The following is a 57,671-nucleotide window of genomic DNA, read 5'->3' on the forward strand; positions in this document are numbered from 1 at the left end:
AAACTCGCCGAAACAACCTACCGGGACCTCAATATTGGGTTTGCGAACGAGCTCGCGCTCTTCTGCCAGGACCACGGCATCGACGTCTACAAGGTCATCGCCGCATCGAACTCTCAGCCGTACTCACATATTCACCAGCCGGGAATTGCGGTAGGTGGCCACTGCATTCCTGTGTACCCGCGGCTCTACCTTTCCACTGACCCACATGCGGAGACTGTTCGTACGGCTCGTAAACTCAACGCCTCGGTTCCGGGCAAGCTCGTGGGCCGAGCGGAAGAAATCCTCGGCTCACTTGAAGGGCTCACAGCTGTTGTGCTCGGCGCGGCGTACCGAGCCGGTGTCAAGGAGACAGCGTTCTCAGGCGTATTCCCCACCGTTGCTGAGCTCGAGGCGCGGGGCGCCCGCGTGCGTGTTCACGACCCGTTCTATAGCGATGAAGAACTCGCTAAGTACGGTTGGGACGCGTGGCACGAGGGCGACAACGCCGATCTCGCGATCGTGCAAACGAATCACCCTGAATATCGCGGGTACACTGCCGAAACGATTCCAGGTGTACGCCTGCTCATTGATGGGCGGAACATTACCGCTGCTGAAAACTGGGTAGGCACCCCGCGCTTGGTGCTAGGCAACGGTGAGAACTCAACTCTAGGAAAGGCCTCATGACCGACATCCTCAGCTCTCCGACCGGACTCGTTCTCGACAGTCGCTCGCTAATAATCCAAATCATCCTCATTCTCGGGATTCTCGGAATCACCGCATGGCTTTTCATTAAACGTGGCGCCAAGCAGCTTGCGATCCGCCGGCTCCTCATTCTTGCATTCGCGGTATTCGCGGTTCTCGCTGTCATCTTTCCCGGCGCAGTGACCGCCCTTGCCCAGTTCGTGGGCGTCGGCCGCGGCACCGACCTCTTGCTCTACGCCACCGTTGTCGTGCTTCTCGGCTTCTTGGCTCTCCAGGAGGCGCGCACGAAGAACGCGGAAAAGCGAACGACGAAGCTGGCACGCAAAGTTGCCGTCTACGAAGCGGAACAACCTGAGGCATTCCGTAATCACGCCTTGAACGTCACGAAAGATTCATGAGCGCCTGGTGTGTGTTCGCGGGAGCAGCTGCTTGTGCACTTGCCCTAGCATTCCTCCCCGGTTTTGTATTCGCGCGCCTTCTACGGGTTCCGCGGCTTCTTGCCTTCGCGACCGGCCCGGCTCTCACCGCCGGGGTGTTTGCCTTGGGCGCGCTCGTCTGCTCACGCTTCGACGAGCAGTGGAACCTCATCAGCGCCGCATGCGTGAGCGGTGTAGCAGCCCTCGCGTTTAGTCTCCTTCGCCTCCTGCTCACACGAGAGTCATTTTTTCCCGCGCCTCGCGCGCTTGCACCCGCAACCGCCCGTTGGGTCTTTCCGACGGCTATCCTCGTGTGTGCTTTCGCGGCTGTCGGCCCTATCCTCTATACGATGCCTGGGCCTGATGCCATCCTTCAGCGCTGGGACACGCTTTACCACTTGGGCGCGATTGAGTTCATACGATCTACTGGAGACGGCTCGGTTTTCAAAGTTGGATCGCTCGGCTACACCGATGGACGCGCCGGCTTTTACCCGGCTGGCTTCCACGATATTGCAGCGCTTCTTCCGGGGGTTCCAACCCCCATCACCCTCAACGCTGCGGTCATTACGCTCGCCACCGTTCCATGGACAGTTGGGATTGCCGTTCTCGCCAGAATCTTGTGGCCTCGCGCCTCCTGGGCTCCAACGTCTGCCGCGTGCCTGGCCTTGCTGGCGCCGTCGGTTCCTCTCAACGAGTGGGTGCACTTGTCCCCCGTCGCAAACCTCGCGGGCTTCTCCTTCCTGCCGGGGGCGCTTGCAATAGCAATCGCAAGCTGGCAGACCTTGCTCAAACAGGTAAGGCACCGTAGCCTCGATATCCGCTGTGGGCTCGCAGCAGCCGTCACCACGACAACAGCGCTTATCGGTATCGCTTTCGTTCACCCCAACGCCTTTTTCGCCGCTTGCGTTCTCCTGGCTGCCGCAACTGCAGGCGATGCCATCCGCGCCTTCCGTCACGCCAACACCCGAACCTGGCATAGGACAATCGTTGCCGTCATCCCAGCCGTATGTGCAGCACCCATCGTGGCGATCATTCTTCTGCCTAATGCCTCACCGGTGACAAAGAATTTCACCGGCGGTCTCGCCGTTCCAGTGTGGCAGGGAGCCGGTGAACTCTTGACGGGGCTCCTTACTGTGTGGCCCATGGCCATTGGGGTAGGTATCTGGGTTCTCGCCTGGATCGGAGTCTTCGCATTTTTGCGACGTGGCGCGTGGTCGCCCCTCGTGTGTGCACTGGTCGTGGGCGTACTCTACTTCGATTCAGCGATCGACTCCCCGCTGAATCTCTCAACTCTCTGGTATCGAGGTCAGGATCGTTTGTCGATGGTCGTCACTCTCGTGACGGTCCTGTGCGCAGTCGCGGGTATCGAACGGGTCCGCCTATTCGCCCGGGCCCCTCAAACAACCCGCACTACCCGGATGATCACCGCGAGCGTATCTGGGGTGATCGCCCTTGCTCTCATAGCATCAAGCGTAGGCGCGCGTGCATCGTACGCGGCCCTCAATTTTGATCTCGACACACCGAACCGGAGCCGCTTCTTCGATACGGAAGAACTCGAGATGCTCAAGAGTCTCGACGGACGACTCGATCCACGCAGGAAGGTTCTCGCCAGCCCTTTCTCCGGCGGCTCCCACCTTTGGGCACTAAACGGACAGAGCGTGCATTTTCGGGTACTTGGGCAAACATACACGGAGAGCGATGCCGTGCTCATCCGTACACCAGAACTCATCGGGGACCCTCGAGATCCCGGTGCGTGCTTCCGCCTTTCTCAGGCGGGGATCGGTTACGTCTACGTTGATGCACTCTCCTATTACTACGCAAGCGGCATGGCGCCACTTACCGTCCGGCGCCTTCCGAACCTTGGGGATCCTCTGGCGTCAACAAGCCACTCGGCGCTGTACGAACTCCACTGCGAATGAGAGCCGGCGATTACAATAGTTGTGCCCTAATCGGCGAGCATGCGTGAGATACGTGCTGCGCCACGGTCCGCCGAAGATTGGAGCGAAGCATTGCCGACGGTCCACTGTCGCACATGTGCTCGATCGACCCTGTCTTGGCTGTCAATGGCCTCGATCATCGCGTTCGCGAGCGCCTCCGTGTCATAGCCCGGCGCGTAGCCGAGACCGTTGTCTCGGATGCGGATTGTTGCTGCCGAATTCTCGGCTCCGGCGTGGATGATTGGCCGCCCACACGCGCCGGCCGCATAGATTTTCGTGGGCAGCGCAAAGTCGTACCCCAATCCGGGCGTGATCGAACTCAGGCCCGCAACGGCTCCACGCATGTACTTCGCGACCACGTCTGCGGGGACCTTCGGGAAAAACTCGATTCCATCAACACTTCGCTCACGAACCATACGTTTGAGGGCCTCGAGGTTGGTGCCTTCAGAAAAGAATATGAGCCGAGCATCCATTCGCTTTTCATGGGCCTTTTCGAAAGCCTCCACGAGAATCTGAGCACCTTGCCATTCGGAGACGGTTCCCGCATACACGAAGTACGGCCCCTCTTCGCCGGCATCCGGCCCTTCCGGGGTGAAGATCTCCGTGTCGATGCCGTTTCCGATCATCTCGAGCGAGGGGCGCTTTCCGATGCGCTCCTCGATTCGTGCCCGGACGCCGTCGGAAATGGTAAGCACAACCGACGCGCGCTTCCACACGGTTTCTTCCATCCATCGGACTGCACGTTTGACAATGCGCGGGACCCCTTCGACAGACTCAGTCGCATCAGCCCACACGTCAGCCGCGTAAAAGGCATATGGCACGCCTTTGAGGCGCGCAACAAGCGCGACGACGAGGCCTGTCGTCGGAGGTGGTTCGGCGATAATACCGTCGAGGTGTCGCGTCAAAAGGAGTCGAAGGAATAGCGGGACATCGAAGCTCAGGTAAGAGACGTAGCCGCGTACAGCGCCCTGTTTATCGCGTTTGACGGGCCAGCGCACGACCCGGGTGATGCCTCGTTCTTGGCGACTCGGTTGATGGGGGACGCGAGTTGTGTACACCCGCGTGCGGATACCGGCCTTCTCAAGTGCCTTCGCTAATTGGTGGGTACGAAACGCCGCGGGAATAGGTTCTGGCACGAATGCCCGGGTTGCAAGAACGACATGCCCAGCGCTCTCGCGGTTACGCCTCCTCACGCAGCACCTCGATGACGGTACGGGCCGCATGCCCATCGCCGTAGTAAGGGGGGCGCTCGGCACGGGGCCGGGGCCGCTGGAGGGCGGCGCTAAGGTCCGACGGTTCCTTGGCCAAGACGTTCCACTGGTTTTCGAGCGTTTCTACCCACTCGGTTTCGGTGCGTAGCGTCGTTGTGGGAGTGCCGAGGAGGTATGCCTCTTTTTGGAGGCCACCAGAATCGGTCACGACGGCGCTCGCACGAGAAACCGCATTGACGAGGTCCGGGTACGGAAGCGGCTCCCCTACAAAGAGGTTGCCACCCGCGAGTGCAAGATCCTGTTCTTTTGCTCTTGCAGTAAGCCGAGGGTGGGCAAATAGCGCGATTGGAAGCGGAGCATTTTGGAGTGCAGTGATGAGACCCTTGAGTCGATCTGGATCATCTGTGTTGTCGGCACGGTGCATGGTGGCAACGGCGAACGGCGAGTTGGCGTCAATCCCCTCGGGAAGGTGAAGCGGACTGCCGTCAACTGCCTTCGCAACGCGCAGGCACACATCAGTCATGACATCGCCAACGACGCGCGTACGTGACCCGAGCCCTTCACTCTCAAGGTGCTGGCGTGCGACCTCGGTCGGCGCGAGCAGAAGGTCCGCGGCATGGTCGGTGAGCACGCGATTGTGTTCCTCTGGCATACGACGGTTGAATGAGCGTAGCCCTGCCTCGAGATGAGCGACCTTGAGGTGCATTTTTACGGCGCTCAGCGTGCCGGCAAGCGTCGAGTTTGTATCCCCGTATACGAGAGTCCAGTCGGGCTGGTGTTCCTCGAGCACGTCATCCATGGCGCTGAGCATGGCACCGGTCTGTCTTCCATGGCTGCCCGAACCTACCGCGAGGTTCAGGTCAGGCGCGGGAATTTTAAGATCGGCGAAGAACATGTCGCTCATCGCGGCGTCGTAGTGCTGGCCCGTATGAATGATGATGTGTTCGATACCCTCGTGCTTTGCTGCTTCATCGGCGATCGCGGCAAGTTTGACGAATTGCGGGCGTGCGCCGACAACGGACAGGATTTTCATTCGCGCTCCGGAATTGCATGTCGGGTGGTTCACCACGAGTTTAGCGGCCGTCCAGTGCTGTGACATGGCAAGATTGGCCGTGTTGTCTCAACCTTCACTGAGAGGGATGTGCTCGTGAATCAAAAACAACGTCTGCTCATCTTGTCCTTTTCGCCTATCGCAAGGGACGCCCGCGTGCTCAAGCAGGTGAAGGAGTTCGCTCCGCGATACGAGGTGACCACATGCGGTTATGAGGCAGCCCCCGAAGGCGTGAGTGAGCACATCCAGATTCCTTCTACTCTGGTGTCATGGAGGCTAAATCGCCCCCTCACCATGCTTCGCCAGTTTGATCGAGTGTACTGGTCACAAGAGGTTGTGGCGTGGTGCCTAAGCCGGCTCACCGGCCGCACGTTCGACTGCGTCTTAGCGAACGATGTTGAAGCCGTCCCACTCGCTCTCCGCCTGACCTCCCCCGAGAAGATCCACGCAGACCTGCACGAATATTCACCTCGCCAGAAAGAAGATCTCCGCCGATGGCGGCTGTTCGTTGCACCCTATTTTCGTTTTCTCACGCGGCAATACGTCACGCAGGTGCCGTCTGTGACCACCGTTGGGTCGGGGCTCGCCGAGGAGTACGCGCGCGAATTCGGCATCGACGCAGATGTCGTCACTAACGCGAGCCCTTTCCATGACCTCGCGCCTACACCAGTACCCGAGGACGCCCCCCTACGCCTCGTCCATTCGGGCGCCGCGATGCCGGATCGACGTCTCGATATCATGATCGACGCGGTGGCGCGCGTACCAGAATTGAGATTCGATCTCTATCTCGCACCGAACACGCCCTCGCTCGTGAAGGATTTGCGCACGCAAGCACACGAGTTGGCACCCGAGAGAATCCGCGTCCTCGATCCCGTACCGTATACGGATCTCATTCCTACACTCAATAAGTACGACGTGGGCTTCTACTCGATCCCACCCGTGAGCTTCAACCAAAAATTCTCCCTACCGAACAAGTTCTTCGACTTCGTGCAAGCTCGGCTTGCCCTCGCCATCGGCCCCTCCGTTGAGATGACTCGTATCGTGCACGAACACGCGCTCGGACGTATTGCATCCGGATTCGATGCTGATGGACTCGCCGCTATGCTCGCGGGGCTCACTCCCGAGAATGTCCGCATGTATAAGGCAAATTCCCACACGGTAGCCAAGGAGCTTAGCGCCGAATCGCAAGTAGCTACATGGGCGGCTAGCGTCGATCGAATCGCGGGACTCTCGTGACTGCGCAGGTCACGGTCGTCATTGCTTGCCACAGCGCGGAGCGTCCACTCGACCGCGCTGTGCGAAGTGTGCTCGAGGGAAACGAACGTCACGCCCACCCACTCGTCGTTGCACACAATATTCCGCTCGAGGAGCTCTCGCTCTCAATAGCCGAAGACCTACGCCCTCGGGTGCAGATTCTCCCTCACATCGATGGCATCTCCTCGCCCACTGGGCCATTCAATGCCGGTCTCGATGCGGTCGACACGCCGTGGTGCGCCGTGATGGGATCCGATGACTGGCTCGAACCGGGGGCCGTCGAGTCCTGGCTTCGCCTTGCGAAGCGATATAAGGCGGAGGCAGTCCTCACGAACCTCGCCCTAGGGTCTCCGACGCGGACCGTACCGACCCCTCCCGCGCGTGTGCTTCACCGAGGGTTACGGCACGAGCGGACAGATCGCCTCGTCTACCGGTCGGCTCCGCTAGGCCTCTTGAGTACGGCGATGCTGGAGCGCTTAGGGCTGAGATTTATTCCCGGCCTCTCGGTTGGTGAGGACGTCGCATTTGCGACGAGGCTCGCATGCGAAGCACGCGTCGCCGTAGACCGCACGGGGCCGGCCTACGTGATAGGCGAAGATGCCGGGGATCGCGTGACCTATGTTGTTCGACCGATTCGTGAACAGCTCGCGTTTGTTCCGCCGCTCATCGCTTCGCCGTGGTTCAACCGTCTCGCACCTTCGACTCGCGCAGCGATCATCGTGAAATTTATCCGCATCCATGTATTTGGGACAGTGCACTACCGTCCCGGCGTAGAAAGCTGGAGTGGTAGTGATCGAGAAGATCTAGCTTCGCTGTGTCAAAGGCTTCTCAATGCTAGCCCATCCGCGGTTCGATCATTCTCGAGAGCCGAAGCTTCTCTTCTCGCTGCTTGTCTCGATCCAACCGTTGACGCTGCAAGCCTCGCGGAACTCTCCCGTAAGAGACGACACCACGGCACACCCGCAACTCTTGTCACGAGTCGCGTTGGCGACCTTTTCCTTCCCGATGCACCGCCCCGTTTCATTGCTGCGTCAGCCGCAACCAAGCTCACCGGCACAGTTGCCGCCGCACTACGCAGCTACAAACGGCCTTCCTGAACGCACACGCAAGTCCAAAGTCCGCTGGTGGCAAGGTGGGTCGCTAAGCTTACGGTGTGAAAAAGTTGTTCTCCATGGTTCGCGCGTTGCTTAACGCACTTCCGGCGGGGACGAAAAAGTTTATCTGGACCTTTTCGGCCATCCTTGCAGCGCTATCGTTGCTCGATATTCTCGCCCTCGGCTTACTCGCATTGCTCCTCGCCCCGATGCTGGCGGGTGAAACCGCACGCATCCCGGTGATCGGAGTGACGCTCCGATCACCGGGCGACTTTGGAATAGCGCTCGCCGTCGTGTGTACGCTGATCATCACGAAGGACCTTCTCGCCATTGCCGTGCAGCGTTTCTCGACGCGGCGTTTCGCGCAGTTTGAGCAGGATCTCGGAGCGCGGCTCCTCGACTCATTCTTTTTCGCCCCGTGGACGGAACGCCTCTCGCGAAACTCGACGGATCTCGTGCGCTCAACCGACGTCGGAGTGGCCTCAACCGTCTCAGGTGTTCTGATTCCTTTTACGCAGCTCATTGGCGAGATCTCCACGCTAGTTGCCGTGCTGCTCGTGCTTATCGTGGCGCAACCGATCATGGCGCTCACAAGCGCCGTGTACTTCGCACTTGTCGGTCTCGTTCTTTACGTGTGGATTCTTCGCAAGGCCGTCGCCGCAGGCAGGGATAACCGGAATTTTTCGACCAAAGCCGTGCGGATGGTGAGCGAGATGGTGGCTTCGCTCAAAGAAATCACTCTTCGCAACAAAACCGAAGAGGTCGAGGAAGCTGTCTTAGCCCTCCGAAGAAAGGCCTCGAGCGCACGCGCCGACCAGGTATTCCTAGGTTCCTTGCCGCGATACGTACTCGAGATCGGTCTCATTGGGGGCCTCGCCATCGCTGCGCTCATTGGCTACTCACAGGGCGGCATGACGGGCGCGATGAGCTCACTTGCCCTGTTCGGTGTCGCGGGATTCAGGCTCGTCCCCTCCCTAACTCGTTTCCAAACCATCATGGCGCAAACCGGCGCGAACATGCCGTACGCGGATCGAGTCCTCAACGAGGTTGAGGCTGGAAAGCGCTACCGCAAAGGGCATACCGAACGTCTCGGAGGGAAAGCATTGGCCCGGGACGCTGCGGTGCTTCGACTCGAGAATGTTTCCTTCACGTACCCCGGCACTTCAAGCGAAGCGGTGCGCGGCGTCTCGCTCACTGTCCCCTTTGGCCAGTCGCTTGCTCTCGTGGGTAAGTCCGGTTCCGGAAAGTCAACACTTGTGGACATCATGCTAGGGCTCATGCAGCCGTCATCGGGAGCCCTGTTCATCGACGATATTCCGATGTCTGAGGCTCTTCTATCGTGGCGTTCGCGTGTGGGCTACGTTCCCCAGCAAGTGGCACTCTTTGACTCAACGATCGCCAACAACGTTGCACTCAGCTGGAACAACGACGAGATTGATGAAGACCGTGTGCGTCGTGCACTCGAGCGTGCCCAGCTCCTGAGCGTCGTCGAAGCGCGCGACGGAGGAATTTGGGCGAGCGTCGGCGAAGGAGGCATGAGCCTTTCCGGTGGTCAACGCCAGCGACTCGGTATCGCACGGGCCCTGTATGCCGAGCCTCTCGTCCTTGTCATGGATGAAGCCACCTCAGCCCTCGACACTGCTACCGAAGCTGCCGTCACACGAGCCGTCAATGCATTGAGCGGCGAAGTTACAGTGGTGGTGGTCGCTCATCGTCTCGCCACGATTCGCGAGAGTGACCAAGTTTGTTTCATGCGTGATGGTGCTGTCGCCGCTCATGGAACTTTTGATGAAGTTGTCGTCGCAGAACCTGAATTCGCGGAACAGGCTGCTCTCGCGGGGCTCGTTGATCTATCAGCGCTCACCAGTGGCGCCGCTTTGCACATTCAAAGCTCTTCTGCGACCATCGCCCCTTCGCCCTCGCCTAAGGACAAATCGTGACCTCGCTACCTCACGCTCGTCTCAAAGACCTCAGAGTCGCTTCCTTGGTTTACAACGATGCACATAACGATGCGCGAGTACTCAAGGCCGCGCGGAGCCTCGCCGACAATGGAGCAGAAGTAGAGATCATTGCCGTCGCGCGCGAGGCTCAAGGGCACCCCGCCGGAAAAGAGTCACGCGGGAACCATGTCGTGATCAATCGAGTACCGGCGTTCACACTCGATCAGATCGCGGGCCCGCTGGCTCCACGATTGCGAAAACGACTCGGTTTCGGAGCGCCCGGCACATCGATGCGCTCTCCAGGAAACGAGGGGCAACCTAATAGAACGCCCGCACGAGCGGAATCCACACGCACCCAAAAGAAGAGTCCCGCATCGCAGGCTTCTCAAGCACTCCTCCGCTTTGCCCGCAAAGCCGCTGTGTCCGCGTGGGGGCCGGTGTCTCTCACGTATTACTGGGCAGGAGCTACCCGGACGCTCCTGAGCGAAGACAACGACGTAGTTCTCGCGAACGACGCCAATACACTCGTTCCAGCGCTCATCCTTCACGCTCTCAAGGGCACGAACTTTGTGTATGACTCCCATGAGCTTTGGCGCCGCAGGAACGTTCCCAAGCGTCGCATCGCGCCATATGTTGAGGCCGCAATTGAGCGGGTCGGGATTACACGTGCCAGTCGTGTCACGACAGTCTCCCCCTCAATCGCCGCATGGCTCAAACGCGCCTACAACCTCGATGAGCTTCCCGCTCTCGTGCGCAATATCCCCTCTAAGGCGCCTGTCCCCGATCGTTCCGAAGGGCGCCTGCACGATCTCGCCGGCCTCCCACCGGATGTTCCGATCATTTCGTACGGCGGGGGTATCACTACCTCACGTGGGATCGAGGAGACGATCGACGCGCTTGCACTCATGGATCCGAGCGTTCACCTAGTGATGCTCGGATACGGATCTGAGGACTACATTGAGTCGCTTCACCAGCGCGCGAAGAGGCGAGGTATCGAGCATCGTATCCATGTTGTGGGCCCCGTCGCTCCCGACGAAGTGACCTCAGCCCTTGCCGATGGAGACGTCGCCGTAGTGCATATCCGCCCCACGTGCTTGAGCTACCGCTTCGCGTTGCCGAATAAACTGTTTGAGTCGATCCGCGCAGGTCTACCGGTTGTCGCTGCTGACTTGCCCGATCTCGCCGCAATCATCCGCGAGTTGGGTGTCGGACGCACAGTCGCGCTAGAAGACCCCAGCAGTCTCGCGGATGCTCTCACCACCGTTCTGCGAGACGGCGACGCGTTCCGGGCTGCAGCGCGCGAAACAGCGCCAATCCTCACATGGGAACGCGAAGTCGAGGCTCTCATTGAGGGGATTCAGGAGGCAGCTCAATGATCGTCACTGCGGTAACCACCTGGTTCCCCACCCGGCAAAGCCCTAGCCGAGGCGCATTCGTGGTGCGCGATCTCCACGCGATCCAGAAGCATGCCGATGTTCGCCTCATCCATCTGGTTCCCCCCCATGATGACGACGGGACCCGCCGACTCGTGCATGAAGGCATCGAAGTTCTCCGGATTCCCTTCTCCCCCTCGCATCCGCACGGTTGGTTGCGCGCGATCCGCGTACTCAACCGCGCTCTTTCCGGGAGCGATGTCGTCCATTCCATGGCTTTTTCTTCACTCCTTGCGCTTGCACCCGCTCGCCTCGAAATGCCATGGCTCCACACGGAACATTGGTCAGCCCTCACGACTCCGGATACCCTCCCCGGACCGATCCGTTCTGGTTTACCGATTCTGACGCAACTCCTCCGACTTCCCGATCGCGTAAGCGCAGTGTGCAACTTCCTCGCGCGCCCTATTCGCGACGTACGCCGTGACCGCCCTGTCGATGTCGTTCCATGCATTGTTGAGCCCGGGAACCTTGTACCGCGACGCTCACGACGAGACGGTGCCTTGCGACTCATCTCCACGGGTGGCCTCATCGAACGGAAAGACCCCCTCATCGCGGTCGACACTGTCGCACATCTCGTAGATGCTGGCTATGACGTGACGCTCGAATGGCTCGGCGACGGGCCGTTAAAGGAGGCCACACGCGCGCACGCTGTCGACCTCGGGGTGAGCGAACGGGTGATCCTTGCGGGGTCCCAACCGTCACACAAAGTACGCGAACGACTTGGAGCCGCCGATCTCTTCTTTGGCCCCACTCGCGCGGATAACTTCTTCGTTTCAGCGGCCGAGGCACTCATTGCTGGTCGCCCCGTTGTTGTTGGAGCCACCGGCGGGCAGGGCGAGTACATAGATCCGGGTGTCGGCGCGCTCGTTCCTCGTCAAGATCCCGCCGCTTACGCAAGTGCGATACTCGATGTTGATGCCCGAACACGCGCATTGTCGAGTGACGAGATCGCGAGCGTGATCGGCGATCGTTTCAGTAGTGAGCGCGTGGGACGCGAATACGCGAACCTTTATGAACAGCTTCTCGCCAATCAGTGAGGTTTCACGGCTGATAGCAAGGAAGCTCGAGCGAGTAGAGACGGTAGCCGTTCTCCTCAGCTACGAGGTGTAGGTAGCGTTCTGGAATTGACGAGATTCCTTCATATGCTCTCGAAGCCCGAGCGTTCACGCGCGATCCGGGAAATTCAGATTCATCGAGGTACACGTGGGTGACGCCCTCGCGGAGCATCGACGTACACACGGCCTCGCTCGGCGATAGCTGAGAGGCATAGCGGCCAATGCGGCGTTGATCGAGAGTCTGCGGAGGCGCAAGTGAAGGGTACACAACCTTGCGCCCTCCAAGCGAGTAGAAAAGCGTCGTCCCGTCGAGAGGCGAGCCGAGTACGACCACTTCCTCGGGAAGTTTGGCCGCTTCGCGTTCGATGAAAGCGCGCTCTTGCGCGGTGACATAGGGATAAAGCTGCTCTCCCCAGGCCGTGTATGCGAGGCTCGCTGTTCGCGGGAGCCTGTGCGGAAGGAGTGCGCCGGTGAGGCCTAAGCCTCCGACCGTGAGAGCAACAATGAGTACGATAGACAGGCTTGCGACCTGAGCTCCTCCCCTCTTGAAGGGCTCCGCGGCCAGGGCACGGAGGAAAAACGCTGCACCGACACCGGCCAGCGCAACGATTCCGATTTCCCACAGACCGTGGACCCTCTCTCGAGCGCCATACCAGGGCGCGGCGAGCATCGCGAAATGCCCCTCGGTCTCTTGGCACGCGAATGTCAGCACCGCTGAAGCACAGAGGAGTATCGCGGCCCCGGTTGCCGTCTCCCTCGCCTTGCGCCAAGGCCCACCAGTGATCAACCCGGTGAAGGCAAGCGCATAGAGCCCGACCAATCCAAAAATTGCGAAGGGCATAGCCCGGACCCTCGGGCGATCGACGACGAGGGTAAGTATCGTCGTCGCAGTTGTGTGGGGGGCCTGCTTAGTGAGATTCATGTCGCCGAAGACCAAGGAGACCGTAAAGACATACCCCACGCCTATACCTATCAGGAGCACAAGCACGAGCCAGGCTCGGCGCTTATGCATACCAGTGAGTATTGACCTAAGAGCCCATGCGACGAGCGCCGCCCATAGGGCCACGAGATAACTGATGAAAGCCGAGGGGTGAGCCGCGAAGACCCCGGCTGGGACGAGAAAGCGAAGCGCACCTGCGCGTGAGTCAGCAAGGGCCGCTACGGCCGTGGGAAGGATACTGACACCCAGGAGAAAAGGCCAAAGAGCGATGACAAGGCCGATCATCGCTGGCGAGGAAAACCCGAGCGTCGCTAGCCCAATCGAGGCGGCTAGAATCCATTGCGACCAGCGCTCCTTCGCAGATGCAGGCTCACCCCCGACTCGTTCGATTACGACGAGGGCGACGCCGAAAGACGTCACAGGAATGAGCGTAAGAACCGCGAGCAACACTGAATTTGCTGACATCACCGGGTCGAACGGCATGAGTGCCGCAAGCGCATCAAATGTCGTTGGATAAAACTCACTCGCCCCTCCATACATATCCCGCATCGCAGTCCACGCAAAGGCGTCACCGTTGTCACGGATCATTGCGATCGCCGAGTAATGATAAAAGGCGTCATAGGCACCGTTGAGATTGCGGATACCTCCCATTGCCCCGAGAGCGCCGTAGCCGATCGCTAGCGCGCTCACGATGAGGACTCCAAGTCCTACTGCGATGGGAGCTTCGCGATGAGTCGCGCGGGTGTCGGATCTATGCTCGCCGGAGTGCTTCTTCAACGCCCAAGCGCGCACGCCCCACGTGCCAAGCGCGCTCACGCACGCACACGCGCCAAAAAACCATAAAGCCCAGCGTATTCCTGTGAGAGCTCCCACCGCACTCGCGATGAACATGAGGAGCGCTGTGAGCGCTGGAGCATACACCATGGAGCGGGCTCCGAGCACCCCGAGTGCGCGCACGATAGACCAGCCCGGGACTAGGAGAACTGCGAGTGCAAACGCGAGCGCGAGCACCTCTTGCATGGCGAAGTCCTCTCAGATGGCGGGGAACAAAATGGGGAAGACGGGGATCAGGAACTGTAAGCGCTACCTGTGAGCATATCCGCGTATGCTCTTGCGATCTTTCCCCCGCCCCGTGACTCGCGAATCCATTGCCTCACCGACGACGCACGCGATTGGTACAACTCAGAGTCCGCAAGGAGCCCACAGATCTTCTGCGCTGCCTCCTGCGGACTCTCAACAACCCATTCTTCGGGATAAACGCTTCGTGCCCCGCCAAACGCTCGCGCCTCGGGCCAGTCTCTTACGATGGGAATTGCGCCTGATGCAGCCCCCTCGGCGACAGCCTCGTGAGTTCCCTCATGTCGTGACGCAGAAAGAACAAACCCCGCACGCCTAAAGACGCTGGGCATATCGTCACGCTGCCCAAGCAGCTCCACGGTTCCCGCATCGCGCAGGCCCTGGGCAACAATGCTTTCCCAGTCACGAGGCGCCTCCCCCGCTAACAGCAATCGAAACTCGGGTTGCGAGCGCAGCACTTCACGGAGAACTTCAAGTGCCCATGAAGGGTCTTTGACGGGTCGATTCCATCCCACCAATATCGCCGTTCTGTGCGCATCCTCAAGCTTGGGGAGGGTAAACCTATCCGTGTCCAAGGCGTTCGTGATGACACTCGTGCGGCTCGCCTCTAGGTCGGGGCGCAATTTCAGCAGAAGATTGCGCACGTGGTCAGCGACGAAGACCGTGTGGGTCAAGCGAGAAAAATCAATGAGCAACGGAAATGCGGTAAACGCCTCGAAACGGTGGAAACGGCCATAAACCGGGAGCTCGCCAAAGTCGGTTATCGACGCCCATACCAGAGCATGATGTCCCCATTCCACAAAAATCGCCTCGGCCCACTCGACGTCGGTACGCATCGACTCGGGCAGCGGGCGCGTCACTCCCGCAAGACGCGCCCGGATAAGTGAGTGCATTCGAAGGTCGTCAGCCTCTACATGCTCGGCAAGATCAACCCTCCGGCATTCGGCTATCCCGCGCTCTTCCAGCAGGGCGATCACCCGATCGACAAACGTAAACGACCGATGCGCGACGACCAGGAGACGTACAGGACGACCGGGAGGTGCTTGAGAACTCGTTCCACTTGAGTACAAGTTTTCCGACGGTTCCCCGAGCCGTCGGACTGCTTTCGATTCACGAAGAATCTGCGCGAACCGTAACGGATCATGACGGACTTCTACGTGATGGGTGAGCTCAAAAACTTTCACGAGAAAGCCCGTGGTCGAATCGAGGTCGCCTCTCGCGAAAGCTCGATCGGCAAAGCGCAGCAGGCGTCGGACCGTACGCTCTAATTCTCCGACCTGGCGGTCTCCGTGCGCGAGGCCGGCCCTCCTCGCGACGAATTCAAAACTCGCCCCGAGGGAGCCGGGAAGATGCGCACCAAGGCGTGCGAAGGAGGGCGGAATGCGCACCCGGGCCCCTACAGCTCGACCGTGCGACCTGCCGCCGCCGAGTCCAAAACTGCTTCCACGGCGCGGACCGTATTTAGGCCTTCGCGCATCGTCACGATGTTCGAGACGTCGCCGCGTACAGCGTCGCGGAAGGCTTCGTGTTCGGTCTTCAAAGGCTCCTTGCGGTTGAGAGCGTAGCGAACGGTATCACCCTCACTCACGCCGCGGAAGGAGGCAATCGCGTCCCATTCGTTTACGGTCTCGCCGTTGGCATGGAACGTGAGATCTGCGGTCAACGTGTCGCCAACGAGTGCGCCTTTTTCACCGGTCGCGATAGTCACGCGCTCTTTGAACGGCGATAGCCAATTTACGAGGTGGTTCGTAATGGTGCCATCGGCGAGGCGGCCCGCAATCGAGACCATATCCTCGTATTCGCTGCCGGACTTGCCGGTCGTCACAGCCGAGACCCGCGCAAAACTTGAGCGAGCAACGAATGCCGTGAGGTCGAGATCGTGAGTGGCGAGATCTTTCACGACCCCGACATCGGCAATTCGTGCTGGAAAAATCCCCTGGCGACGGGTAGAGATCTGATAAATATCGCCGAGCTGGCCATTTTCGATACGCTTGCGCATTTCCTGGAGAGCGGGGTTATAGCGTTCGATATAGCCCACCGCGCCCACAAGACCCTTTGATTCAAAGGCATTGGTGATTTCTTCAGCCTCGATGATGTCGAAAGCAAGCGGCTTTTCGACAAGCGTATGAACACCGGCCTCGGCGAGCGCGAGCGCTACGTCCCGGTGAAATGCAGTCGGCACTGCAACCACGCAATAGTCGAGCCCAGCTTCGATAAGGGCTTCGACATTTGGCAAGACTTCGTAGCCGGGCGCGGCGCCATGCGGATCGCCTTGAGGATCCGCAACGGCCACGAGATCGACGCCTTCGAGAGCGCGAAGATTACGGGCATGATGACGGCCCATCATGCCGAGGCCAATAAGACCAGCGCGAAGATTTTTGCTCATCAGGCACCCGCTTTCGCAACGGCATTCACGGCCTCAACCACGCGCTCGCGATCCGCATCACTCACACTCGGATGAACCGGAAGTGAGAGCACTTCGCGCGCAGCTTTCTCCGTCACGGGGAGCTCAATGTCGCGGCGATCAAACGAGGCAAGGCGGTGCACGGGAGTCGGGTAGTACACGCCGCAGCCCACTGCATACTCCTCGCGAAGCGCCTGGGCAAAGCGGTCGCGCTCCTCTGCGCTGGCCCCATCAATACGAATCGTGTACTGGTGGTACACGTGGGTCGCTCCCTCGGCTACCTTGGGCACCACGACACCTTCGAGGTGTTCATCGAAGAATGCAGCTGTCTCCTGGCGGCGCTTCGTCCATGCCTCCAGCTTGGTGAGCTGAACACGGCCAATCGCGGCATGGATGTCGGTCATGCGGTTGTTGAAGCCAGCGACCTCGTTTGCGTACTGCTTCTCCATCCCCTGGTTACGGAACAGACGGATTCGACGTGCCGTCTCGGCATCCTCGCACGAGACCATGCCGCCCTCACCCGAGGTCATGTTCTTGGTCGGGTACAGCGAGAACATGCCCCAGCGACCGAACGTACCGACCTGCTTGCCGTTGAGAGTCGCGCCGTGGGCCTGCGCGGCATCTTCGCCAACCCACAGGCTGTGCTTCTTCGCGACTTCACAGATCTGCTCCATCGCGGCCGGATGACCGTAAAGGTGTACGGGCTGAATCGCCACCGTTCGCTCGGTAATCGCCGCTTCGATCTGCGCGGGGTCCATGCAGAATGAATCGAGATCGATATCGACGAAAACAGGCATCGCCCCGATCACGGCAACCGCATTAGCGGTCGCCGCAAAGGTGAAGGACGGAACAATAACCTCGTCACCGGGCTTGATACCCGAGGCGAGAAGACCGAGGTGCTGACCCGACGTGCCCGAGTTAACGGCAACGCACTCACGCCCACCGGCGAGCGCGCTCGAGAACTCCTTTTCGAAAGCCGCGACCTCGGGTCCCTGCGCGATCATGCCGGAAGCAAGTACGCGGTCAACCGCGGCACGCTCCTCCTCGCCGATGATCGGCTTCGCAGCAGGAATCAGATTGTATGACATGTGCAATGTCCTTCTTCTCAATCGATAAAACTATGCGGCATTTTCAAGCAGGGCGAGGCCACCGGTCACATCGTCTTCAACGTAGTGTTCGCCCGTCTCGGGACACACCCAGCCGCCGTCGGGGTCTGCTGCGAGGGGCTTACCTGACCTACCAACCCAACCAATGCGCTTCGCGGGCACCCCGGCAACGAGCGCGTGCGGTGGGACATCTTTAACGACGGTCGAGCCCGCGGCCACAAGCGCCCAGGCACCGATAGTGACAGGGGCCACGCAGACAGATCGTGCACCGATGGCGGCGCCCTTTTCGATCGTCACGCCCACCGGTTCCCAGTCGGATGCTCTCTTCGGGCTCAGATCCGGGTTGACTGCGCGCGGAAAATGATCGTTGGTAAGGACGACTGCGGGCCCGATGAACACCCCGTCACCAAGCACGGCAGGTTCATACACAAGGGCGTAGTTTTGCACTTTGCACCCCGCCCCCATTGTGACGCCGGAGCCGATATAAGCTCCGCGTCCGATGATGCAATTCTCACCAAGTGAGGCCCCCTCGCGAACCTGCGCGTAGTGCCAGACTGAGCTGCCTTCGCCGACACTCGCCTCAGGTGAAACGTCCGCCCCCTCTGCGAGCCGGTAGTTACGCTCTGTGCTCATGCCCCCACCTTGCCACCCGTAAAGCAATGTTGGCGGGACTCCCGCAGCTTTTTGCCTTTTTCGTACGCAAGATCGCGCAATTCTGTTTGATACCTCACCATTTTTTCGCGGATTTCTCGCGCAAAATCCGAGTCTCCGGAACCCAGAATTCGCGCTGCGAGGAGCCCGGCGTTGGCAGCGCCACCGATCGATACGGTTGCGACGGGCACTCCCTTCGGCATTTGCACGATCGACAAGAGTGAGTCCATGCCGTCGAGGTGCCGCAGCGGAACGGGAACGCCAATCACAGGAAGGGGGGTAAGGGCGGCGAGCATTCCCGGCAGGTGTGCGGCTCCGCCTGCACCGGCAATGATCGCACGCAGGCCGCGCTCGTGCGCGGATCGTCCGTACTGGATCATGTCTTCAGGCATGCGGTGAGCGCTCACGACCTCGACCTCGCACGGGATGTCGAAATGGGCGAGCTGCTCTTCGGCGTCTTTCATCACGGGGTAGTCCGAATCGGACCCCATGACGATACCGACCAGGGGCTTCTTACTCATGTGCTATTCCTTTGATTCGTCGCCGGTCACGATGGTGTGCGCTGCGGCGCGGGCCCGGCGCTCTGTCTCCTCGAGATCGGCTCCAAGAGCGGTCACGTGCCCAAGTTTGCGGCCTGCGCGAACGCTCTTGCCGTACAGATGCAGCTTGATTCCGGGATCCTTCGCGAGAGCCTCTCGTGCACCTTCGGCGAGGTTTTCGCGGGTGCTGCCGAGAGTGTTGACCATGACGGTCCACGCAGCGGTGGGGGTGGTGTCTCCGAGTGGGAGGTCTGCGACGGCGCGCAGATGCTGCTCAAATTGGCTCGTGACACACCCGTCCATGCTCCAGTGCCCCGTATTGTGGGGCCGCATCGCGAGTTCGTTGACGGCAATGCGACCATCCGGGTACTCGAACAGTTCGACAGCGAGCATTCCCACGACCTCGAGGTCGCTCGCGATATTTGCGGCGAGGGTGCGTGCTCGCTCGGCGACTTCCGCTGCGAGGTTCGGTGCGGGCGCGCTCACGCGAAAGCACACCCCGTCTTTTTGCTCGGATTCAGTCACGGGGTAGGTGGCGATCTCACCACCGGGACGCCTCGCCACTTGCGCTGAGAGTTCGCGGACGAAGGGGACGCGTTCCTCGGCGAGTAGCGGCTGTCCTCTTTCGAGCCACTCGCGGGCGTCCTCGAGTGCCTCCACCCGCATCACTCCGTGACCGTCGTAACCGCCGCGTGCGGTCTTCAGGATGAGGTCTCCCCCGCTCTCATGGAGGGCGGCTTCGAGATCAGCTTCGGTCTCGACGCGCCACCACCGGGGGCATGGGTGACCAAGTTCGCTGAGGCGCGCACGCATGGCGAGCTTGTCCTGTGCGTACACGAGCGCGTTGGGGCCCGGACGCACCACCACCCCTTCGTGCTCGAGCGCGTGAAGGAGGCCCGTAGGGACGTGTTCGTGATCGAAGGTCACGACGTCAACGCTCCTCGCGAAGGCCGTGACTGCCTCGGGGTCGTCGTGACGCCCGAGCATGACGTGAGGGCTCACGCGCGCCGCGGACTCTTCCGGGGTAGTCGCGAGGACGTGCAAGTCGAGGTCGAGTTCGATTGCGGCGGGGATCATCATGCGCGCGAGCTGTCCACCACCGATCACGCCAATACGCGGCGAGCGCGCACCTTCCACATGTGATGAGCTGGACTTGCGGGCGTGTTGAGTACTCACGCCGCTAGTGTAGTGCGCCGTCCGCACTTGCGTCCCCGGCACGCAGGGTGGAACGTGCATCGGTGGGCAATGCCTCAAGAGCGTGCGCCGCGGAGGCGGTGGCTTCTCGTTGGTGCCGCTCGGCGCGTCGCTTGTCCCGCCGCGCCACGAGCCCGTGGGCCTTGGCGGGGTCCGACGGCTGCTCGTCTTCTGTGTCTGCGAGCTCGGGGTCCTCGGGAGCGGGTGCCGTCGAGAGGAAGATGCCAAAGCGCGCGGGACGCTCATCAATGAGCTCGAGTCGACCGCCGTCATCCTCGACGAGGGTGCGGGCAAGGGCAAGGCCGACGCCCGTTCCACGCGAGTCTTTGCCTGAGACGGAGCGTTCGAAAATGCGCTGGCCCAGAGCCGGGTCGATGCCGGCACCTTCGTCGACGACCTCGATGACGGTTGATTGCTCGTTGCGGCGCACCTTCACGCGGGTCGTTCCCCCGCCGTGGGCGAGGGAGTTCTCGATCAACGTGGCGATCACTTGAGTGAGCGGCCCGTGCGAGGCCCATACGGCTGCGGCGTGCGGGACCTGGATTCGCAGCTCGCGACCTGCGCCACGGAAGGCGTGCTTCCATTCTTCCGCCTGCTGGACGAGGACTTGGCGGAGATCAACGACCCCGGGAGTACGGCGCTGGGAGGAACGAGGGGCGTTGATGAGGTCATGGACGACCTGGGTGAGGCGGTCAACCTGTTCGAGGGACACGCGCGCTTCCTCGCGAACCCATTCTTCCGAGCTCGTTGCGAGAATTTCGTCGAGCCTCATGGACAGGGCCGTGAGCGGTGTGCGCAGTTGGTGGGAAGCGTCGGAGGCGAGTGCCGATTCCGCCTCGAGCCGTTCGGTGAGCATCGCGCCGGAGCGGGTCAGTTCGACCGCTACGGTGTCGATTTCGGCGATCCCGCTCGGCTTCCACTCCGAGCGGCTCCTACCGCTGCCAAGTTCTTCAGCGCGCCTCGTGAGGCGAACGAGCGGCGCGGAAAGCCGCTGCGCTTGCCACAGCGCGACCGACACGCCGATCGCAATCGCGCTTATCGCGGCAACGATGATGAGCACCCACGCGCTTGCCGTGTGCGCTCGGACATCGGATTGGGGAATGCGCACGGTCACGATCTGGCCGTTGACGCCCTGTGCCGACTGTTGGAGAGCATCGGCGCCGGCGTCTTCACCTGCTTCGAGTTCCGTGTTTTGATACGTGACTGCAATTTGCACGTCGAGGTTCACAACCTGATCGACGGTCTCTTGGAGCATTGTCTCGTCGATCGGGAGCCCCTCGTTGAGGCGGTGATCCGTTTCAGAAATGACGTCTTGAAGCAGGGTGCCGGCTTGAGCGGAGAGGTTGTCGCGCACGGCTGTCAGCCACGCCGCACCCAGGGGGATGCCAAGCAGGAGGACCGCAAGAAGCACGGTCATGAGGGTGGCCTGGAGAACTCGAAGTTGCATGGTGAGCGCCTAGCGCGCCTTAGTGGGCGTCGGTGTCTTCGAAGCGGAAACCCACGCCGCGAATGGTGGTGATGCGTTTGGGACTTGTCGCGTCGTCGCCAAGTTTGCGGCGCAGCCACGAAATGTGCATGTCGAGCGTTTTTGTGGAGCCCCACCACTCGGCGCCCCACACCTCCCGCATGAGGTCGTCGCGAGTGACGACGCTTCCTGCTTCGCGCATGAGTACCGCGAGAAGATCGAACTCTTTAGCGCTGAGGGAGAGCTCCTCGCCGTCGACGTACACGCGGCGCGCGGATGGATCGAGGCTCACCCCGTTGATGTCGTACACGTTCGAGCTCGTGTCTTCTGCGACCTGGGTCCGCCGAAGGAGGGCGCGGATACGGGCCTGGAGCTCACCGAGGCGGAAGGGCTTAGTCACGTAGTCGTCGGCACCAGCGTCGAGACCCACAACCGCGTCGACCTCGTCGGCTCGCGCGGTGAGAATGAGAACGGGGGCCTCGAGGCCACCTTTGCGAAGCCTCCTGCATACTTCGAGGCCGTCGATGTCGGGTAGACCCAGATCGAGAATCACGAAGTCGATGTGGTCCTCGCTCGCGGCGATGGTCAGGGCGTCAATTCCTCTCGACGCTCTCACAACGGAATAGCCTTCGCGGTCGAGGGCTCGCGAGAGGGGCTCTGCAATCGCCGAATCGTCTTCAACCAGAAGTAGTCGTGTCACGAAGTCATCCTTACCCGAGTGCGTGTGTCCCCGCTGTGAGAAGCGCAGACCTTCAAGCGACTCTCTACTCTCTCACGAGTGACGCTCGATGAGCGAGGCCGCAGCCCGTTCGACCCTCACAATGGCAGTCTCGCCGATCCCGTGAAGCTCCTCTGTCCATTCGGCTACGCGCGTAAATCCGCCGGGGAAGGCGCGGTCGACCAGATCCGCCGTCTCGCCGTCGATCACGACCGCACCCGGTTCGGCGATACCTTCGAGCCTCGCCGCGAGATTCACTTTGGGGCCGAACACATCCCCGTAGCGGGAGAACATGTTTCCCCACGCAAGGCCCACGCGCACGTTGGGCAGCGACGGCTGACGCTTGATGTTTTCGGAGATCGACAGCGCGATTCTGACGCCGTCCTCCGGGGTATCGGCGAGGAACATGACTTCGTCGCCCACCGTCTTGACGACGCGCCCGCCGCCGTCGGAAATGACGTCGCGTGTGAGGTTCTCGAAATCCCTGATGACCTCCGCAAGCTCGATGCCATCGATCGATTGGGCGAGGCGCGTGAACTGGACGAGGTCCGCGAAGCCGACGGCGCGCGGGAGCGGGAGAGAATCGTCGTCCCATTCACTCGTCGAGGTACGCAGAATCTCTGCGCCGGCACGCGCTGTGTAGGCCGACATTTGGCGACGGAACACGTGGATCGCTTGGTGCTCGAAGATTTCGACGAACTGCGGAACGCTCTCGAGCATGCGCATGCGCGCTTCGGTGTCGCTCATGCCGTGGCGTTGCTTGGCATCGTCGACGAGTGCTTCGGTGAGCCACATCGCGAGGCGCCCCATATGAAAGCCGAGCCCGCGAACAATCGTGACAAATGCGTCGTCGCTCAAGGTGCCGTCGTTGACGAGAGCGGCGAGGTCGGCGATCGCTTCGGCATCGTCTTCGGTGAAGACGGTCGTGTCGAAAGCGACGTTGGAAAACCCGAGTCCGCGCCAATAGTCGGTACTGAGTTGCCGGTCAACGTTGAAGTCTTCTTCGAGATCCCGCCTGGAGTATTCGCGTTCGCCGTCGAGGAGGGAGCGCTCGAGTGCACCGATGGCGCCACGCACGCGCGCGAAGCGTTCGTTGAGCTCATTCGGCACGGCGTCGCCTGCGACGTATGCGTTGGGCTCCTCACGATCGTGGACGGTACTCATCGGGTCCTTTCGTTCTGTCCTCGAATCCCGCATCTCCTGGTGCTCACACTTGCTTCGGCCGCGCCAGATGGACGTCGGCGGCATCGAGAGCGTGGTGACCTCGATCGGCATTGTGGACGAGCAGCCTGCCCACTGGATCGATGCCGAGCGCCCTCGCGCTATAGGTGGCACCCGCCGGTGTCGTCACAACAACCGACGACCCCACAGTGAGGCAGTTCACAGCATACCGCCTCTGCAGGTGTCTGAAGTCCTCTCCGCCGTGATCGACAAGTGCGAAAATGCGCGCGATTTTTCGCGCGAGCACGGCGCCAAACTCGCAGCGCCCATCTGCATCGGCGAGAACTCCACCGTACAAAGCATCCATGCTCGCAAGCGTCTGCGCCTTCTCCAATCCCTCGCGCCCCCGTTCAATCTCCCCCACGAGATTGACGCCAACTCCCGCGAGAAGACGCCCACGGTCAAGACGAACGAGAATTCCCGCGATCTTCTCGCCTGAGAGCGAGAGAATGTCGTTTGGCCACTTCACGCGGGGCAATACGGCCCCGGGGGCCACTTCAGCGCACGCATCGAGAACGGCGAGGGCCACGGCGAGCGGGTACCAGCCTCGGCGCTCGGGGCCCGGCAGCGGCCACGCGAGTGTGAGCGCTAGGGATTCTCCCGGCCGGTTCTGCCAGCGCCGCCCTTGCCGCCCATGCCCGGCGCGCTGATCGAGAGTCATGAGAGCGAACGGCGCTTCGAGCGTGTCGTAGGGCGGCTCGGTGAGAATGTCGAGGGTTGAGGTGCAGGAGTCCACGTAGTCGATACGCATATGCTCACTCACGGCCTTTCACTCCCTCTTCGCTGCCTCGCTTTTCCACTATGGCGTACACTCACGAGAGCAATTGTGCCAGGCCACGACGGAGCAGGAGTGGGAGTGAACGAGACCCCGAGGCGGTCCACGACCGCCGAGAGACTTGACGAACTTCGGTCCCGCGAGAATGCGGCCGTCACGGAGGCGGGGGCCGCAGCGATCAAGAAGCAGCACGCGCGCGGCAAGAAAACCGCCCGCGAGCGCATCGAGGAACTCCTCGATGCGGGATCGTTTGTCGAGACCGATCGCTTCGTGCGCCACCAAAGCCACAATTTTGGGCTCGAGAATAAACGTATCGATGGCGATGGAATCATCACGGGGTACGGGACGATCGATGGCCGCCAAGTGTGCGTGTATTCGCAGGATTTCACTGTTCTCGGTGGCTCACTCGGCGAGGCACACGGAAAGAAGATCCAGAAGATTCAAGACCTCGCGCTGTCCACCGGCGTTCCGATTATCGGGATCCTCGACGGCGGTGGCGCGCGCATCCAGGAAGGCGTTGCGTCACTCGCGGCCTTCGCGGGAATTTTCCGGCGGAACACGCGTGCTTCGGGCGTTATCCCCCAGATTTCTCTGATCATGGGGCCCGCGGCTGGCGGCGCCGTTTACTCACCTGCGCTCACGGACATCATCGTGATGGTGGAGAAGTCCTCGCACATGTTCATTACGGGTCCCGACGTCATCAAAACCGTCACCGGCGAGAGCGTGGGCTTCGAGGAGCTTGGCGGGGCTCGCACGCACTCGAGCACGTCCGGAGTCGCGCATTACATGGCGAGCGATGAGTCAGACGCACTCGACTACGTTCGAGACCTTCTCTCGTATCTTCCGGCGAACACACTTACTGAGGCCCCCGTCTATCCCGACGAATCGGATCTCGAACCGAGAGCGGAAGACCGCGCCCTCGATCGCCTCGTCCCCGATTCCCCGAATCAGCCCTACGACATGCTCAGCGTGGTCGAGGCGGTCCTCGACGACGAGTTCCTCGAGATCCACGGGAATTTCGCGAAAAACGTCATCGTGGGTTTCGGGCGAGTCGAAGGGCACAGCGTCGGCATCGTCGCGAATCAGCCTTCGCAACTCGCAGGCACGCTCGATATCGATGCGAGCGAGAAAGCCGCACGCTTCGTTCGACTATGCGATTCCTTCAACATTCCGGTACTGACGTTCGTGGATGTGCCGGGTTTCCTCCCGGGAACGGGCCAGGAGTATGGCGGCATCATTCGCCGCGGTGCGAAACTTCTGTACGCGTACGCTGAGGCGACCGTCCCGCTCATTACCGTCATCACCCGCAAGGCGTACGGCGGCGCGTACATCGTGATGGGCTCGAAGGAGCTCGGTGCCGATATCAATCTCGCGTGGCCAACCGCTCAAATAGCGGTCATGGGCGCGCAGGGGGCGGTCAATATCCTTCACCGAAAGGAACTCAAAGCAGCCGGCGAAGCAGGCGAGGACGCCGAGGCGCTTCGCGCACAGTTCCAAACCGAGTACGAAGAGACCTTCGCAAATCCCTATGTGGCCGCTGAGCGAGGCCTTCTCGACGGCGTGATCCAACCTCACGAGACTCGCGAGGCGATCACACGGGCGCTCAGGGCACTGCGGACCAAGCGTGACGCCATGCCCACAAAGAAACACGGGAACATTCCGCTGTGAGCGCTCACGAGCAGCTGAACCCTCCCTCATTCCCCGGAAGCGACGGAGCAGAGCCTCGCCCGAGCGTCGAACTTGTCTCGGGCCGCCTTACCGAGGAAGAAATCGCCGCCATTTCGGTGGCGGTCGCGGCGATGAGCGCGATTTCGCGAGAAGAGGCGCACCAGCGTGAAATCGCCGAGCGCGCAGGAGGCTCATCCTCGGCATGGAATTCTCCCGTGCGCACCCACAGATCGGCTCACTCCCTCCGCGCGAGCGCGGGCCAAAGCTCCTGGATTTTCTCCCAGCGCTGACTCACGTGACTACAGTGGTGCCATGACAACGAAGCGCACCCCTAGCCCTACCGATCACGTCGCGAATGATTTTGTTGAGCGCTCGATCGCTTTGAGCCCCATGACCGCCACGAGCCTCGGCGTCCCCGGCCAGGACCATCTCATGGACGACCTGTCCCCAGAAGGTCTTGAGAAAGGTGCTTCACTGACGCGCGAGACGCTCGCCGCCCTTGACGGCGTTGAGCGTGAGCATCCTGGCGACGATGTCGATCACGTGACGCGCGCAGCCATGCGGGAGCGCCTCGGCCTCGAGCTCGAGCATCACGACGCGCTCCTCACGCATGCGACCGTGAACAACATCGCCTCCCCCGTTCAAGGGATCCGCAGCATTTTTGACATGATGCCGAACGAAAGCGCCGAGGATTGGGACACGATCAGCGAGCGCCTCGCACGCGTGCCGGCGGCCGTCGAGGGCTACGCCGAATCGCTCCGATACGCCGCGTCGAAGGGGGTTCTCGCGGCAAAGCGCCAGCAGCTCATTGGCGCGGAACAGTCACGCTCCTTTACGAAGGCCGACGGTTTCTTCCCCTCCCTCGTCACCAAATCCGGCCTTGAGGGCCCGGCCCGCGAGAAGCTTGAACAGAATGTGAACCTCGCGTGCGAGGCCTATACGAAACTCGCAGAGGTGTTTGAGGAGCTTGCGGAGAACGCTCCCGAGAAGGACGCCGTCGGCCGCGAGGCCTACCAGCTCGGTTCGCGCACGTTCCTCGGCGAAGAGATCGACGTCGAGGAGGCATACGAGTTCGGTGTTGAGGAACTCACGCGCCTGATCGACGAACAGAAGCAGGTAGCCTCGCGCCTGAATGCGCATTACGGCAATGGCGGCGGCGATTCTATCGATGCCGCGATGGCCTCCCTAAATGCCGATGAGTCGCTCGTTCTTCACGGCACCGACAACCTCAAGGCGTGGATGCAGGAGCTTTCCGACGCGGCGATTCGTGATCTTGCCGGGACGCACTTTGATATTCCGGAGGAGCTCACGCGCCTGGAATGCATGATCGCTGAAACGGGCGCGGGCGGCATCTACTACACCGGCCCGAGCGAGGACTTCTCGCGCCCCGGTCGCATGTGGTGGGACACCCCCGCCGGAGTTGACACGTTCCGCACGTGGAGTGAAACCACAACCGTGTACCACGAGGGCGTGCCCGGGCATCACCTCCAGGTGGGCACGCAGCAGCTTCAAGCAGAGCGCCTGAACCGCTGGCGTGCGTCGTTCATGTGGGTGTCGGGCCACGGCGAAGGCTGGGCGCTGTACGCAGAGCGGCTCATGGAGGAGCTCGGCTATCTCACAACCGACGGAGAAAAGCTCGGCATGCTCATGGAGCAGCGCATGCGCGCCGGCCGCGTCGTCCTCGATATCGGTCTTCACAACGAACTTCCCGTTCCTGAACAGTTTGGTGGCGGGCAGTGGACTTACGAGCGCGGTTGGGACTTCGTCCGCGAACACTGGCGCATGGAAGAGCCGATTCAGCGCTTCGAGTATCACCGCTACCTCGGTTGGGCCGGCCAGGCCCCGAGCTACAAGCTCGGCCAGCGAGTCTGGGAGCAGTTGCGCGACGAGGCTCTCGCGCGCGGCACGTCTCTTCGCGACTTCCATCGCGAAGCGCTCGAGCTCGGCAGCCTGCCCCTTTCGGTGCTGCGCTCCGCTCTTTCGGCTCCCCACGGCAGCGGGGGTCGGTGCATGAACAGCGGGCTCCCCGGGGTGGGCGAAGGGGCCGACGACCGCCAAGCAACCGTCGGAACCCCACTTCACGAACCGCTCCTGCTCCTGGCCTCCCAGTCTGCCGGACGTAAGGCCGTGCTGACGCGTGCCGGGATCGAGTTCACGACCCTGCCCGCGGATGTGGACGAGGAAGCTGTTCTCGCCGCGGCACTCGAGTCCTCGGGCGAGCTGGCCTTCGAGGATCAAGTGCTGACACTCGCCAGAGCGAAGGCCGAAGCGTCGTGCGCGGCGAGCGAAGGTGGGTATGTCGTTCTCGGCGGCGACTCGATGCTCGAGATCGATGGCGCCCTCGTAGGCAAACCCCGCACGGCAGATGCCGCACGCGAGAGGTGGCGGGAGATGCGAGGAAAGAGGGCGCGACTTCATTCGGGGCACTGGCTCATCGATGATCGCGACCCGCTGGATGGCGGAACCGGGGCGACGTTCGGCAATACGGCATCGACAGATGTCTATTTTGCCGAGCTTTCCGATGCCGAGATCGACGCGTACGTGTCGACGGGCGAACCGCTGTGGGTTGCGGGCGCCTTCACGATCGACGGGTACGGCGGCCCCTTCATTGAACGCATCGAGGGCGATCACCACGCGGTCATCGGTCTGTCGCTTCCGCTTCTTCGCCGGATGCTCGCGGAGATTTCTCTCCCGATCACTGACCTTTGGCGTCCAACGTCCTCGTCGTAAAGCTCTTTCGTCTACGGGCGGTATATGCTCGGAAGGTTGCTGAGCACTTCGCCCGACACCTGAAAAGGATCCCGAATGCCTAAGCCCGCGCTCCATCGACCGTTCCGCACGGTTCTCATTGCCAATCGTGGTGAGATCGCCGTACGCATTGCCCGTGCCTGCCGCGACGCCGGGCTGCGATCGATCGCCGTGTATTCCGACTCGGATCGCGACGCTCTGCACACGCGCGTCGCTGACGAGGCCTACGCCCTCGGCGGAGCGAGCGCCGCGCAGAGCTATCTCGTGATCGACAAGCTTCTCGACATCGCGCAGCGAAGCGGCGCTGAAGCAATCCACCCGGGCTACGGGTTCCTGTCGGAGCGTGCGGACTTCGCGCAAGCCGTGATTGACGCTGGCCTCGTGTGGATCGGCCCCAGCCCCGAGGCCATCGAGAAGCTCGGCGACAAGGTCTCCGCACGCCATATTGCCCAGGCGGCAGGAGCGCCGCTCGTTGCGGGCACCAAGGATCCCGTCAAAGATTCGGGCGAAGTGGTCGCCTTTGCCAAGGAGCACGGCCTCCCAATCGCCATCAAGGCGGCATTCGGCGGGGGCGGGCGCGGTTTGAAAGTCGCGCGTGAGCTCAGTGAGGTGCGCGAGCTCTTCGACTCCGCGACTCGCGAGGCAATCGCATCGTTCGGCCGTGGAGAATGCTTTGTTGAGCGCTACCTCGACGCACCGCGCCACGTGGAAACGCAGTGCCTCGCCGATAGCCACGGCAACGTCCAGGTCGTCTCTACCAGGGACTGCTCGCTCCAACGACGCCACCAGAAACTCGTCGAGGAGGCGCCTGCACCATTCTTGAGCGACGAGCAACACGCGCGCCTTGTCGAATCGTCGAAAGCGATTTTGAAGGAAGCCCACTACGTGGGGGCAGGCACGTGCGAGTTTCTCGTGGGCCAGGACGGCACCATCTCGTTCCTCGAAGTCAACACGCGCCTCCAGGTTGAGCATCCCGTGACCGAAGAGGTCACGGGAGTCGACCTTGTGCGCGAACAGTTCCGCATCGCCGCGGGCGAGAAAATTTCCCCCGTGGATCCTCAGACCCGCGGACACTCCTTTGAGTTCCGCATCAACGGCGAAGACGCGGGGCGAGGATTCCTCCCCTCCCCCGGGCCCGTCAAGCTTTTTGAACCGCCCCTCGGCCCGGGCGTGCGCGTGGACTCGGGCGTGCGCACGGGTGACTCGATTTCCGGCTATTTCGACTCCATGCTCGCGAAGCTCATCGTGACCGGTGCGACCCGCGAGGAGGCGCTCGAGCGCTCACGTCGTGCCCTCGCCGAGTTCCGTATCGACGGCATTCCCACCGTCATGCCCTTCCACCGACTCGTCGTCGACGATCCAGCATTCGCACCGAGCGATCCGGATACTCCCTTCGCCGTGCACACGCGCTGGATTGAGACGGAATTCTCGGGTGACATCACCCCCTCCGCTCTCCCGAACGCCACGGACGACGTCGAGGATCGCGAGGACGTCATCGTCGAGATCGACGGGCGCAAGGTCGAGATCTCGCTTCCCGCGTCTCTGCGCGCGCCTCGTGCAGCCACTCCCCAGCGCCGCAAGCGTCGCACGAGCAGCGCCCGGAGTACCTCGGCCGGCGGCCATGCGGTGAGCGCACCCATGCAGGGAACCATCGTCAAGATCGCCGTCGAGGAGGGGCAAACCGTCGCCGACGGTGACCTCATCCTCGTCCTTGAGGCGATGAAAATGGAGCAGCCGATCCTTGCGCACCGGAGCGGAATTGTGACGAACCTCGACGCGGAGATCGGCGCCACGGTTTCCGCGGGTGCGCAACTCTGCTCGATCGAAGATTAGGCGGTCCCGCGCGGGTAGGCTTGTCGCATGACTGACAATGCACACATGACACCCGACCCGTACCTCCTCGCCAAGGACGCGGCAAACGTCCTGCGCGAGGCCTCCGGCATCGAGCGGATTGACATTGCCGTGACGCTCGGATCCGGCTGGTCCGGGGCAGCCGAGCTCCTCGGCACGGAACTGTTCAGCACTCCCGCCGACGCGATCCCCGGTTTCCAGAAGCCCTCGGTCAAAGGCCACGTCGGGACCCTCCGCATCTTTGAGATTTCCGGCGGGGCCCGCGTACTCGTGCTCGGTGCCCGCACCCACTATTACGAGGGCCACGGCGTAAGCGCCACGGTTCACGGCGTGCGCACCGCTGCCGAATTCGGCGCGACGACGCTCGTGCTGACCAACGGCTGCGGCGGCCTGAACGAACAGTGGAAGCCGGGTAGTCCCGTGCTCATCACCGATCACATCAACTTCACGGGTGACAGCCCGATCACGGGTGCGACCTTCGTCGACCAAACCGACATCTACACACCGCGCTTGCGCGAGATCGCGAAGTCAATCGATCCGGGCCTCGACGAAGGCATCTACATGCAATTTCGCGGACCGTTCTACGAGTCCCCCGCAGAGGTCCAGATGGCGCGCGTTCTCGGTGCGAGCCTCGTGGGCATGTCGACCGTGCTCGAGGCCATGGCTGCGCGCGAAGCAGGCCTCGACGTGCTCGGCTTCTCGCTCGTGACAAACCTTGCCGCGGGGATCTCCCCCACGCCACTCAACCACGAAGAAGTCGTTGAGGCAGGGCACGCTGCGGCTCCGCGCCTCGCGAAGCTTTTGTCCAGCACCATTCACGCCATCGCAAAGGAGAGCGACCGATGAGCGCGCTCGAGCCAAACCTTGCTTCCCGCGCGCGTGCATGGATGGAGGATGACCCGAACCAGAGCACGCGCGAGGAACTCAAGCATCGCATTGCCGCTGCTGAGGAGGGCAACGAGGCCGAACTCGCCGAACTCGAAGGAGCCTTCGCCGGAACTCTCCAGTTCGGCACCGCCGGTCTTCGAGGTGCGATGGGCCCCGGCCCGAACCGCATGAATGTTGCGGTCGTGTCGCGCGCCGCGGCAGGCATCGGCGCCTACCTCAGCGATGTCGTTGGGAAGGCACGCATCGTGATTGGCTACGACGCGCGCTACAACTCCCGCACGTTTGCCGAAACGAGCGCCGCTATCCTCACCGCTGCCGGCCACGAGGTCATCCTGATGCCCCACCACTGGCCAACTCCCGTGCTCGCGCACGCCGTGCGTGCGAAGAGTGCAGATTGCGGCATCATGGTGACGGCTTCCCATAACCCCGCACGGGACAACGGCTACAAGGTCTACCTGGGTGGCCGCGCCGCAAGTGAAGACGGCAACGGCGTGCAGATCGTCCCGCCGGCCGACGCGGATATCGCCGCGAAAATCGCCTCCGTGGGAGCGGTGCGCGACATTCCCCTCGCCGAAAGCGGGTGGGAGACGATGCCCGAATCCTTCGTCGACGAGTACGTCGAGGCTATCCTCCCGATTATTGAGCGAAGCGACGCGACCGATACGGGTGCGGCTCGCGCCGCACGTGCGAACCTGCGCATCGTCCACACGGCCATGCACGGCGTCGGTAGCGCGACGATGCTCTCCGCCTTCGAGAGCGCTGGCTTCACGGATGTCCACAGCGTGAAGGAGCAGCAAGAGCCAGATCCCGACTTTCCGACCGTTCCCTTCCCGAACCCGGAGGAAAAGGGGGCGATCGATCTCGCGGCAAAACTCGCCGAACAGGTCGAGGCAGATCTGGTCATTGCGAACGATCCCGACGCGGATCGCTGTGCCGCCGCCATTTATGACCCGCGCCGCGAGGTGTGGCGCATGCTGCACGGCGATGAGCTGGGACTGCTTCTCGCGACCTACATTGCGGACCACCGCGAGGTCGAGGGGGCATTCGCGAACTCGATCGTGAGTTCACGCTCCCTCGGGGCGCTCGCGAAAGCTCGCGGATACGCGAGCACCCAGACCCTCACGGGCTTCAAATGGATCGCCCGCGCACACAACGTTGCGTTCGGGTACGAAGAAGCGATTGGCTACTGCGTGCTCCCCGATGTCGTCAAGGATAAGGACGGCATGTCGGCGGCTCTCGCGATCGCCGAGCTCGCCGCCCTCACGAAAGCACACGGCGCGAGCCTAGTCGATCTCCTTGACGACCTTGCGCGCGAATGCGGGCTCTACCTCACCTCGCAGCTTTCGATCCGGGTGAGCAACCTCGACCGCATCGGCGAGATGATGACCACCCTCCGCACGACTCCCCCGAGCGCGCTCGCGAACTCGCCTGTGGTCGATGTCCGCGATCTCGCCGAGGGGTCGCTCGAGACCACGGGCCTGCCGCCCACAAACGGCATGTTCCTGCTTGCCGAGGACGACTCGCGTGTGATCGTGCGCCCGTCGGGAACCGAGCCGAAGCTCAAGGCCTACCTCGAGGTCGTCAGTCCTATCGCGGCAGACGCGAGCTTTAACGACCTCTCGGCCGCACGTGAACGCGCGGCCGAGAAGCTCGAACTTATGAAGAAGGAGCTCAGCGAGCTCCTTGGCGCCTAGAGCCTAGGAACGCGCCTCTAGCTCATCGAGGATCGCCGCGGAACCGGACAGGCCGAGCCTGTTTGCGCCCGCGGCGATCATCTCTTTCGCGGCTTCGAGTGTGCGGATGCCACCCGAGGCCTTCACGCCGAAGTCTTCACCCACGGTTTCGCGCATGAGCGCGACGGCGTGGGCGCTCGCACCGCCGGCGGGATGGAAGCCCGTGGAGGTCTTAACGAAATCGGCGCCCGCGCGCTTAGCCGCCTCGCATGAGGCAACAATCTGCTCATCGTTGAGCGCTGCGGACTCGATGATGACCTTGAGAATGACGGGCCACGGCGCGGCCTCGCGCACAGCGCGGATCTCCTGCTCAGTGAAGTCGCTGTCGCCCGCGATAGCGCGACCCACGTTGATGACCATGTCGATCTCTTCGGCCCCCTTCTTGACCGAATCGGCGGCCTCGTAGGCCTTCACTTCGGGCGCTACCTGCCCCGAAGGAAAACCGCACACGGTCGCGACGTGGACGCTCGTCTCGATCGGGAGCATCGATGGCGACACGCAAATCGAGTAGGTGCCAAGCTTCTCAGCCTCGCGCGCGAGAGCCGCGGCGTCGGCCGGAGTCGACTCGGGCTTGAGGAGCGTGTGGTCGATCATCGCGGCCAGCTCGTCGTAGGACACGGTGGTGTTGTCGTTGTGATTTGTCATGCGTTCATTCTCCCACGCGCCGACCGGGGCTCTCTCAAAGCCGATGGGCATAGGATGAGGTTCCGTGAGTCATCCCCCAATTTCCCAAAGCCCCGCCTCGATGCATCGCCCACGCACCGGCGCGCCCGCGCGCCGCATCGTCCTTCTCTCCGGCCCTTCGGGAAGCGGCAAGGGGCGCCTTGCGGAGCACTCAGGCTTGCCCGTACTCAATCTCGATGACTTCTACCGCGACGGCGATGAAGAAGGTCTACCCTCCGCCTTTGGGATCGTGGACTGGGACGATCCGGCCTCGTGGCGCGCAGGCGACGCTCTCGCAGCCCTTGAAACCCTCTGCTACGAGGGAGCGGTCGAGGTTCCCACGTATTCGATTTCGCAGTCCCGGCGCACGGGCACCCGCATCTTTAGTGCGGAGGAATCTCCGCTTGCCATTGCCGAAGGCATTTTCGCAGCCGAACTCGTCACCGCCCTCGCCGAGCGCGGACTTCTCGCGGATGCGATCGTCCTCGATCGTCCCGCCGCCCTCGTTTTCGCCTTGCGCTTCGTGCGCGACGTTCGCCAGGCGCGCAAGCCGATCCCCACTCTCGTTCGCCGCGGTCTCGCACTCGCCCGTTCCCAGGGTCGAGATGTCGACGCATGGGCGGGAGCCGGGATGCGCCGCCTCGCACTCAGGCCGGCCCTCGCCCGCCTTGGCGGGCTTGAATGCCTGTGGGAGGCCGACGCTCGCTCAGCAACCGTCGAACCCGCGCGCTCGCGCGAGGCACCGCCCACAATCACGGTGTCTGCCGTGTGCTTCTACGGCAAGTCCCAAGGCGAGTGGCAGGTCCTCGGCGTCCGCAAGCGCGGGACAGAGAAGTTCATGCAGCCGGGCGGAAAACCCGAAGCGGGCGAAACTCCACTCGACTGCGCGGTGCGGGAGATTCACGAGGAGCTCAATCTCCGCCTCGATCCGGAAAAACTCACGCACCTTGGGCATTTTCAAACCGCCGCTGCGAACGAAGCCGGTACTCTCCTCATTTCCGATGTCTTCCTCGCGCCCGAAGTTGCGAGCCCCGAGGAGTTCACCGCGCACGCAGAGATCGAAGAGGTGCGGTGGTTTCCGATCCACCCCCAGCCGGGCGAGGCGCACCTCCTTGCCCCGCTGTTTCGCGACGAAGTGCTTCCGCGCTTACGCGCGAAACTCAACGCCGCACGCTGAGCAGCGAAAGGGGCAGGTCCCCATTCGCTCTTTAGGCGATCCGGTCGAGCACGAGTGATCCGCGCTCGAAATTCTCGACGTCCTCGATGCACCACGCGCCTTCGATCGCTTCGAGGGAGCGCGCAAAACGATCCTCGGTATCGGTGAGGAGCGTCGCGAGAACTTCGCCCTTCGTAACGCGATCGCCAACGGTCTTGTTGAGGCGCACGCCCGCGCCGAACTGGACGGCTTCGCCGGGCCGCGAACGGCCAGCACCGAGGCGCCAACCGGCAACGCCGACCTTCATGGCATCGAGGCCGGTTACACAGCCGTCGGACTGCGCGATGACCTCGTGGCTGTGCTTCGCGACGGGGAGTGCGGCGTCGGGGTCGCCGCCCTGAGCGCGAATCATGGCCTTCCACGTGTCCATCGCGCGGCCATCCTTGAGCGCGGCGTCGACGTCAACGTCCGTGACACCCGCTGCGGCAAGCATTTCGGTCGCGAGGGCAACGGTGAGTTCAACGACGTCTGCCGGGCCACCGCCGGCGAGAACCTCGACGCTTTCCTCGACCTCGATTGCGTTGCCGACCGCGCGCCCGAGCGGGACGGACATGTCGGTCAGGAGCGCGACGGTATTGACGCCCGCATCGGAGCCAAGATCGACCATCGTGCGGGCGAGCTCCCGCGCCATCGACTCGTCTTCCATGAACGCGCCCGAGCCGGTCTTCACGTCAAGCACAAGGGAGGCGGTGCCTTCGGCGATCTTCTTGCTCATGATCGAGCTCGCGATGAGGGGAATGCAGTTCACGGTCCCCGTCACATCACGCAGCGCATAGAGCTTCTTATCGGCGGGGGCTAGGCCGCTTCCCGCCGCGCACACGACCGCACCAACGGTCTCGAGCTGGCGCATCATTTCATCGTTCGTGAGATTTGCGCGCCAACCGGGGATCGACTCGAGTTTGTCGAGCGTACCTCCCGTGTGGCCGAGACCGCGGCCGCTGAGCTGCGGAACAGCCACCCCGAAGGAGGCGACAAGCGGAGCGAGCGGAAGGGTGATCTTATCCCCCACGCCACCCGTGGAATGCTTATCGGTCGTCGTCTTCGACAGGGCGTCGAAGCTCATCCGCTCGCCCGAAGCGATCATGGCCTTCGTCCACAGCGCAATCTCTTCGCGGTTCATTCCGTTGAGGAAGATCGCCATCGCGAGCGCACTCATCTGCTCCTCGGCAATCACACCGCGCGTGTACGCATCGATCGTCCAGGCGATTTGCTCGGGCGTGAGCTCGCGCTTGTCTCGCTTGGCGTGGATGACATCAACCGCATCAAATGCTTCAGCCATGGGGTGTCCTTTCGACTGTGTCAATTGAGAAAATGCGCCTACGCCTCGGGCGCGGCAGCATCGAGATCGGCGGGGCCGAACGATTGGGGAAGCATCTCGTCGAGGCTCGCCTCCCCTTTCGGCGTCAGGATCGTGAAGTCGCTCGCCGCGTGTTCGGCGAGAAGTTGCCGGCAGCGGCCGCACGGCATGATGACCTCGCCGAGCCGGTTGACGCACACGAACGCACGGATCTTCCCGCCACCGCTCGCCATGAGCTCTGAGATCATGCCGCATTCGGCGCAGAGCGTCACACCATAACCGGCGTTCTCGACATTGCACCCGCGTACGATGCGCCCGTCGTCCACGAGCCCCGCGGCCCCCACGGGATAGTGCGAATACGGGACGTAGGCGCGGGCAGCGACCGCGCGCGCGGCTTCAAGCAAAGGTTCGAAGTCGGTCATCGCCGAGGCTCCTACTGCTTGATGTACGGCTCGCCATCGGCAGCGGGCACGCGAACCCGCCCCACGAAACCGGCGACCGCGAACAGCGTCACGACGTACGGCAGCATCGCGAGGAACTCCGAGGGCACGGTGGCCTTGTGAAGGTCCGGCGGAAGAGAACTCGAGAGAATGCCGAGGTTCTGTTGGAGGGCAGTCGCGAACGCGAAGAAGAGCGCCGCACACATTGCTCCAACGGGGTGGTAGCGGCCGAGGATCATGGCGGCGAGAGCGATATAGCCCTTGCCCGCGCTCATTTCCTTCGCGAACGCCACGTTCGTGCCAATGGTGAGGGTCGCGCCGCCGAGGCCGGCGACGGCCGAGCCCAGGAGAACATTGCTCCAGCGCGTGCGCGCAACGTTAATGCCCACGGTGTCGGCGGCGAGGGGGTGCTCGCCAACGGCACGTACGCGAAGACCCCAGCGGGTCCAGAAAAGCGCGGTCGTGAGGATGGCAACGATGACCCACATGAGGTACACGAGAATGTTCTGGTCAAAGAGCGCGGGGCCGATCACGGGGATATCGGCGAGAACGGGAACGCGGAGGTTCGGCAGCCGCATGGGGGTGTTGAAGTGTTCCGGATCCTGCTTCATAAGCGTTCCAAACAGGAAGCCCGTGAGGCCGATCGCGAGCACATTCAGCACCACACCGACGATAATTTGCTGCACGTGGTAACCAACCGCAAAGAGCGCGAGCAGTGCACCGATCAGGAGCGCGACGATCGGCGCGGCGATCATGCCGATCCACGGGCTACCCGTCATCGAGCCTACGAGCGCGGCGCCGAACGCGCCGAGTAGCAGCTGGCCCTCGATCGCGATGTTGACGACGCCCGCCCGCTCCGACAGCACGCCCGAAAGCGCACCGAACACGAGCGGAACCGCGAGGGCAAGAGTCGCCTGGAGGAGGTAGCCGAGGTCGAGTGCCTGACCCGCGACGGCCCACACAAGGAAGTCAAAGGCCCACAAAACTCCGAAGAGAACCTGCAGGAGCGCTTTCGTGCCGCGCGGCCACGCGAGGTTTTTCGCCTGCACGATCCACGCAAGGACCGCGAGGGCGACGAGAACGAGGCCCAACACCAGCGAGGTTGCTTGCGCGGGCATCGAAATTTTCTGTGGCACCCCCATGTCGGTAAACATCGACTCGCGGGCGATTGCGAATGTCGAGTCGTGCCCGGGGACCGCCCCGAGGCAAAACCCTGCGAGGGCCACGAGCGCAAAGACGCTCAGGGCAACGGGCATGTGCCACCAGTTCGGGAGACGTCCCTTGACGGTGTCGAGAACGACGACGTCGTCCGTGGGAAGGGCGCGGGGATCCTGAACGCTCATCTCATGCCTCCTTCGAAGCGTCGGCGGAGTCGGCTGCGGGTGCGCTTGCCCGGTGGCTGCCGGCTGCGGCGGGGGTTACGGTTCCGACGGTTGCCGTGGAGGCGTCGGATTCCTCCGTCGCGGGAGCGGCACTACCCGCCGGTGTGTCGTCGTCCTTTTTGTCTCGCGCAAGGAACGAGAGACCGGTGAGGGTCCTCACGAGCGGTGGCGCGGCAATGAAGAGCACGACGAGCGCCTGGACGATGCTCACAAGGTCGATCGGGACTCCCTGGTTCGACTCCATGAACCGACCACCCACGCCGAGGGCCGCGAAGAGTAGACCCGCAAGGAGGATCCCGATGGGGCCCGAGCGGCCGAGGAGCGCAACCGTGATCGCGTCGAAGCCGACGTTGCCGGCGATTCCGCTCGTGAGGCGGTGCTCGGTGCCGAGCAAGTGAACGGAGCCGGCCAGACCCACGAGTGCGCCGGCGACGACCATGACGAGGAAGCTCGTCGTGCCAACCTTGATGCCCGCGACTTGCGCGGCGCGGGGGTTTTCACCGACGGTCCGGAACTTGAAGCCGAGCGAGCTGCGCGTGAGCAGCCACCACATGAACACGCCTGCGAGGAGCATGATGAAGATACCGGCGTGCAGACGGTAACCGGAGATGAGAATGGGAAGCTGTGCATTCACGGCGACGTTCGGCGAGATGGGCTGCGACGAGTTCGCTGCGGTGAAGGCCTTCGTCGTCAGGAGGAAGCCGAGAAGCGAGACCGCGATCCAGTTGAGCATGATGGTCGAGATGACCTCGTTCGCCTCGAATCGCGCTTTGAGGAAGCCCGCAATGCCGCCCCACACCGCACCTGCGAGTGCACCGACCGCAAGCGCGACAATGAGGTGGACGACAGGCGGAAGGAACGTCCACGTGAATCCGACGTATCCGGCCATTGCAGCACCGATGAGGAGCTGACCGGTGCCGCCGATGTTGAACATGCCCGCCCTGAAACCCACGGCCATGCCGTAGGCGGCGATGATCAGCGGAGTCGCGACTGTCAGTGTCTCGAACAGAGGGCGCCACATGAGGGCGGTCGTACGCGCGTTGTAGTCGAAGATAGCGCCGCGGAACATCGCCTCGTACGCCCCGGCGATCGCTGCCCACGATGCCCCAAAGAAATCGCTCGGGCGCGCGAAGACATAGCCGAAGGACTCACGCACATCTTCATTGGCGATCAGGATGAGAACGCTACCGATGATCGCGGCAATGATGAACGCACCGATGACGACCGAGACTTCGCTGCGGCCAATCCGCTGCGCGAGGGTGCGACTCGACGCGGTATTTTTCTCGCTCACGAGAGCTCTCCTTCCTCGGTCAGGGCGCCCTCACTCAGCGTTCCCGTTCCGTTAGCGACGGCCTCGCGAGCCGCCTCGGCGGTGTACCCGGCCATCATGAGGCCCAGCACTTCGCGGCTTTCGTCTCCAGGCACAATCCCGAGGATCTCACCGCGGTACATCACCGCGATGCGGTCGGCAAGCTGGCACACCTCGTCGAGTTCGGTCGAGACGATGATGACCGGGGTTCCCTTATCTCGTTCGAGAACGATGCGCTTGTGAAGGAACTCGATCGAGCCGACATCAACGCCGCGTGTGGGCTGAGAGGCGATAAAGAGCGAAAGGTCTCGCGAAAGCGCGCGGCTCATGACGACCTTCTGCTGGTTGCCACCCGAGAGGGATCCAACGGGAAGGTCAATTCCGGCCGTGCGAATGTCGAACTCCTTGACCTGGCTTTCGGCGTGCGTGCGAATCGTGCCCGGGTGAAGGGAGATTACCGAGCCGAAAGGCCTGCGGTCGTGTTGGTCGAGAACAAGATTCTCAGCGACCGAGAACGACTTCATGAGGGCGTCTTCGGTGCGGTCCTCGGGAACAAACCCGACGCCCTCGTCCAGGATTCGTTTCGTGCTGAGGCCCACGAGATCCTTGCCGTTCAGGACGGCGTGACCGCTCACGTTCTCCTGAAGGCCGAGGAGAGCTTCGGTGAGTTCCGTCTGGCCATTGCCCTGAACACCCGCGACACCGAGGATTTCTCCCTCGTGGACGTCAAAGCTCACGGAGTTCAAAAGCTTGAGCCCCTGCGAGTCCGTGACCGTGAGGTCCTCAACTCTGAGGGCCGCCTTGCCGCCCTTCGGCTCAGACTTCGCAAAGTCGAGGGCCACCGGACGGCCCACCATCAAGTTTGCAAGTTCGGTTTGCGGCGCGCTTGGATCGGCTGCGCCCACAACCTTGCCGCGTCGAATGACCGTGATACGGTCCGCGACTGCCTTAACCTCGCGCAGTTTGTGGGTGATGAACACGATCGATGTGCCCTCATCCTTCAACTGACGCATGATCTGCATGAGCTCATCGGTTTCCTGCGGCGTGAGCACCGCCGTGGGCTCGTCGAGAACAAGAACCTCGGCGCGGCGCGAAAGCGCCTTGATGATCTCGACTCGCTGCTGCGCACCGACGGGGAGATCTTCGACCTTTGCGTCCGGGTCGATGTCGAAGCCGAAGCGCTTGGAGATTTCGCGCACCTTCGCGCGTGCTTGGTCGAGGTCGAGGAAGGCGCCCTTCGTAGGCTCGTGGCCGAGCGCCACGTTTTCCGCAACGGTGAAGACCGGGATGAGCATGAAGTGCTGGTGCACCATGCCGATACCGGCGGCCATAGCATCTCCGGGGCCCGCGAAATGCACGGGCTGATCATCGATAAGAATCTGGCCGCCGTCGGGCTGATAGAGCCCGTACAGAACGTTCATGAGGGTGGACTTACCCGCGCCGTTTTCGCCGAGGAGCGAATGAATTTCGCCCTCGTTGATGACCAGGTCAATGTGGTCATTGGCTACGAGCGAGCCGAACACCTTCGTGATGCCTCGCAGTTCGAGTTTCACGAGCGCTGCCTTCCGTGAGTCACACGGACCCCGCGGGCCCGAGGGGTGTGGATTCGAGTATAAGGGGGATGGGCGTGCTGGCGGCCCCCTCCCGCGGGAGGGGGCGGCCGCCAGTCTACTTATTGATGATCGTCACAAGTGACTGAGTTCCGAGACTCAGTGCTTGGGCGAAGCGGGCGAGGTTACTTCGATCTCGCCACTGACGATCTGCTTCTGGAGGTCTTCGACTTCCTTCTTCAATTCTGCGGGGATCTTGCTATCGAACTCGTGGTAGGGAGCAAGACCGACGCCACCGTTTTCGAGGGTGCCCACGTACGGCTCGTTCGTGAACTTGCCTTCGGCAGCCTCCGTGCCGGTCGTCTCGACTGCGGCTGCAATCTCCTTCATCACCGAGGTGATGATGACGTCCTTCGCGTCGGGGTTGGTCTCCACGCCATCGGAGTCAACCCAGACAACCATGACGCCCTCCTTTTCCTTCGCGGCCGCGAGGGTGCCTGCACCGACGGGGCCCGCGACGGGCATGATGATGTCTGCGCCCTGGGAAATGAAGCCTTCGGTCAGAGCCTTACCCTTGGTCTGGTCATCGAAGTCGCCCGTGAACGAGCCGTCTTGGCTGTCCTTGTTCCAGCCGAGGAGCTTGACGTTCGTGCCGTGCACTTCGTTGTACTTTGCGACGCCATCGGCAAAACCGTCCATGAAGATCGTCACCGAGGGGATCTTCGCACCACCGTAGGTCGCAACGGTGCCGGTCTTGGTGGTACCAGCAGCCACGTAACCAGCGAGGTAGGCCGCCTGAGCGGTATCGAACGTGATCGGCTTGACGTTATCGACCTCGACGGGGTTGCCGTCGGCATCCTGAGCGGTCGAGTCGATGATGGCGTAGTGGGTATCGGGGTTTGCTTCGGCCTCAGTCTTGAGGGTCTGCGAGAAAAGGAAGCCAACGGCGTAGATGAGGTTGCAATCGCCCTGCACCATGTTTTGCAGGTTCGGCGAGAAGTCAGCTTCGCTCGACGACTCGGCGGTCTGCACCTTGTAGCCCTTGTCCTCTTTGAGAGTCGTGAGGCCGTTGAAGCCTGACTCGTTGAACGACTTGTCGTCGAAACCGCCCGAATCGGACACCATACAGGCCTTGAAATCGCCGCCCTTTCCAGCACCCGAATCGGAGCCGGACTGTTCGGGCGGGGTGCCGCAGGCGGAAAGAACGAGGGCGCCAGCACCGAGCAGTGCGGCCGCGCGGGAAAGGGACTTCACGATTGCCTCCAACGTGAGGGGACCAGTTGAGGGTACGCCCGGCGGGTCCGGGCGTCCTCCTCCTAATGTAACGCTCCGTTAACCTGAATGCACTCCCAGACTCGGAATCTGGAGAGCATCCGTCAGAAGCCTATAAAAGGCCCTCCAGTCCCTCCGCTTCTAGGCGCTTCACGAGTGCCCCGACGTCTTGCGATTTCGCCTCGTCCACGACTAGCAAAACGTCCCCTGCTTCGACGACGCTAATGCCATTGAGACCAACCAGAGCGATTGGGCGTTTGGAGTTCGAATACACGCGCGCCCGAGAATCCACACTCACGACCTTGGCGGTCCCCGCGACATCCACGCCGCCCTCGTTCTCCTTTTCGCCGCGCGCCACTCGCGCGAGCGCCCGAAAGTCGCCGATGTCGTCCCACGCGAAGCTCGCGGGCACGACGGCGACCGCCCCGCGCGAGGCGAGCGGCTCCGCGAGCGCATGATCAATCGCGATCGGCTCGAGGCTCGCCCAGATCGCTTTGCCCTCCCTCGAAAGCTCTCCCCCGGTCCCCTCGAGCGCGAGAGCTCGTGCGGCGTCGCTGATCTCGGGATGGAGATCGTCGAGGGCTTCTAGCAGCACACGCGCCTTCACAACAAACATCCCCGCATTCCACATGAAACGTCCGCTTCGCACGAACTCGTCAGCAGTTGCGGCGTCCGGTTTTTCGACGAAACGGGCGACGTTTAAAGCTCCCGCGGAGCGCAGGGCAATCGCGTCCTCATCGGCCGCATCTGACGGGCAGGTCTCGATGTACCCGAAAGCGCTCGACGCCGACGTGGGTTCGATCCCGATGGTCGCGAGATAGCCGAGTTCCGCAGCGGCGATCGCGCTGTAGACACCCTTCCAGAAGTCTTCCTTCGGTGCGATCACGTGGTCAGCGGCGAAGGAGCCAATGATGGCACCGGGGTGCTCGCGCTCCGCAAGCGCGGCAGCCCACGCGATCGCTGGCATCGAGTTTTTTCCACTCGGCTCGAAAAGGATCTGGGCACCATCGCCAACCTGCGCGGCGACTGCCTCACGGTGCGCACGCCCCGTCACGATAATTGGCCGCGCCGAGGACAGGGGCGCGAGACGCTCGAGAGTGTTGATGAGGAGACTCGCACCATTGCCCTCAAGGTCAAGGAGAAACTTCGGGTGGCTCTGACGCGAAAGCGGCCAGAGCCTCGTGCCCGAGCCTCCAGCCGGAATGACGGGAATAAACGGGGAGGAGGTGGTCATAGGCCAAGGCTAACGGAGCTGGTGCGTCAACGCTGAAAGAGACTCTGCCCGACGAAACCGCCCTCGCGGCACCCGGGAAGGACCACAAACACAGCCGAGCCAATCGGCGTCGTCCATGTATTGAGCAAGTCACCGTCGGAAAGCCGCTGTTGCATGGGGACGAACTGTTCGTCGACGTCGCGTTGATAGCTCACGAAAATAAGCCCGGTATTCGAGATCTCGCTCCCGGTGGGTGCGTCGTCGTAGTTGAAGGGCCGTCGAAGAATCTGCTCATGCTCGTGGTGCGTACCGTCGTCCGCCAACCTCGCGCGCCGCATATGGGAGTATTCGCCGATCACGTGAAAACCGTGCTTGTCTTTCGCGGCAAAATCGGCTTCGCCGTTTTCGCCTGGCCCACCGGCGAGCGGGGAGCCGTCGGACATCCGTCGCCCCACGGAAAACTCGCGAGCCACGCGGTCCGCACGGTCCCACTCGTCAACGTCCATCGCGATCCTGCGCACCACCATCGAACAGCCACCGGCGAACGGACCATCGTTGATCCACACGTGCGTGTCGAGACCGCTCCCCTCGGGGTTCACTGTCCCGTCAATCTGCCCAAACAGATTCCTTTGAGACCCCGTGGGGGCAGCAAAGCGCGCATTCCTGAAACCCTTTTGCACCCAGGTGAGCGTGCAGAACGCGCGCGAATCCTTGAGCAGCATCCGTTGAGCGTGGGCGAGCGCGATCGGGTCGTCCGATTGCAGGGCGATCAGCACGTCTCCGCCCGACCAACGATCCTCGAGCCTATCGATCTCAAACGCCGGCAGCGGCCTCAGCCACGAGGGCGGCTCAACACCGGCGAGCGCAACCGCCTTCTCACCGAGCGCAAACATGACCCGGAGCCGTGCGGGCGCATCGGCGAGTTCGGGCTCCGTGTCGGCGAGCGGGGCACGCCCCTGCGTCAGCCTCGCAGCATCGTCGCTTAAGAGCCTCAGCATTCGTTCGAGGCCGCTTCTATCGGTTTCCGGTCGAAGGCCAAGGGCGATGAAGACCCCGTGCGCGAGTGGTGGCTCAGCGATGCCCGCCTGGTGCGGGCCATAAAAGCTCTCGCGCGCCTCGCCCACGATGCGGCGCTTGTCGAGCTCCTCCTCGGTAGGGATTGGTGCCGTGCGCTCGGGATTCTCCTCCGCTGAGGCGTGGTACGCGCTCGCCCCCGCAGCGCCAAGACCGACTCCCGCAGCTCCTACGAGGCCTGCGGCGAGAAAAGCTCGCCGGTCACCATCGGGTCTCACTGGCCGTCGTCACTGCCCATGTCGTCATAGTTTTCCTCCGCGCCCGCGAAGTCCTTGACGACTGCGGTGAAGTCCACGTCATCCATCCCCTCGATTTCGAGGGTGAGCGCGATGCTCTCGCCAGCGGCAAGGGGCTTCGTCAGCCCCATGAGCATGATGTGGGGGCCACCGGGTTCGAGCATGAAGCTCTCGCCGGCCTTGAGCGTGAATCCGCCCTCGGCTTCGCGCATCGTGCTCTTACCGTTTTCTGTCACAACCTCGTGGAGCATGCACATGTCCGCCGCATCGCATCGCGCGCCTGTGACCTGCACGCTCTCCTTTGCACCGCCCGCATAGGTGAGGGACGCGAAGACTGCCGTCATGTCCGTGTCAGCGGGGTCTGCTGCCTTCGCCCATGCGTCGGTCACCTTCACGCTGCCATCGTGAGCATCCGTGGCCTCCGACGGTTGCTGCGTTTTCGATGGGGCGTCCTTCTCGGGCAGTGCCGAGCATCCGGCGAGGGCAACCATGCCGAGACTCGCGAGCCCTACAAAACCACGGCGATTGATACTCCACCGAGTGTTCACCACTGTCACATCGCTTTCTGCCAGTGCCCCCAGCCTTCGCCGGGGGCACGCCTATCTTTTTCTGCTCGAAATTTACTCGTAAGTCACGACGAGTGGGGCGTGATCACTCCAGCGCGTGTCGTAGCTCGCAGCCCTGTCGACGCGTGCGGACACAGCCCGCGTGGCGAGTTCCTTCGAGGCCAGGTGGTAGTCGATCCTCCAGCCCGAATCGTTATCGAAGGCTTTCCCGCGCTGCGACCACCACGTGTACGGCCCGGGCACATCGCCAGCGAGCGCGCGGTGCACATCAACCCATTCCCCCGCCTCAAGCAGGCGATCGATGTAGGCGCGCTCTTCGGGAAGGAAACCCGCGCTCTTGAGGTTGCCCTTCCAGTTCTTAATGTCGAGGTTCGTGTGCGCGATATTGAGGTCTCCCGTGAGGAGCACGTGGCGCCCGCTCGCACGCAATTCCTCGAGGCGCGACCAGGCGCCCTCGAGCATCTCGTACTTATCGACCATCGTTTGAGGCTTGTCGACGTTGCCCGAGTGCATGTACATGGAAATCACGGTTAGGTCCATGCCGTCGCCGAGTGCGTCCTCGACGTCGAGTTCGAGCCAGCGGCCGGTGTGCGAATCCGCCTCGAGGTTAGGAAGCAAGCGTCGGACCTCTCCCACGTTCGCTCCTTCGAGCCCCTCGCGCACCGCAATCGCAACCCCCGCGCGGCCCTTGAGCATCGAGGCGTGTGCGGCCGACCGCCACCCCTGTCCCACGAGTCCCTCGACGAGGTCCTCGGGAGCACGCACCTCCTGGAAGGTGACGACGTCTGCGCCGCACGAGGCAAGCCACTCCCCCATACCTTTGCGAGCCGCCGCCCGAATGCCGTTGACGTTAACCGTCGCCACCGTGAAAGTCACACTTACTCCTTCATTCATCCACGGGCGCGCTCGCGCCCGATTTGACGGGGAGGAACCCGCCCCACGAAGGACGGGTCCCTGCCGTCAGTCACCCCACGATCGTTCTACACAGTGAACGTGCAAGGCAACTCGGGTATCAGCGCTTAGCCTTTTCGGCTTCCCACGCGCGCTCGGCCGACTCGACAACGTTCTGCATGAGCAGCGCGCGAGTCATGGGTCCGACGCCACCCGGGTTCGGGCTGATCCAGGCGACTTTCTCCTTAGCAGCGGGCTCGACATCGCCCTTGATCTTCTGCTTACCCGTTTCCGGATCCGGTTCACGCGTTACACCAACGTCGAGCACAACGGCATCGTCGCGAAGGTCGGCCGCCTTCACGAGATGTGGCACCCCGGCAGCGGCGATCACGATGTCGGCCTGCTTGAGGAGCTCCGGGAGGTTCTTAGTGCCAGTGTGCGTGAGGGTGACGGTCGCATTATGCTCGCGACGCGTGAGGAGGGACGCGATGGGGCGCCCCACCGTCACGCCACGGCCTACGACGACAACGTGCTTGCCGTTGAAATCGATACCGTGACGCTTCGCGAGTTCAATCGCGGCGCGCGGCGTGCACGGCAGCGGGGTGGTGATGGGCTTGTTGACGTTGAGCACGAGTCGGCCAAGGTTCACGGGATGAAGACCATCGGCATCCTTTTGCGGGTCGATGTACTCGAGAACCGCGTCGGTATCGATGTGCTTCGGCAAGGGAAGCTGCACGATGTAGCCCGTGCAGGCCGGGTCGGCATTGAGCTCATCGAGGACTGCGAAGAGTTCCTCCTGAGTCGTCTCCTCGGGCAGGTCCTTGCGAATCGAGTTGATGCCGATTGCCTCGGAATCGCGGTGCTTACCGGCAACGTAGATCTCCGAGGCCGGGTCCGCGCCTACGAGCACGGTCGCAAGGCCAGGGCGAACCGCGCCTTCAGCAACGATCTTCTCCACGCGTTCGCGCAGTTCTTCCTTAATGGTCTTCGCCGTGGCCTTGCCGTCAAGAATTTGTGCAGTCATAGCGTCCTTACTCCTTGCGTCGTGAGTTCTCAGTATTGGGTGAGGTCGGCGTACAGGGGTGTGTTTTCCACGAGCGTACGAACGCGCCCTCGAAGCTGCTCGACATCCCCCTTGCCGGTAAGTGCGGTCGCGATGATGTCGGCGACCTCCGTGAATTCGCTCGCACCGAAACCACGCGTCGCAAGCGCCGGCGTACCAATGCGAAGACCCGACGTCACGCGCGGCGGACGCGGATCATTCGGAACCGCGTTGCGGTTCACGGTGATGCCGATCTCGTGAAGGAGATCCTCGGCCTGTTGCCCGTCGATCTCAGACTTGCGGAGGTCAACGAGTACGAGGTGAACGTCGGTGCCTCCTGAGAGGAGCTCGATGCCGGCCTCTTTCGCGTCAGCCTGACCGAGGCGCTCAGCGAGAATCTGCGCGCCCTCGAGCGTGCGCTTCTGGCGTTCCTTGAACTCGTCGGTCGCCGCGAGCTTCAGAGCGACCGCCTTCGCAGCGATCACGTGCATGAGCGGGCCGCCCTGCTGGCCAGGGAACACCGCCGAGTCAACCTTCTTCGCGAAATCCTGCTTGGCGAGAAGAAGGCCCGAGCGGGGACCCGCGAGAGTCTTGTGAACGGTCGTCGAAACGACATCGGCAAACGGCACCGGGCTCGGGTGGAGACCTGCGGCCACAAGACCCGAGAAGTGCGCCATATCGACCCACAGCTTCGCACCAACTTCATCGGCGATCGAGCGGAATGCTTCAAAGTCGAGCTGGCGCGGGTACGCCGACCACCCGGCAACGATCACGTTCGGGTGCGCCTCGAGCGCTTGCGCGCGCACACGATCCATGTCGATGCGGCCGGTCTCGGGATCGACCTCGTAGGCCGCGATGTTGTAGAGCTTGCCCGAAAAGTTGATCTTCATGCCGTGGGTGAGGTGCCCGCCGTGCGCGAGGGAAAGCCCCATGAGGGTGTCGCCAGCACTTGCGAGAGCATGCATCACAGCCGCGTTGGCGGACGCGCCCGAATGGGGCTGCACGTTCGCGTGATCAGCACCGAAAAGGGACTTCGCACGCTCAATTGCCAGGTTTTCCGCGACGTCCACGAACTCGCAGCCACCGTAGTAGCGCTTACCCGGGTAGCCCTCGGCGTATTTGTTCGTGAGAACCGACCCCTGGGCCTGAAGAACCGCCCGCGGAACAAAGTTCTCGCTCGCGATCATTTCAAGGGTGGTTTGCTGGCGATGCAGTTCCTGATCGAGAACCTTGGCGATCTCCGGGTCGACCGTGGCAATCGAATCGCTATGCGTGCTCATATGCGCTCCTTCGCGTACTAAGACTTATGTCCTGCTCGAGTGTAATCACTTAGTGAGCCAGGCAACAGCGCCAGATGAGCAAGCGTCGGCTCCGCGCCTACGCACCTATCCGAACATTCAGACGCACCGGCTCAGGCTCGAGCCACACCCCGAATCGATCGTGGACCACGGAGCGTACATGGTTCGCAAGCTGCGCGATGTCTTCGCTCGTTGCCTCACCGCGGTTAGTGAGAGCCAGCGAGTGTTTGGTCGACAGTGCCGCACCGCGCCTATCCGGTGTGAGCGTGAATCCCCTTTCGAGGTTCGAATGACTGATGAGCCATGCGGCACTCGTCTTAATTCCGCCCTCAGCCTCGTAACGGGGCGCTGCCTCAGGCAGCCGCGCAGCCTCCTCGTGCGTGAGGATCGGGTTCGTGAAGAAGCTTCCCGCGCTCCACGTATCGTGATCGCCCTCATCAAGGACCATACCCTTGCGCGCACGGATGTCGAGGACGGCCTCGCGGACCTCACGCATCGGCGCGCGCTGCCCCGGCTCGATGCCGAGTCGCTCGGCAAGCTGCGCGTACCTCACGGGAGCCGAGAGGGAGCCGAGGTGGTGCTGGAAGGTTACCGAGAGCACCACGTAACGGCCGGTCGCGCCGCCACCGGGCATCCGCGTACGTTTGAAGATCGAGTCTCGGTACGCGAACTGGCAGTCGGCAGCAAAGAACGTCCGAATCGTATTCTCGAGCCGATCCCACGTGCGTACACGAGTGATGACAGAGGACACTTCCTGCCCGTACGCGCCGACGTTTTGCACGGGAGTGGCACCCACCGTTCCCGGAATGCCTGAAAGCGCTTCGATCCCAATCATCTCGCGCTCGACCGCGTACGCAACCGCGGCATCCCACGTGGTCCCAGCGAAGTATTCGACGCTCGCACCGCCGCAGGCAGGCGCAAGCGGAGTGCGGTCTTCGACCCGCGCCTCGCCTGTTGTCGACACCTCACAGGTCGCATCGATACACGTCGGGCGATCCTCACCGACCGCGCGTACAACGGTTCCCTCGAAGGGGGCGTTCGACGCGACGAGATTCGAACCACCGCCCAGGACGAGCAGTTCCTCGCCCGCCGCATCGGCGTCGCGCACGGCAGCGATCAGTTCCTCTTCGGTGCGTGCCTCGACGTAGTGCTTGATCTCGCCACCGATGCGAAGAGTCGTGAGGTCCGAAAGCTTCACGCGAGCCTCACCACCGCGCGGCACTTCGTCAGCACTTTGTGCCCGTCAACACTCGCCGTGATGTCAATGCGCGCGGTGCCCTCTTCAGGGGTCAGGAGTCCGACGGCTGCCTCAATATCAATGTCGACGCCACCGAGCGCAGGCACCTCGATCGGGCGCGTAAAGCGCGTCTCGTACGACACGAGTCGGCCCGGATCGCCGAGCCAGTCGAGAACGGGGGCAATCACGGTGCCCATCGTGAGCATGCCGTGTGCGATAACGGAGGGAAGCCCTACCTCGCGTGCGAACGCATCGTTGTAATGGATCGGGTTAAAGTCGCCAGAAGCACCCGCATAGCGCACGAGGCTGTCGCGCGTGAAACGTCGCGTCTCGCGTGCAACGACATCGCCCTTTGCGAGGGTTTCGAGCGTGGGAGTGGTGGGAATGGTCATGATGCCGGTTAGCCTTCCTCGCCTCGAACAACGAGCGACGAACGGACGCTCGCGACATGCGCGCCTGCCTCATCGGTAAAGTCCACACGAGTCGTCACCATCGCGTGCGGCCCAACCTGCTTGAGAGCTTCGACGGTGAGGCTGGGAGTGAGTTCGTCGCCTGCCACAATCGCGCGACTGAGGGCGAAGGACTCCTCGGAGTGGACGACGCGCGAAAAGTCGATTCCGGCTTCCGGGTCGTTGATGTAGCGTGCCTCTTCTGCCTGGGCGAGCGTCACGAGGAATGTGGGCGGCGCGATAATCGCCTCGTAACCCGCGGCGCGTGCAGCATCCTCACTCACCGTGAGGGGATGCGTGTTACCGGTAGCGGCGGCAAACTCGCGGATCTTCGTTTCCGACACTCGCACGCACGGGCCACTGTCGTACACGCGGCCCGCGAAGTCAGGATTCGGCGATGCCATTGGTTCTCACCCTTCGATCGGTTGTGCGGCCCTCTAACGGCACGCATAGGTTCTCATCGTATCCGGTCGCTCAGCGCGGCCCGTGGTGGTGCGCCCCGGACCGTACTGCACAGCAAAAAGCCACCCTCGTGAGCGGCTCAGCGGAGGGGTTCCGGAGAGCACACCCGGGGTGGCTTTTTGATGAGTATGTGCGTATGGATCAGCGGGTTTCGCGGTGAACCGTGCTGCTGGCGCACGTCGAGCAGTACTTCTTGAGCTCGAGGCGGTCAGGGGTGTTGCGACGGTTCTTCTTGGTGATGTAGTTGCGGTTCTTGCAATCTACGCACGCCAAGGTGATCTTAGGACGCACGTCAGAGCTTTTTGCTGCCATGACTCGCCTCTTTCCGTTTCGCGCGCATCTTGCATACGCGGGTCCTATCGCCTGCGTCATGCAGGCACGTCAACACGCCAGGGAAACCTGGAGTGGTACCGAGGGCGGGGATCGAACCCGCGACCTCACGATTATGAGTCGTGCGCTCTGACCGTCTGAGCTACCCCGGCTCGATCGGAACTGCGGCCCGACACCGATGCTTCGGTGCCGGGCCGCCATCCGATCAGAGCCCTGAAAGGGAATCGAACCCTTGACCTTCTCCTTACCATGGAGATGCTCTGCCGACTGAGCTATCAGGGCAACGCGTGAAAACTTACCGTGTTTTGCCACTCTAGGCAATTTGGGAAAGTCCCCGGTGCGGCGGATCACAGCCACTTTCGTGGAGGTGATCTGCGTGGCAGGTGAGGGATTCGAACCCCCGAAGGCTGAGCCGTCTGATTTACAGTCAGATCCCTTTGGCCGCTAGGGTAACCTGCCTTGCTCGCCGAATACGTCACCTCTTGAGGTTTCATATCGCGAAGCGAACCTGATCAATACTAGCGATCCTTTGCGCTTTCGTCCACGCAGATTGGCTGCTGGGAGCCGTGTTCCCTCTCACAGGATGTGCACGCGGCCGAGCCGGATCTTCCCGTGGGTGGGCGCCGCAGCCGTTTGAACCGCGGCGCCCACCATTCTTTCCCCCTTCTCTTCCCCCTCGTCTTCGCGTGCGTCTCCTCTGTCCCATGGTGCACCGCTCTTTCGCCAAGCGTGCACCTCCCCCCTTCTTCCCTCGTGCACAGGGCGTGAAACCAAAGAGAGCCGGTGGGGCTGCGTACGCTAGCTTGCAGCCGAGGCCTGCATCTGCTCGGCCGCCTCTTGCTTGACCTGCTCGCCGTGCGTGCGAAGGTTCGTCAGTAGCGCTTCGATGCTCGTCGCAAGGGCCTCGAAGTTCGCGACGAACGCGTCGCGATCCTCTCCTACCCACTGGGCGGCTTGGACGCTTTCACGTGCGGTGTTCAGAGCAGTCGTGGTTGCCGTTGCGAGCGAGACGAGGCCCTCGCCCGTGGAGACGCCCTGTTCGGGCGACATACCGATAAATGTCGTGTTCATGTTTCCCCCTTGAGTCGTGTGTAGAAGCGTGTGTGTGCTACCCGGCGCTCGAGGCAGCGCGCTGTTCTGCTACCTGCCCGCGCGCGTTCTCGGCCAAGAGCCCGAGCCTCGCGGCATTGTCGTCACCCGCGTGGGCAAGAGTGCCCAGCTGCGCCAGGAAGTTTTCACGGTCCTCCCCGGCCCACTCGAGTGACTGGACCATGTTCACCGCGTTACTTCCCGTGTCACGGAGCGAAACGGCAAGCGACTCGAGCTCACCCGCCATGGTCTCAACGCTCCCGGGATCCATTCCCTTCATCATGGTGTTTTCCCTTCTCATGTCGTCTACGACGGTCGATTTCCGACACCTTCACGCTACGGCCTCAGCGCCCACGAACATTCTGTGGAGCGAGAGCGGCTGGCTTCGATGTGGATAACGAACAGAACTTTTCGACGCTCGTTGTGGCTAGTGCACCACGCTCGAGGCACGACGTTGCTCTGCCGCCTGCTCTACCAGTGCAAGGGCGAGTTGTCTGAGCATGTCGCTCACGGTCATGAGGTGAGCAGACACCTCATGGCCGCGATTGGCGAAAGCCTCGGCATCGGGGCCTTTCCAGGAGAGGGCACCGATGAGGGTACGAAGCTCCTGCCCCGCATGCCTCCAACTTTCTGCGTTGAACCGTAAGAGTTCGCTGAGCCGCTCGACTGCGGCTGGATCCATTCCTTCACCCATGAGGTGTGCTCCTTCGTGATGGTGGTGTGTGGTGGTCTCGAGTCATTGATGGTGCTGTTGTCGTGTCGCGCAGTGTGTTCGCCTCCGCTAAGCGGAGTCGCGATTTATGCCGCGCAGCTGCGTGCCACGAGCGAGGGGACGATAAGTCGACACTCGTGCCCTTCGACAAGCCAGGCAACGTCCGGGGTGCTCGCCCATCTCGTGCGAGGCGGAGTGCGGCCGAACACGGTAAACACATCCGTTTCGCTCGCTCCGAGAACAATGCCGCAGCCCGACTGCGCGAGTGCCGGCCCCACGGATCCGAGCCTCGAAAATGAGCCTCCCTCGAGCCCGCCATAAATACATGCACCAGCACCGAGTGCCCCGCGGATAGCGGAACCCAGCTCGGGGCCACCGCCGTCGGATTCGAGAGCTTTGATGTCCTCGAGGAGAACGAATGCCGCAGCTCCCATGCCCTTCGCCCGCTCGAGTAGGTATCGCGGATGCTCGGCATCGCTCGAGGCACGAGCAGGGACACGTAGGACTTCACGATCGTGGGCGAGGTGCGCAAGCGACTCGAGCAGCGCGAGGCGCTCATGAGCCGCGCCTCCCAACACGAGCCCTCCGGGCATAAGCGGGAGCGAAACCGGTGTTCCGTCAGTATGGGAGAAACCTACAAACCCGCGACGCGGATCGCGCACGAGCTCTCGAGCCTCGCGCACGTCAAGCAACCGTCGGGAGAGTGTAAAGGCCTCGAGGCATGCATTCCGGTCACGCTCCTCGCGCGCGCACGGTTCATCAAAGAGCGCAACGTGAGCCTCGAGGCCACCGATACTAGCCCGGCCAACGGGTGCCGCATCGGTGAGCCTGACGGCCGGCCCACACAGGGCATAGTCCTCGGGCCGCGAGAGTCGATGAATAATTCTCTCGGTGCACGATGTTTCGAGGCTCCGCGGAAGTTCGCTGGGGCCCGTGGCCCCGATAACCAGAGTGAGCTTGCGTGCGCGCGCCGTGCGGGCAAGGGCGCCGAGAAGCGAGAGCATATCCTCGCGATCGCTCGGATGGGCCTCGTGGCATAGGTCCGCGAAAGAGTCGATCACGAGCATCGACGCTCGAGAAAGAGTCTCAGTACGAGCAAGGTGACGGAGCATTCTTAGGACCGAGGCGGTGTCGTCTCCCCTCACATATGCGACGGCGTGAGACTCGTCGATGAGCACGTTGAGGCCTCTGCTTGCCGAATCGATGACGAACACTCGAGGCCTGTCCTCTACCGTGCGGGTCGAGCGCACGATGCTCACGATGCTCGTACTCCGCCCAGTTCCGGAGGCACCGTAGACGCCATACACGGATCCGGGCTCTCCCACTCGCGCGACCGCGCGGCGTTGGCGAGCCGGATCATCAAGGAGTGCGAAAGGCGCTGGGAGCCCCCATTCTTTCGCGAGCCCCTCGCCCGCGTAGTCATCCTCGAGCGGCGGCAACCACGGGGAGCGTACCCTGGCACCAGTCCGTGACCATTCGCCGATCGCCTCATCCACGATGAGGCGCGCCTCCGTCCGCTCTCGCGTGTGTCCCCGCGTCGGCGTGGCCGTCGACCGTTTCGGCTCAGCATCCCAATCGCGAGGCACGCCCTCGATGTTCATAGCCGTAACAGGAGTGACCGCGAGCCTCGAGGACCGGTCGCTTTCTCCGCGCGAGCCAGAGTACGCCATCTGCACCTCGCGCTGAAGGCCCGCCCCCACCGCGCTCACGACGGCTCGGCCCGGGGTGTCGAGGGAAATCTGAGCGGCTGCCTTTGACCCGATGACGTCGATTGAATCGGCGGCGTCGCTCAATCGAAGGGCGATGCGCAGGCTTACATTCGCTCGAAGTCGTTCGCTTACAATTCCTGCGGGGCGTTGCGTCGCGAGAATGAGGTGGATCCCGAGTGAGCGGCCTCGCTGAGCTATGTCGATGAGTTCGTCAAGAAACTCCGGGTAGTTGTCGCGCAGCGCGGCAAACTCATCGACAACGATCACGAACGCGGGCAAGTCAGTGCCGCCGCTTTCGGCGTACTCGTCGCTGTCCTTCGCTCCGATGCGGGCCAACAGCTCTTCCCGGTAGCGAAGCTCCGCCTTTAGCGACGTGAGTGCACGTGTCACGAGGCCGGGGCTGAGGTCCGTGACAAGCCCAGTGCAGTGCGGCAACCGCGCACACTCCCCGAGTGCAGCCCCTCCCTTGTAGTCCACGAACAGGAAGGTGAGCCGTCGCGGCGAATACCGAAGAGCGAGACCCAGAACCCATGACTGCAAGAACTCCGATTTCCCCGATCCCGTTGTGCCCGCCACAAGCGCGTGTGGACCCCACGTGCGCAGTGGGATGGTGAGGGGGCCTGTCTCGCCGTACCCCACGAGAGCATCGAGGGTGAGGGTTTGCGCTTGATCGCTCACGTGCCATGCTCGGGCGATACGGTCACGGATGTGACGACGTTCGGTGCCGTTCACTTCGAGGAGCGACACGCTCGCGGGGATCGCTTCACTACTGCCCTCCCTTGTACGGGCATCAACCAAGGGTGCCAGGCGGCGCGCCCACGGGAGAATCGCCTGCTCTCCCACCCCCTCGAGAGACTCGAGAGTCACAGGGGCAGTACCCCCTCGATGCCACAGCACTGCACCGCAAGCCAGTGTTTCGACTAAAGCCGCGCACACGCCCGGCACGTGCGAGCTGTCCCCCGACGTTACGATCAGCCGAGGCCCAATCTCGCCATGCGCCTCCCACGCCTCCGCGAGGATTGCGAGCGACGTAAGCTGCGCCGTGGTCGGTTCAAACGCGACAATGACGACATTTGCTTCTGTTATGTCCTCCACTGCGCCCGGCATGCGCCGCGCGGCCCACTCCGCAACACTTTCGTCGGTTTCGAGGACAAGCACGCCTCCTGCGCCGGCTCGCCGGACGTGGGGAAGCCAGGCGAGATTTCGTGCGCTCGCGTTAGCTGCGGGAGAACTGACGAGGGCGAGGCGAACGTCGGAAGGGGAATGCCGCCCACCCAGCTGTACGGCAAGAGCACGCGCAAGCGACATGCGTCCTTCACCTGTGATGCCAAGCCCGCGAATCTCACGCAGGGAGATGGTCACTGGCGCGATGACGGTTGAGCCTTGCTCCCGGAGAATATCCAGCTCACCCCTCAGAGCACGAGGCCCTTCCGCCCCAGCCTCCCCTTTGAAGCTCACCGAGCTCGAGATGCGGCCAGTGCCGAGTCGAAGCACCATAAAATCGCTGTGCTCGTCGCGAAGCGCCCACAGATCTCCAGTTTTCGGCGAGTCCCACTGGAGGATGGCCCTTGCCGACGGGAGCATCGCCTCGAGGCGCGCTTTCTCCGTTTCGTGCACACCGTGTACCTCGGCTCGGGCCTCATCAAGTGCTGCGTCAAACTCGCGAACAGCACCCACCCATTCCCTACGCACGCGGGCGCGCTGGGACCAGTAGTGCGCGATCGCCATCGCTGGCATCGCAATCACAAAAACGATGACAAATGTGCTCCGTGTGAGCGCGTACATAACGCCAGCGAGCATGAGCGGTAAGAACAAGCTCACAAACGGAACTGGCGGTGACGAACCGCACCGCGGCACACGCGGCAACGCGATCTCCACTTCCGCTTGCGTGAGCTCAATTCGAGAGGGCGGAAGATATGCACGCGCGGGCGCATCGTCGACTACGACCTCCGCGCCAGGCCTATGGCGAGCCCTGACACGCCACGGCCCCACCTGGGCATAGGAACCAGGCGCGAGACGAATCGACGCTGCCTCCCCTTCCCCCTCGCGAGCTATCACTGCCCCTTGAGCAGGGTGGATCCACACGTCGATGCCCGCCTCAATATACGCATGCGTACTCGAGACTCCCCCGCCCTCAAGGGTGAGCCGGCAGGTCGAAGATGACCCCAGCGACGACAGCCCCACATCGAGAGCACACACGCGCTCCACTCCCTCGCTTTCGACCACGAGTTCCCACGACGAGGGCACCGACCGCCGAAGCTCAGGGCGGGCACCCGGGGTGCGCACAAGCTCAAGGGTCATCCCTGAGACGAGCCCAGAGGTATGAAGCGAGACCTCACTGGCGAAGAGCGTGCCCGGTACCCCCTGCGTACTCCCTGACGCAATGCGCAGGGTGTAGCCATCGCCCTCAAGGCCGAGATGATGCCGCAGGCGTTCGGTAAGTTCCCCCGTGGTCACGGTGGCATCTGCGGCGATCTCCAGCACAACGGGAGGCTGTGAGGGAGCGCAAACCTCGACAAGCAGCGTCACGGGCCCGCCTCCTTTCAACCACCTTGGCCTCCTCAAGAATCGCGAAGATTCGGGATACGCCAAACCCCGCCTTTCACGATTGTGAAAAGCGGGGTTGTGTGCGGCACAAGGCGAGGTGCGTCAGGCGCCCTCGGGGCGCTCCTGTTCGGCCTCGAACGATCCGACGGCTTCTGCGCCGTCACCGCGATCGCCTTGGTCACCGGTGTCAGGCTCGCCCTCCGGCTGCGCAGGCGCAGCGTCGTCGAGCGCATCTTCGTCAGTGATCACGGGCAGTTCAAGCCGGTCGACGGTCGTGAAAATATGCTCCCCGTACACTCCCGCATCATCGGGTTCAACGGCACTCACAACGACCGCCGTCGCATTGTCGCGCCCACCATGGGCAACGGCCGTCTCCACGATGCGCTGGGCTACGAAATCCGCTTCCGAGGTCTCCTGAAGCATCGTGTGAAGCTCGCCGTCGCTGACCTCTCCGGTCACGCCGTCACTACACACGAGGAAGCGGTCCCCAAGGCGAACGGGAATGAGCCAAAAATCAGGTCGCGTATCGGGGCCGGCGCCGAGCGCACGCGTGATCATATTTCGATAGGGGTGGACGCGGGCCTGGTCAAGCGTAATCTCGCCGCGGTCCACGAGTTCTTGCACAACTGAATGGTCG

Annotated in this window: 52 protein-coding genes and 3 tRNA genes (2 of these 55 running past the window's edge); 16 read left to right on the forward strand and 39 right to left on the reverse strand. The window is 62.5% G+C overall.

Annotation, left to right across the window (positions count from 1 at the left end; translation table 11 throughout):
- The 3 genes in view from E6X30_RS02910 to E6X30_RS02920 are tightly spaced (each overlapping or abutting the next) and all read left to right on the forward strand, a layout consistent with a single transcriptional unit that may run on beyond the window.
- Positions 1–663, forward strand: partial view of a nucleotide sugar dehydrogenase gene (locus E6X30_RS02910; protein ID WP_016665018.1) — the 3' portion only. The gene continues 657 nt to the left of window position 1, outside the view; only the last 663 of its 1,320 coding nucleotides appear in the window; its start codon lies beyond the left edge, outside the window; it ends in the stop codon at positions 661–663.
- The gene (locus E6X30_RS02915; RefSeq protein WP_016665019.1) at positions 660–1,079 is read left to right on the forward strand and encodes a DUF2304 domain-containing protein; all 420 of its coding nucleotides are present in this window, start codon (positions 660–662) and stop codon (positions 1,077–1,079) included. Before E6X30_RS02910 ends, E6X30_RS02915 begins: the two co-directional genes overlap by 4 nt.
- Positions 1,076–3,016: a DUF6541 family protein gene (locus E6X30_RS02920; RefSeq protein WP_016665020.1), complete on the forward strand. Its 1,941-nt coding sequence runs from the start codon at positions 1,076–1,078 to the stop codon at positions 3,014–3,016. The genes E6X30_RS02915 and E6X30_RS02920 overlap by 4 nt, the downstream gene beginning before the upstream one ends.
- A gap of 26 nt (positions 3,017–3,042) precedes the next feature.
- Here E6X30_RS02920 and E6X30_RS02925 read toward each other — a convergent pair whose 3' ends face one another.
- Both E6X30_RS02925 and wecB read right to left on the reverse strand, forming a co-directional pair.
- The gene (locus E6X30_RS02925) at positions 3,043–4,227 is read right to left on the reverse strand and encodes a glycosyltransferase family 4 protein (RefSeq protein ID WP_016665021.1); all 1,185 of its coding nucleotides are present in this window, start codon (positions 4,225–4,227) and stop codon (positions 3,043–3,045) included.
- The gene (wecB, locus tag E6X30_RS02930; RefSeq protein WP_016665022.1) at positions 4,214–5,278 is read right to left on the reverse strand and encodes a non-hydrolyzing UDP-N-acetylglucosamine 2-epimerase; all 1,065 of its coding nucleotides are present in this window, start codon (positions 5,276–5,278) and stop codon (positions 4,214–4,216) included. Before wecB ends, E6X30_RS02925 begins: the two co-directional genes overlap by 14 nt.
- 579 nt (positions 5,279–5,857) lie before the next feature.
- Between wecB and E6X30_RS02935 the strand changes: the two genes are divergently transcribed.
- From E6X30_RS02935 to E6X30_RS02950, 4 genes are all read left to right on the forward strand, one after another.
- On the forward strand, positions 5,858–6,532 hold the full coding sequence (locus tag E6X30_RS02935) for a hypothetical protein (protein ID WP_232049709.1): 675 nt from the start codon (positions 5,858–5,860) through the stop codon (positions 6,530–6,532).
- Positions 6,529–7,647, forward strand: coding sequence for a glycosyltransferase (locus E6X30_RS02940; protein WP_016665024.1), 1,119 nt, complete (start codon positions 6,529–6,531; stop codon positions 7,645–7,647). The genes E6X30_RS02935 and E6X30_RS02940 overlap by 4 nt, the downstream gene beginning before the upstream one ends.
- Before the next feature lie 74 nt (positions 7,648–7,721).
- Positions 7,722–9,584 carry an ABC transporter ATP-binding protein gene (locus E6X30_RS02945; RefSeq protein WP_070436239.1) on the forward strand — a complete coding sequence of 621 codons (1,863 nt, stop codon included), beginning with the start codon at positions 7,722–7,724 and terminating at the stop codon, positions 9,582–9,584.
- Positions 9,585–9,628: 44 nt separating this feature from the next.
- Positions 9,629–10,960 carry a glycosyltransferase gene (locus E6X30_RS02950; protein WP_147594924.1) on the forward strand — a complete coding sequence of 444 codons (1,332 nt, stop codon included), beginning with the start codon at positions 9,629–9,631 and terminating at the stop codon, positions 10,958–10,960.
- On the opposite strand, the gene E6X30_RS02955 is transcribed toward E6X30_RS02950, so the two are convergent.
- Entirely contained in the window at positions 10,954–11,226 is a 273-nt protein-coding gene (locus E6X30_RS02955) for a hypothetical protein (protein ID WP_232049710.1), read from the reverse strand. The genes E6X30_RS02950 and E6X30_RS02955 overlap by 7 nt on opposite strands.
- Here E6X30_RS02955 and E6X30_RS10335 point away from each other — a divergent pair.
- Positions 11,113–12,054: a glycosyltransferase gene (locus E6X30_RS10335; RefSeq protein WP_332067306.1), complete on the forward strand. Its 942-nt coding sequence runs from the start codon at positions 11,113–11,115 to the stop codon at positions 12,052–12,054. The two genes, E6X30_RS02955 and E6X30_RS10335, sit on opposite strands and share 114 nt — an antisense overlap.
- 4 nt (positions 12,055–12,058) lie before the next feature.
- On the opposite strand, the gene E6X30_RS02965 is transcribed toward E6X30_RS10335, so the two are convergent.
- Positions 12,059–14,032 carry a DUF6541 family protein gene (locus tag E6X30_RS02965; RefSeq protein ID WP_316335696.1) on the reverse strand — a complete coding sequence of 658 codons (1,974 nt, stop codon included), beginning with the start codon at positions 14,030–14,032 and terminating at the stop codon, positions 12,059–12,061.
- Between the two features lie 47 nt (positions 14,033–14,079).
- Positions 14,080–14,982, reverse strand: a complete 903-nt coding sequence (locus tag E6X30_RS02970; RefSeq protein WP_141740672.1) for a glycosyltransferase family 4 protein — start codon at positions 14,980–14,982, stop codon at positions 14,080–14,082.
- A gap of 249 nt (positions 14,983–15,231) precedes the next feature.
- Here E6X30_RS02970 and E6X30_RS02975 point away from each other — a divergent pair, with 249 nt between their 5' ends.
- On the forward strand, positions 15,232–15,357 hold the full coding sequence (locus tag E6X30_RS02975; RefSeq protein ID WP_255348415.1) for a hypothetical protein: 126 nt from the start codon (positions 15,232–15,234) through the stop codon (positions 15,355–15,357).
- Positions 15,358–15,485: 128 nt separating this feature from the next.
- Here the strand turns inward: E6X30_RS02975 and E6X30_RS02980 are convergent, their stop codons facing one another.
- From E6X30_RS02980 to E6X30_RS03020, 9 genes are all read right to left on the reverse strand, one after another.
- Positions 15,486–16,475, reverse strand: coding sequence for a Gfo/Idh/MocA family oxidoreductase (locus tag E6X30_RS02980; RefSeq protein ID WP_316335697.1), 990 nt, complete (start codon positions 16,473–16,475; stop codon positions 15,486–15,488).
- Positions 16,475–17,581: a DegT/DnrJ/EryC1/StrS aminotransferase family protein gene (locus E6X30_RS02985; protein WP_016665031.1), complete on the reverse strand. Its 1,107-nt coding sequence runs from the start codon at positions 17,579–17,581 to the stop codon at positions 16,475–16,477. The genes E6X30_RS02980 and E6X30_RS02985 overlap by 1 nt, the downstream gene beginning before the upstream one ends.
- Before the next feature lie 30 nt (positions 17,582–17,611).
- Positions 17,612–18,232: an acyltransferase gene (locus E6X30_RS02990; protein ID WP_016665032.1), complete on the reverse strand. Its 621-nt coding sequence runs from the start codon at positions 18,230–18,232 to the stop codon at positions 17,612–17,614.
- Positions 18,229–18,771, reverse strand: a complete 543-nt coding sequence (purE, locus tag E6X30_RS02995; protein WP_016665033.1) for a 5-(carboxyamino)imidazole ribonucleotide mutase — start codon at positions 18,769–18,771, stop codon at positions 18,229–18,231. The genes E6X30_RS02990 and purE overlap by 4 nt, the downstream gene beginning before the upstream one ends.
- 3 nt (positions 18,772–18,774) lie before the next feature.
- On the reverse strand, positions 18,775–20,025 hold the full coding sequence (locus E6X30_RS03000) for a 5-(carboxyamino)imidazole ribonucleotide synthase (RefSeq protein ID WP_016665034.1): 1,251 nt from the start codon (positions 20,023–20,025) through the stop codon (positions 18,775–18,777).
- Complete coding sequence (locus E6X30_RS03005) at positions 19,970–21,430, reverse strand: HAMP domain-containing sensor histidine kinase (RefSeq protein ID WP_016665035.1); 1,461 nt, start codon at positions 21,428–21,430, stop codon at positions 19,970–19,972. The genes E6X30_RS03000 and E6X30_RS03005 overlap by 56 nt, the downstream gene beginning before the upstream one ends.
- A 19-nt stretch (positions 21,431–21,449) precedes the next feature.
- A complete protein-coding gene (locus tag E6X30_RS03010; protein WP_016665036.1) occupies positions 21,450–22,148 on the reverse strand; it encodes a response regulator transcription factor in 699 nt (232 codons plus the stop codon).
- A gap of 72 nt (positions 22,149–22,220) precedes the next feature.
- Positions 22,221–23,330, reverse strand: coding sequence for an adenylate/guanylate cyclase domain-containing protein (locus tag E6X30_RS03015; protein ID WP_016665037.1), 1,110 nt, complete (start codon positions 23,328–23,330; stop codon positions 22,221–22,223).
- Between the two features lie 43 nt (positions 23,331–23,373).
- Positions 23,374–24,150, reverse strand: coding sequence for a biotin--[acetyl-CoA-carboxylase] ligase (locus tag E6X30_RS03020; RefSeq protein WP_141740674.1), 777 nt, complete (start codon positions 24,148–24,150; stop codon positions 23,374–23,376).
- Between the two features lie 93 nt (positions 24,151–24,243).
- Between E6X30_RS03020 and E6X30_RS03025 the strand changes: the two genes are divergently transcribed.
- The 6 genes from E6X30_RS03025 to E6X30_RS03050 all read left to right on the forward strand — a co-directional run bounded on the left by E6X30_RS03025 (position 24,244) and on the right by E6X30_RS03050 (position 33,011).
- On the forward strand, positions 24,244–25,830 hold the full coding sequence (locus tag E6X30_RS03025) for an acyl-CoA carboxylase subunit beta (RefSeq protein WP_016665039.1): 1,587 nt from the start codon (positions 24,244–24,246) through the stop codon (positions 25,828–25,830).
- Positions 25,827–26,120, forward strand: coding sequence for an acyl-CoA carboxylase epsilon subunit (locus E6X30_RS03030; RefSeq protein WP_016665040.1), 294 nt, complete (start codon positions 25,827–25,829; stop codon positions 26,118–26,120). The genes E6X30_RS03025 and E6X30_RS03030 overlap by 4 nt, the downstream gene beginning before the upstream one ends.
- A gap of 22 nt (positions 26,121–26,142) precedes the next feature.
- Positions 26,143–28,560, forward strand: a complete 2,418-nt coding sequence (locus E6X30_RS03035; protein ID WP_316335698.1) for a DUF885 family protein — start codon at positions 26,143–26,145, stop codon at positions 28,558–28,560.
- 75 nt (positions 28,561–28,635) lie between these two features.
- Complete coding sequence (locus E6X30_RS03040; protein WP_016665042.1) at positions 28,636–30,411, forward strand: biotin carboxylase N-terminal domain-containing protein; 1,776 nt, start codon at positions 28,636–28,638, stop codon at positions 30,409–30,411.
- 27 nt (positions 30,412–30,438) lie between these two features.
- Positions 30,439–31,275, forward strand: coding sequence for a purine-nucleoside phosphorylase (locus tag E6X30_RS03045; RefSeq protein WP_016665043.1), 837 nt, complete (start codon positions 30,439–30,441; stop codon positions 31,273–31,275).
- Positions 31,272–33,011 carry a phospho-sugar mutase gene (locus E6X30_RS03050; protein ID WP_016665044.1) on the forward strand — a complete coding sequence of 580 codons (1,740 nt, stop codon included), beginning with the start codon at positions 31,272–31,274 and terminating at the stop codon, positions 33,009–33,011. The genes E6X30_RS03045 and E6X30_RS03050 overlap by 4 nt, the downstream gene beginning before the upstream one ends.
- 3 nt (positions 33,012–33,014) lie before the next feature.
- Here E6X30_RS03050 and deoC read toward each other — a convergent pair whose 3' ends face one another.
- The gene (deoC, locus tag E6X30_RS03055; RefSeq protein WP_040387064.1) at positions 33,015–33,695 is read right to left on the reverse strand and encodes a deoxyribose-phosphate aldolase; all 681 of its coding nucleotides are present in this window, start codon (positions 33,693–33,695) and stop codon (positions 33,015–33,017) included.
- A 64-nt stretch (positions 33,696–33,759) separates the two neighbouring features.
- On the opposite strand from deoC, the gene E6X30_RS03060 reads away from it, so the two are divergent.
- Positions 33,760–34,890, forward strand: a complete 1,131-nt coding sequence (locus tag E6X30_RS03060) for an NUDIX domain-containing protein (RefSeq protein ID WP_016665046.1) — start codon at positions 33,760–33,762, stop codon at positions 34,888–34,890.
- A 31-nt stretch (positions 34,891–34,921) separates the two neighbouring features.
- Here the strand turns inward: E6X30_RS03060 and E6X30_RS03065 are convergent, their stop codons facing one another.
- The 24 genes from E6X30_RS03065 to E6X30_RS03180 all read right to left on the reverse strand — a co-directional run.
- Positions 34,922–36,208, reverse strand: coding sequence for a thymidine phosphorylase (locus tag E6X30_RS03065; RefSeq protein WP_016665047.1), 1,287 nt, complete (start codon positions 36,206–36,208; stop codon positions 34,922–34,924).
- 38 nt (positions 36,209–36,246) lie between these two features.
- Positions 36,247–36,648, reverse strand: a complete 402-nt coding sequence (locus tag E6X30_RS03070; RefSeq protein ID WP_016665048.1) for a cytidine deaminase — start codon at positions 36,646–36,648, stop codon at positions 36,247–36,249.
- A gap of 11 nt (positions 36,649–36,659) precedes the next feature.
- Positions 36,660–38,009 (reverse strand): ABC transporter permease, encoded by a 1,350-nt coding sequence (locus tag E6X30_RS03075; protein WP_016665049.1) that lies wholly within the window; start codon positions 38,007–38,009, stop codon positions 36,660–36,662.
- 1 nt (position 38,010) lies between these two features.
- The gene (locus E6X30_RS03080; RefSeq protein ID WP_016665050.1) at positions 38,011–39,339 is read right to left on the reverse strand and encodes an ABC transporter permease; all 1,329 of its coding nucleotides are present in this window, start codon (positions 39,337–39,339) and stop codon (positions 38,011–38,013) included.
- Positions 39,336–40,910: an ABC transporter ATP-binding protein gene (locus tag E6X30_RS03085; RefSeq protein WP_016665051.1), complete on the reverse strand. Its 1,575-nt coding sequence runs from the start codon at positions 40,908–40,910 to the stop codon at positions 39,336–39,338. Before E6X30_RS03085 ends, E6X30_RS03080 begins: the two co-directional genes overlap by 4 nt.
- Before the next feature lie 156 nt (positions 40,911–41,066).
- The gene (locus E6X30_RS03090) at positions 41,067–42,161 is read right to left on the reverse strand and encodes a BMP family protein (protein ID WP_016665052.1); all 1,095 of its coding nucleotides are present in this window, start codon (positions 42,159–42,161) and stop codon (positions 41,067–41,069) included.
- Positions 42,162–42,291: 130 nt separating this feature from the next.
- On the reverse strand, positions 42,292–43,413 hold the full coding sequence (locus tag E6X30_RS03095) for a mannose-1-phosphate guanylyltransferase (protein ID WP_070457801.1): 1,122 nt from the start codon (positions 43,411–43,413) through the stop codon (positions 42,292–42,294).
- Positions 43,414–43,439: 26 nt separating this feature from the next.
- Positions 43,440–44,684: a Dyp-type peroxidase gene (locus tag E6X30_RS03100; protein ID WP_070457799.1), complete on the reverse strand. Its 1,245-nt coding sequence runs from the start codon at positions 44,682–44,684 to the stop codon at positions 43,440–43,442.
- Positions 44,681–45,253 (reverse strand): copper chaperone PCu(A)C, encoded by a 573-nt coding sequence (locus tag E6X30_RS03105; protein WP_051120669.1) that lies wholly within the window; start codon positions 45,251–45,253, stop codon positions 44,681–44,683. The genes E6X30_RS03100 and E6X30_RS03105 overlap by 4 nt, the downstream gene beginning before the upstream one ends.
- Positions 45,254–45,322: 69 nt before the next feature.
- Entirely contained in the window at positions 45,323–46,144 is an 822-nt protein-coding gene (locus tag E6X30_RS03110; RefSeq protein ID WP_016665056.1) for an exodeoxyribonuclease III, read from the reverse strand.
- A 136-nt stretch (positions 46,145–46,280) separates the two neighbouring features.
- The gene (locus E6X30_RS03115; protein ID WP_016665057.1) at positions 46,281–47,183 is read right to left on the reverse strand and encodes a bifunctional methylenetetrahydrofolate dehydrogenase/methenyltetrahydrofolate cyclohydrolase; all 903 of its coding nucleotides are present in this window, start codon (positions 47,181–47,183) and stop codon (positions 46,281–46,283) included.
- 29 nt (positions 47,184–47,212) lie between these two features.
- A complete protein-coding gene (gene glyA / locus E6X30_RS03120) occupies positions 47,213–48,481 on the reverse strand; it encodes a serine hydroxymethyltransferase (protein WP_016665058.1) in 1,269 nt (422 codons plus the stop codon).
- A 97-nt stretch (positions 48,482–48,578) separates the two neighbouring features.
- Positions 48,579–49,697, reverse strand: coding sequence for a UDP-N-acetylmuramate dehydrogenase (locus tag E6X30_RS03125; RefSeq protein WP_016665059.1), 1,119 nt, complete (start codon positions 49,695–49,697; stop codon positions 48,579–48,581).
- The gene (locus E6X30_RS03130; protein WP_016665060.1) at positions 49,694–50,128 is read right to left on the reverse strand and encodes a MaoC/PaaZ C-terminal domain-containing protein; all 435 of its coding nucleotides are present in this window, start codon (positions 50,126–50,128) and stop codon (positions 49,694–49,696) included. Before E6X30_RS03130 ends, E6X30_RS03125 begins: the two co-directional genes overlap by 4 nt.
- A gap of 8 nt (positions 50,129–50,136) precedes the next feature.
- Complete coding sequence (locus E6X30_RS03135; protein ID WP_016665061.1) at positions 50,137–50,589, reverse strand: MaoC family dehydratase N-terminal domain-containing protein; 453 nt, start codon at positions 50,587–50,589, stop codon at positions 50,137–50,139.
- A gap of 199 nt (positions 50,590–50,788) precedes the next feature.
- Positions 50,789–50,959, reverse strand: coding sequence for a 50S ribosomal protein L33 (rpmG, locus tag E6X30_RS03140; RefSeq protein ID WP_016665062.1), 171 nt, complete (start codon positions 50,957–50,959; stop codon positions 50,789–50,791).
- Between the two features lie 93 nt (positions 50,960–51,052).
- Positions 51,053–51,129 (reverse strand) — tRNA-Met (locus E6X30_RS03145).
- Between the two features lie 57 nt (positions 51,130–51,186).
- Positions 51,187–51,259, reverse strand: a tRNA-Thr gene (locus E6X30_RS03150).
- A gap of 95 nt (positions 51,260–51,354) precedes the next feature.
- A tRNA-Tyr gene (locus E6X30_RS03155) sits at positions 51,355–51,436 on the reverse strand.
- A gap of 339 nt (positions 51,437–51,775) precedes the next feature.
- Positions 51,776–52,048, reverse strand: a complete 273-nt coding sequence (locus tag E6X30_RS03160) for a hypothetical protein (protein WP_016665063.1) — start codon at positions 52,046–52,048, stop codon at positions 51,776–51,778.
- 37 nt (positions 52,049–52,085) lie between these two features.
- The gene (locus E6X30_RS03165) at positions 52,086–52,349 is read right to left on the reverse strand and encodes a hypothetical protein (protein WP_016665064.1); all 264 of its coding nucleotides are present in this window, start codon (positions 52,347–52,349) and stop codon (positions 52,086–52,088) included.
- 144 nt (positions 52,350–52,493) lie between these two features.
- Positions 52,494–52,760, reverse strand: coding sequence for a hypothetical protein (locus tag E6X30_RS03170; RefSeq protein WP_034374029.1), 267 nt, complete (start codon positions 52,758–52,760; stop codon positions 52,494–52,496).
- Between the two features lie 104 nt (positions 52,761–52,864).
- A complete protein-coding gene (locus E6X30_RS03175; protein WP_316335699.1) occupies positions 52,865–57,016 on the reverse strand; it encodes an FtsK/SpoIIIE domain-containing protein in 4,152 nt (1,383 codons plus the stop codon).
- A gap of 120 nt (positions 57,017–57,136) precedes the next feature.
- Positions 57,137–57,671, reverse strand: the 3' portion of a protein-coding gene (locus E6X30_RS03180) for a PP2C family serine/threonine-protein phosphatase (protein WP_236621904.1). The gene runs 443 nt beyond the window's last position; 535 of the gene's 978 nt are visible here — the last part of the coding sequence; its start codon lies beyond the right edge, outside the window — the gene reads right to left on this strand; it ends in the stop codon at positions 57,137–57,139.

Origin of the sequence: Dermabacter sp., assembly GCF_032550575.1 — a bacterium.
Taxonomy (GTDB): domain Bacteria; phylum Actinomycetota; class Actinomycetes; order Actinomycetales; family Dermabacteraceae; genus Dermabacter; species Dermabacter hominis.

Coding starts and splice junctions, on each gene's coding strand:
- E6X30_RS02915 (WP_016665019.1), top strand. CDS start 660: ATGACCGACATCCTCAGCTCTCCGACCGGACTCGTTCTCGACAGTCGC.
- E6X30_RS02920 (WP_016665020.1), top strand. CDS start 1,076: ATGAGCGCCTGGTGTGTGTTCGCGGGAGCAGCTGCTTGTGCACTTGCC.
- wecB (WP_016665022.1), bottom strand. CDS start 5,278: ATGAAAATCCTGTCCGTTGTCGGCGCACGCCCGCAATTCGTCAAACTT.
- E6X30_RS02945 (WP_070436239.1), top strand. CDS start 7,722: ATGGTTCGCGCGTTGCTTAACGCACTTCCGGCGGGGACGAAAAAGTTT.
- E6X30_RS02955 (WP_232049710.1), bottom strand. CDS start 11,226: ATGGACGACATCGCTCCCGGAAAGAGCGCGGTTGAGTACGCGGATCGC.
- E6X30_RS02965 (WP_316335696.1), bottom strand. CDS start 14,032: ATGCAAGAGGTGCTCGCGCTCGCGTTTGCACTCGCAGTTCTCCTAGTC.
- E6X30_RS02970 (WP_141740672.1), bottom strand. CDS start 14,982: ATGCACTCACTTATCCGGGCGCGTCTTGCGGGAGTGACGCGCCCGCTG.
- E6X30_RS02975 (WP_255348415.1), top strand. CDS start 15,232: ATGACGGACTTCTACGTGATGGGTGAGCTCAAAAACTTTCACGAGAAA.
- E6X30_RS02980 (WP_316335697.1), bottom strand. CDS start 16,475: ATGAGCAAAAATCTTCGCGCTGGTCTTATTGGCCTCGGCATGATGGGC.
- E6X30_RS02985 (WP_016665031.1), bottom strand. CDS start 17,581: ATGTCATACAATCTGATTCCTGCTGCGAAGCCGATCATCGGCGAGGAG.
- E6X30_RS02990 (WP_016665032.1), bottom strand. CDS start 18,232: ATGAGCACAGAGCGTAACTACCGGCTCGCAGAGGGGGCGGACGTTTCA.
- purE (WP_016665033.1), bottom strand. CDS start 18,771: ATGAGTAAGAAGCCCCTGGTCGGTATCGTCATGGGGTCCGATTCGGAC.
- E6X30_RS03000 (WP_016665034.1), bottom strand. CDS start 20,025: ATGCACGTTCCACCCTGCGTGCCGGGGACGCAAGTGCGGACGGCGCAC.
- E6X30_RS03005 (WP_016665035.1), bottom strand. CDS start 21,430: ATGCAACTTCGAGTTCTCCAGGCCACCCTCATGACCGTGCTTCTTGCG.
- E6X30_RS03015 (WP_016665037.1), bottom strand. CDS start 23,330: ATGAGTACCGTCCACGATCGTGAGGAGCCCAACGCATACGTCGCAGGC.
- E6X30_RS03035 (WP_316335698.1), top strand. CDS start 26,143: ATGACAACGAAGCGCACCCCTAGCCCTACCGATCACGTCGCGAATGAT.
- E6X30_RS03040 (WP_016665042.1), top strand. CDS start 28,636: ATGCCTAAGCCCGCGCTCCATCGACCGTTCCGCACGGTTCTCATTGCC.
- E6X30_RS03045 (WP_016665043.1), top strand. CDS start 30,439: ATGACTGACAATGCACACATGACACCCGACCCGTACCTCCTCGCCAAG.
- E6X30_RS03050 (WP_016665044.1), top strand. CDS start 31,272: ATGAGCGCGCTCGAGCCAAACCTTGCTTCCCGCGCGCGTGCATGGATG.
- deoC (WP_040387064.1), bottom strand. CDS start 33,695: ATGACAAATCACAACGACAACACCACCGTGTCCTACGACGAGCTGGCC.
- E6X30_RS03065 (WP_016665047.1), bottom strand. CDS start 36,208: ATGGCTGAAGCATTTGATGCGGTTGATGTCATCCACGCCAAGCGAGAC.
- E6X30_RS03070 (WP_016665048.1), bottom strand. CDS start 36,648: ATGACCGACTTCGAACCTTTGCTTGAAGCCGCGCGCGCGGTCGCTGCC.
- E6X30_RS03075 (WP_016665049.1), bottom strand. CDS start 38,009: ATGAGCGTTCAGGATCCCCGCGCCCTTCCCACGGACGACGTCGTCGTT.
- E6X30_RS03095 (WP_070457801.1), bottom strand. CDS start 43,413: ATGACCACCTCCTCCCCGTTTATTCCCGTCATTCCGGCTGGAGGCTCG.
- E6X30_RS03115 (WP_016665057.1), bottom strand. CDS start 47,183: ATGACTGCACAAATTCTTGACGGCAAGGCCACGGCGAAGACCATTAAG.
- glyA (WP_016665058.1), bottom strand. CDS start 48,481: ATGAGCACGCATAGCGATTCGATTGCCACGGTCGACCCGGAGATCGCC.
- E6X30_RS03130 (WP_016665060.1), bottom strand. CDS start 50,128: ATGACCATTCCCACCACTCCCACGCTCGAAACCCTCGCAAAGGGCGAT.
- E6X30_RS03135 (WP_016665061.1), bottom strand. CDS start 50,589: ATGGCATCGCCGAATCCTGACTTCGCGGGCCGCGTGTACGACAGTGGC.
- rpmG (WP_016665062.1), bottom strand. CDS start 50,959: ATGGCAGCAAAAAGCTCTGACGTGCGTCCTAAGATCACCTTGGCGTGC.
- E6X30_RS03160 (WP_016665063.1), bottom strand. CDS start 52,048: ATGAACACGACATTTATCGGTATGTCGCCCGAACAGGGCGTCTCCACG.
- E6X30_RS03165 (WP_016665064.1), bottom strand. CDS start 52,349: ATGATGAAGGGAATGGATCCCGGGAGCGTTGAGACCATGGCGGGTGAG.
- E6X30_RS03170 (WP_034374029.1), bottom strand. CDS start 52,760: ATGGGTGAAGGAATGGATCCAGCCGCAGTCGAGCGGCTCAGCGAACTC.